Below are 56,633 nucleotides of genomic sequence, written 5' to 3' on the forward strand. Positions count from 1 at the left end.
CCCGGGCGCCGTCGGGCCCGCCCGCGCCGCTCGCCGCCGACGGTCCGGTGGCGGCTCCCGCCGCGCCCGGGGCACCGGGCGGGCCGCCCGGTCCGCTCCGGCCCGCGGGCACGCCGCCGGTACCGACCGCGCCGCCCGCCACGTCCCGCACGGGGGGACCCACCACGTTCCGCACGGGGGAAGGGGTCGCGGCACCACTTGCCGCACTCCGCCGCGCGTCCTCGGCACTCGCCGTCACACCAGCCTCCGCCGGGCCTCCCGCTTGGTGACCTCTGCCGCCCCGCCCGGACGTACCCCGCGATCCCGCGTCCGGCCCTTCACCAACTGCCGTACCCCGTGCGCCCGTTGCTCCCCCCTGTGCGGCGCCGACCGGGCCGAAAACGCCCGTTCCGCAGCCGGGACCCGCCCCCCAGGGGGTCGGGGCGCCGTCGTCGAGCACACCGCCCGCGGTGGTCCACGCCCGCTCGCGGGGACGGAACGGCGCGACCTGCGCGGCCCCGGCGGCCGTCTCGCCGCCGCCGGCGCCCGCGGCGGGCCCGGCGGCGCGGCGGCACCGCCACGCGCCGAGTCCGCGCCGCAGGCGCGACCGCAGCCATGAGTCCGGGGCGACGCTCTCGGTCGGTTCCATTCCCGTCCCTCTCACAGCCGGCGGTGCCCACGCCACGCGGACTTCAGGTCCTGACAGCCGCGTCTGAAAACCCTTCCCCGGCTCTCCACGACACGAGCAGGGGGGTACCCCATCGGCAGCGGGGCACGGCAGGCGCACACCTCAACAGTAGGCCGCAGAGGGCTGTCACGGGCAGCGGTCGTCTACGGTTGCCCGAATGCGACCCGGCCACCCGTATGCATCTGATATGCGCTGAACGGGTGGTCTTCAACCGCTATTCTTCGGTCGGAAGTGCGACGTCCCGGGCGGCGTCCGCCCCCTGTTCGAGCAGCACCGCGAAGCCGTCCTCGTCCAGGACCGGAACCTTCAGCTGCACGGCCTTGTCGTACTTCGAACCGGGGTTGTCGCCCACGACGACAAATCCCGTCTTCTTCGAAACGGAACCGGTGACTTTGGCTCCACGGCTCTGGAGCGCCTCTTTCGCGCCATCCCGCGTGTGGTTCTGGAGCGTTCCGGTGACGACCACGGTGAGGCCTTCGAGCGGGCGGGGCCCCTCGTCCGCGGAGCCGTCGCCCTCCTCCATGCGGACACCGGCGGCGCGCCACTTGCGGATGATCTCGCGGTGCCAGTCCTCGGCGAACCACTCCTTCACGGACTTCGCGACGATCGGCCCGACCCCGTCGGTGTTCTTCAGCTCCTCCTCGCTCGCCTGGTCGATGCGGTCGATGGACCGGAACTCCCGGGCCAGCGCCTCCGCCGCGACCGGGCCGACGTGGCGGATCGACAGGCCGGTGAGCACGCGGGCCAGGGGGCGCTCCTTGGCGGCCGCGATGTTCTCCAGCATCGCGAGCGCGTTCTTCCGCGCGCCGCCCTCCTGGTTGGCGAAGACCGTGGCGACCTTCTCCTCGCCCGTCTCCGGGTCGCGCTTGGGCAGGCCCGTGTCCTGGTCGAGTACGTACGCCTTGATCGGGAGGAGCTGCTCGACGGTGAGGTCGAAGAGGTCGCCCTCGTCCGTCAGCGGCGGCTCGGCGGGCTCCAGCGGCTTGGTCAGGGCCGCGGCGGCGACGTAGCCGAAGTGCTCGATGTCGAAGCTCTTGCGTCCCGCCAGGTAGAACAGCCGCTCCCGGAGCTGCGCGGGGCAGGTGCGGCCGTTCGGGCAGCGCAGGTCGATGTCGCCCTCCTTCATGGGGCGCAGCGCCGTCCCGCACTCGGGGCACTCGGCGGGCATCACGAACTCGCGCTCGCTGCCGTCGCGCAGGTCGACGACGGGGCCGAGGATCTCGGGGATGACGTCGCCCGCCTTGCGGATGACGACGGTGTCGCCGATGAGGACGCCCTTGGCCTTGACCACCTCCTGGTTGTGCAGCGTGGCGAACTCGACCTCCGAGCCCGCGACGGTGACCGGCTCCACCACCGCGTAGGGCGTGACGCGGCCGGTGCGGCCGACGCCGACCCTGATGTCGACCAGCTTGGTGTTGACCTCCTCCGGCGCGTACTTCCAGGCGATGGCCCAGCGCGGGGCGCGGGAGGTGGAGCCGAGGCGGCCCTGGAGCGGGATCTCGTCCAGCTTGACGACGACGCCGTCGATCTCGTGCTCCACGGAGTGGCGGTTGTCGCCGAAGTACGTGATGAACTCCCGGACGGCGTCGAGGCCTTCGACGACCTTGTTGTGCCGGGCCGTGGGCAGCCCCCACTCGCGCAGCAGGTCGTACGCCTGGGAGAGGCGGTCGATGTCGAAGCCCTCGCGGGCGCCGATGCCGTGCACCACCATGTGCAGCGGGCGCGTCGCGGTGACGCGCGGGTCCTTCTGGCGCAGCGAACCCGCCGCGGCGTTGCGCGGGTTGGCGAAGGGCTTGTCGCCCGCCTCGACCAGGCGTGCGTTGAGCTCCTGGAACTTCTCCATGGGGAAGAAGACCTCGCCGCGAATCTCCACGAGGGCGGGGATGCGGTCGCCCTTGAGGCGGTCGGGGACGTCGGCGATGGTGCGGACGTTCGGCGTGATGTCCTCGCCGGTGCGGCCGTCGCCGCGGGTGGCCGCGCGGGTGAGCCTGCCGTGCTCGTACGTCAGGTTCACCGCGAGGCCGTCGACCTTCAGCTCGCACAGGAAGTGGTACGCGCTGCTGCCCACCTCCTTGGCGACGCGCTCGGCCCAGGCGGCCAGCTCCTCGTCGTCGAAGGCGTTGTCCAGGGAGAGCATGCGCTCGCGGTGCTCGACGGAGGTGAACTCCGTCTCGTACGAACCGGCGACCTTCTGGGTCGGCGAGTCCGGCGTGCGCAGCTCGGAGTACTCCTCCTCCAGGGCCTCGAGCGCGCGCAGGAGCTTGTCGAACTCCGCGTCGCTGATGACCGGCTGGTCCTTCACGTAGTACCGGAAGCGGTGCTCCTCGATCTGCTCGGCGAGCTGGGCGTGGCGCTCGCGCGCCTCGGCCGGCACCGTGCCTTCCTGTTCGACAGCCACCGTTTCGTCCTCCCGTTACCTTCGGACCCAGTCACTCAGGGTTGTCCGCAAGCGATCTTGCCGCCCGGACGCAGTGCGCGAGCGCCGCGCGGGCATATGCGGGCGAAGCGCCCGCGAGACCGCACGACGGCGTGACCGCGACCGTGTCCGCGAGCAACCCCGGATTCAGCCCCAGCCTGCGCCACAGCGTCCTGACACCCATGACGCTACCGGCAGGGTCTGACAATGGGCCCTCGGTGCCCGGTACGACACCGGCGAACAGCTTGGCCCCGGCCTCGACGGCCTCGCCGAGCACCTCGTCGTCACGCTCGGTGAGGAGCGAGAAGTCGAACGACAGACCGTCCGCGCCGGCCCTGCGCAACAGGGCGAACGGCACGTCGGGCGCGCAGGAGTGCACGACCACCGGGCCGTCGTGGACGGCCATGACGTCGCGCAGCGCGCTCTCCACGACCTGGCGGTCCACGGCGCGGTGGGTGCGGTACTGGCTCGCGGTCCTGATCCGGCCGCGCAGCACGGCGGTCAGCGACGGCTCGTCGAGCTGGAGCACGAGCCGCGCGCCCGGCACCCGCCTGCGGACCTGCGCCAGGTGGGCGCGGAGGCCCTCGGCGAGGGACCCGGTCAGGTCCCGGCAGGCGCCGGGGTCGGAGAGCATCGCCTCGCCGTTCCTCAGCTCCAGGGCGGCGGCCAGCGTCCACGGGCCGACGACCTGCACCTTCAGCGGGCCCTCGTACCCCTGGGTGAACTCCTCCAGGGCGTCCAGGTCCTCGCCGAGCCACGCCACCGCGCGCCGGGTGTCCCGGCCGGGCCGGTCGCCGACGCGCCAGCCGCTGGGCTCCACGCGCGCGTAGAGCTCGACGAGCATCCCGGTGGTACGGCCGATCATGTCGGCGCCGGGCCCGCGCGCGGGCAGCTCCGCAAGGTGCGGCATCCCCGCGCCGGGCTCCGCGAAGGTGCCGGTGACGGTCTTGGCGGCCTCGCGGGCGTCGCCGCCGGGCATCGAGCCGACGCCGGTGGCGCGGCCCCAGTCCCAGGCGCCGCCGGTGCCTGCGGGCTTGTTGTCGGTCACCGCCGCGCTCACCGCCCGGGCCGCACCGTCAGGTCGTTGACCTCGGCGTCGCGCGGCAGGTCGAGGGCCATCAGGATGGTCGTCGCCACGGACTCGGGGTCGATGAACTTCCCGGCGTCGTACTCCTTGCCCTCCTGCTGGTGGACCTTGACCTGCATCGGGCTCGCGGTGCGGCCCGGGTACACGGAGGTGACGCGGACGCCGTTGGCGTGCTCCTCGTCGCGCAGGGAGTCGGCGAGGGCCTTCAGGCCGTGCTTGGAGGCGGCGTACGCGGACCAGTCGGCGTGGGCGCGCATCCCGGCGCCGGAGTTCACGAAGACGACGTGGCCCTGGGCGGCGCGGAGCTGCGGCAGGAAGTGCCGGGTCAGCTCGGCGGGCGCGATCAGGTTCACGTTGAGCTGGTGGCGCCAGGACTTGGGGGTCAGCTCGCCGACCGGTCCGAGGTCGACGACGCCCGCGACGTGCAGCAGGGAGTCCACGCGGTCCGGGAGCGTCTGGTGGGAGAAGGCCCAGGAGAGCTTGTCCGGGTCGTCCAGGTCGCCGACGAGGGTGCTCGCGCCGGGGAACTCGGCGGCGAGCTCCTTGGCGCGGCCCGCGTCGCGCGCGTGCAGCACGAGGGCGTCCCCGCGCGCGTGGAGCCGGCGGGCGACGGCGGCACCGATGCCGGAGCCCGCCCCGGTGATCACATGAGTTGCCATGCGCTTATGGTCGCATTCCGGCCGCGCGCGCCCGGAGCCGAGCCGGGGGTACGCGGCCGGGGGCGCGGCGGCGGCCGTACCCCGGCCGGGTGCGCGGCCGGGCTCCCGCGCCGCTCGCGGCGGCCCCGCGCGCCCCCGCGCGTCAGTTCACCCCCAGCGACTCCTCCAGGTACGCCAGCGCGCCGACCGGCTCCTCCGCGAAGAAGACCAGGTCGGTCAGGGGCACCGGCAGGAAGCCCTCGTCCTCCATCCGGCGGAACTGCTCCTTCAGGCCGTCGTAGAACCCCGCCGTGTTGAGCAGCACCACCGGCTTGGCCGTCCGGCCGTGCTTCTTCAGCTCCAGGATGTCCGTGGCCTCGTCGAGCGTCCCCGTGCCGCCGACCATGATCACGATCGCGTCGGCCTTCTCCAGGAGCAGCGCCTTACGCTCGGCGAGGTCCTTCGCGATCACCATGTCGTCCACGCCGGGCCGGGCCTTGGCGGCCAGGAAGTCCACCGAGACGCCGCACAGGCGCCCGCCCGCCTGCTGCACGCCGTCCGCGACGACCTTCATCAGGCCCACGTCGGAGCCGCCCCACACCAGCGTGTGGCCGCCCTTGCCGAGCAGCTCGGCGAACTCGCGGGCGGGGCGGGTGTAGGTCTCGGGCAGGTCGGCGGCGGAGAGGAAGACGCAGATGTTCATGGGCCCACCGTACGGGCCGCCACCGACATCCCCGGTGGCCGCCGGGACCCCGCCGCGACCCGGCGGGAAGAAGAGCCGGGCCGCGTCCGCTGTAGGGGGTACGGGGAAGGCACAGCACAGCACAGCACAGGGCCAGCAGGACCGACATCCCGACCGGAGGACGTGACCGTGACCGCAGGACACCGCATCACCGTCGAGCAGGGCACCCAGCACGTGCGCGTGGAGCACGACGGGCAGCTCGTGGCCGAGAGCAGGCGCCCCCTGGTGCTGCGCGAGACGGGCTGCCCGGTGCGCTACTACCTCCCGCCCCAGGACGTCCGTACCGACCTGCTCACCCGGTCGGACACGCACACGTACTGCCCCTTCAAGGGAACGGCCTCCTACTGGTCGCTGCCGGGCGGGCGGGACCAGGTGTGGGCGTACCCGGAGCCGAAGCCGGAGGTGGCCGCGATCAAGGACCACCTGTGCTTCTACGAGGTGGAGGAGGTGGCCGGCGCCTGACGGGCGGCGCCCGTGAACGTCCTGCGGTACGCCGCCGGTGACACGCCCAGCACGGACCGCATGTGCTGGCGCAGGGAGTTGGCGGTGCCGAAGCCGGCGCGGTGCGCCACCAGGTCGACGGGCAGGTCGCTGGTCTCCAGGAGGTGACGGGCGACCTCGATGCGCTGGGCGGTGAGCCAGCGGCCCGGCGTGGTGCCCACCTCGTCGCGGAACCGCCGCGTGAACGTGCGCAGGCTCATCCGCGCGTGCGCGGCCATCTCGCCGAGCGTCAGCGGCTCCTGGAGCCGTTCGAGCGCCCACGCGCGCGTGGGCGCGGTGGTGGCGACCGTCGGCTCGGGGACGGGCCGCTCGATGTACTGCGCCTGGCCGCCGTCGCGCCACGGCGGTACGACGCAGCGCCGGGCCACGTGGTTGGCGACGGCGCTGCCGTGGTCGCGGCGTACGAGGTGCAGGCACAGGTCGACGCCCGCGGCCACGCCCGCCGACGTGAGGACGTCCCCGTCGTCGACGAACAGCACGTCCTCGTCGAGCCGCACCCGCGGGAACGCCCGCCGGAAGTGGTCCGCGACCTGCCAGTGCGTGGTCGCGGGCCGCCCGTCCAGGAGACCGGCGGCGGCCAGCACGAACGAGGCGCTGCAGAACGACACCAGGCGCGTGCCCGGCCGCACCCGGCCGAGCGCGGCGGCCAGCGGCTCCGGCAGCCCGTCGTCCGGCGAGGCCTTGTCGCAGGGGCCCGCGGGCGGGATCACCACCGTGTCCGCCGTCTCCAGGGCCTCGGGCCCGTGCTCGACGGCCACGGAGAAGCCCGCGTCGGTCCGCACGGGCCGCCCGTCCGCGGTGCACACGACGACCTCGTACAGCGGCCGCCCCGCCGCGTCCTCGGCGTTGCCGAAGACGCGGGAGGGGATGCCCAGTTCGAAGGAGTAGGCGTCGTCGAGGGCGAGGACCGCTACGCGGTGGGGGCGGGAGGGGGCCGGTGCGACCGGCGGGGCGACCGGTGCGGCTGGGGCGTCCAGCGTGGCCGGTGTGACCCGCGAGTCCCTCGTGATCGGCGCTGCGGACGTGACGGTGGAGCTCATGGCCAGATCCTGTCACATGATGGCCAAACTGCCAGCACCACGGTCGGGCGGGCAGGCGCACCCTGGTGATCGCTCACAGGAAAGGACACGATCAATGAGCTCCACCAGCACCCCCTCCCCCCGCCCGACCATGCGCGCCGTCAGCCCGCGCGCGTGGGGCGCCCCCGACGTCCTGGTCCCGGTGGAGGTGGACCGGCCCGAGCCCGGCCTCACCGAGATCCTGGTCAGGGTGCACGCGGCGGGCGTGAACCCGGTCGACTGGAAGACGCGGGCCGTGGGTGAGTTCGGTACCTGGGGCGAGGTGCCGATCCTCGGGTACGACGTCTCCGGGACCGTCGAGGCGGTGGGCCCCGGGGTGACCCTCTTCCAGCCCGGCGACGAGGTCTTCGGCATGCCCCGCTTCCCGGAGCAGGCGGGCGGCTACGCCGAGTACGTCACCGCCCCGGCGCGGCGCTTCGCGGCGAAGCCCGCAGGCATCGGCCACGTGGAGGCGGCCGCGCTGCCGCTGGCCGCGCTGACGGCCTGGCAGGGCCTGATCGAGACGGCGGGGCTGCGCGCCGGGCAGCGGGTGCTGGTCCACGCGGCCGCGGGCGGCGTCGGCCACCTCGCCGTACAGATCGCGAAGGCGCACGGCGCGTACGTCATCGGCACGGCGCGGGCGGACAAGCACGACTTCCTGCGGGGCCTGGGCACCGACGAGCTGATCGACTACACGGCGACGGACTTCGCCGAGGCGGTGCGGGACGTGGACGTCGTCCTGGACGGGGTGGGCGGCGCGTACGGCACCCGCTCCCTGCCGGTACTGCGCCCCGGCGGCCACCTGGTCACCCTGCCGGACCCGGGCGGCCTCCCGGACCCGGCCCGCGCGAAGGCCCTCGGGGTGCACACGGGCTGGACGGTCGTGGAGCCCGACCGCCACGGGATGCTGGAGATCGCCCGCCTGGTCCAGGAGGGCAGGCTGCGGGCGGAGATCGACAAGGTGCTGCCCCTGGAGAACGCGTCCGAGGCCCACGCCTACGGGGAGCGCGGCCGCACCCAGGGCAAGATCGTGCTCCAGGTGGCCTGACTCACCGCCTCGGGCAGCGCGGAGTGACCCTTCTCAGGTCAGTGGGACAAGCTGGCGGCATGGGCTGTCGCCGATCAGAAAGTGATCGAAATCGCCCGTCCGCGCACCGAGCACGAAGGCATCCCACTTCTTTCGTGTCGTGGAGTTGACGGTGTCAGGATCGCTGGTTTCACGCAGGGACACCGCACTGTCAGGGCCGAAGGCGATTTCGATCCAAGGGCTGGACCCGGCATCGCCTTCTGGCACGGCACGGGTCCAGTCGAGGTTCTCAGGAGTTCCAGATGCGTCCAACGTAGTGCGAGCCGAGGGCATAGGGGAAGTCTCACAAAGGCCGGCGCCTCGGGAAAGAAAGATCCACCCGCCAAGCTCTCAACCCACAGCACCCCGCCACAGGGTCGGCTCCGCCTCCGCAAAGAGTCGCTCCAGGACCTCGACGTCCGGCAGAGCCACTCTCATCGCTCGTCGGAAGGCAGCGCCATGCCCGCCGGTCTTCAGGTGCACAAGCTCGTGGACGAGCACCACATCAAGGAGGGCCGGGGGCAACTGCATGAGAGCCCAGTGCAGCGCGATACGCCCGTCGGAGCGGCACAACCCCCAGCGCTCGCCCAGCTCGCGCGCTTCCACCGCTGCCGGACGGACCCCGGCCCGCATGGCAAGAGGGATCGCGCGAGCGGTCAGCCAGCGGCTGCCCCGGGTCTGGTACCAGTCCGTGAGCAGTTGCGCTCCCTCCGGTCGGGTTCCCGTTCTGGGTAGCTCCAGCCAGCCGTGTTGGAGCCGGACCTTCCGGGCACCGCCGTCAGGGAGCACGCGGAGTCGATAGCGGCGACCGAGGTAGGCGAAGCTGGCTCCGCTGACCAACTCCTTCACGGGCGGCCCCGCTCTCGTCTCGCGCCGCCGCACCTCGGCGGCCAGGCGGGGCAGGCGCGCACGCACGGCGTCGGCGACGGCGGCGGGCTCGGCGTCGGCGGGGACGGCGAAGAGCAGTGCGCCGTCCTCGGCGACCTCGATGCCGAGGGTCCGCCGCCGGGGGCGCACGACCACCTGCCACTGCCACTCGGCGGGCAGCGGCAGGGCGGCGATGGCCGACTCCACACTGGCGTTCACGCCGTATTCGTACCACTCGGCACTGACAGGGCCCGGCATGCGGGGGCGTGGCTACGTCCGGGGCCCTCCGTCACTGCGCCGGAGGAAGTCGCCACGCCGGGCCCCGGCCAGTTCCACCAGCTCAGCCGCGATGTCGGCGGTCCGCTCCCACTCCATGTCGAGGTAGTACTCCACCTTGAGGCGCAGGGTTCTGCGCGCGTTGTTGCGAGTAGCGGCGTCGGTGGCGAAGGATGGGTTGCTCACCAGGTCGGCCATCTCGGCGGTGATCACGCGAGCGACAGGGTGCAGGTCCTGGTCCGCCGGCAGCGGCAGCATCCCCGCTTCCTCCATCGCCCTGGCCAGTGCCCGGAACACCGGCCCCTCGGTCAGGGGGTCGAGCCCGGCAGCCGCATCCGCGCTCCCCGCCTCGGCCTCCGCGTCGTTGACGTCGCCGACCAGCCGGGCCAGGTCCGCCGCGGCCTGCTCGCTGTCCTGCCGCATGCGCCGCACGATCTCTTCCAGACGTTCGCTGAACTTGTCGTACGTGGTCCGGTCCGTGGCGAGGCGCGCGGTGATGCGCGTGCGCAGGGAGCTTTCCATGTAGGCGATCCGGGCCCGTGCGTCGGTATTGGCGTTGACGCGCTCCATGAAGTCCGGGTCGCTCAGGTCGACCCGCGGAACACGCAGCTCCGCCCCGTCCGCCTGGAGGTGGCGGGCGATGAGCTGCCGGACCTTGGCGCCGTAGCGGCGCGGGCTGAACTCGTCGCGGCCGTCGAGGTAGCGGCGACGTACGTCGTACTGGACCTGACCGAGGCACCCCGCAAGCCGCTCGTACGGCAGCGCGGAGGGCCGGGGCAGCACGGCCCCGAGCGCAGTGAGGAAGTCGCGGACGCGTTCGTCGAACTCGCCGCGCGCAATCGGGTCGCGCAGGGCGTCGAGCAGGTCCTCGCGGCGGGCTTCGTCGTCGAGCGTGAGGATGCCGCGCGCGTCGTATGCGGCGAGGCCGTGGCCCTCCAGGAACCGCGCCAGGTCGATGTGGAGGTCGGTGAGGAGCCGTTCGGCGGCGGCGTCGGCCTGGAGCAGGAGCCCGTCGCGGGTGGGCTGCTCCTGCGGGAACGCTCCGCCGTCCTCGCGGTCGAGGTGGTCGGCGTCGACCCGCTCGTATCCGTACACCTCGCGCAGGTGCCGCTGGTCGTAGTCGCGCAGGAGCCGGGCCAGGCCCGCGCCGATTCCGGCGTAGTCGACGACGAGGCCCCATCTCTTGTTCCGGTAGGGCCGGTTGGTGCGGGCGACGGCCTGGAGGAGGTTCACGCCGCTGATGGCGCGGTCGAGGTAGAGGACCTGCTCGACGGGTGCGTCGAAGCCGGTGAGCAGCATCGACTGGACGACGAGGAAGGCCAGCGGATCGCCCTCGTCAGCCCTCTCCTCCGTGCCGCGCTCCGCGTCCGCGGCGCCGTCGCCGCCGTCGGTGTGCCACTCCTCGGTGCCACCCGCGCCGCTCCCAAACCCCTGGCCCGGCCCGCCGTGCGGGTCGGCCTGCCACGCGGGGTCGGCCGCCGCGGCCAGGGGGTCGCCAAGCCCGCGCAGGAAGCGCTCGACGTACGCGTCCTGGCGGGACTTGAGCTTCCAGCGTCGCCAGCTGTCCGGGTCGCTACCGGGGCTGGTCGCGGACCGCTCGGAGATGACCACGGCCGCGTCGACGGACCGCAGCAGCTCGCGGTGCGGGTAGATGGTGAGCAGTTCGAGCGTCTCGGCGTCCGCGTTCAGGGCGGCGTTCGGATCGTGTACGAGTACGGGGTCGAGGGCGTCCAGCTGGGCGACCAGGCGGTCGCGGGCGGCGAGCACGGCCGTGCGGTAGCGGACGGCGGCAAGCCGGGAGACGGCGACAACCTGGGCGGCGAAGCGGTCGGGCAGGGCGTTCACGGCCCAGTGGCGCAGCATGTGCTCGGCCTTGGCCGCGATGACGGTCTCGGCCTCCTGGATCTCCTTGCGCCGGGCGAACCTCCACAGCACGCGCCGCCGCCGCTCCGGGTCGCTCGGCACCTCCTCGTCGAAGCGGGCGTCGAGGGCGGCCTGCTCGATGACCTTCAACGGCACGTCCCACGCCTCGTAGCGCACGGGGACGACCGCGCGGTCCTCCTCGGCGTCGCGCAGCGTGTAGGTGTCGGCGAAGGTCCCGAAGATCTCCTCGGTCTGCTTGCGCGCGTCATCGATGATCGGCGTGCCGGTGAAGCCGATGAAGACGGCGTTCGGCAGCAGCGCGCGCAGCCGGGCGTGCTGCCAGCCCTCGTGTCCTCGGTGGGCCTCGTCGACGAGGACGACCACGCGGGAACTCTCGTTGGCGGGCACGTTGTGCAGGTTCACCGGTTCATCGACGCCCTCGCCGAGGGTCTCCTCGCTGCCGTCGTCGGCGCTGTCGTCCTTCTTCGCCTTCTGCAGCATGACGAGGACGACATCGGGAACGTCGACGGCCAGCTTCTCGCGGGCGTCCCTCACGGTGGTGGAACGGTAGATCGCCTCCTCGGCGGCGGCCAGCGAGCCCCGGATCTGCTTCTCCAGGTCGCGCCGGTCGGTCACCACGACGACCTTGTGCGTCCGCAGCTCGGGATCGCTCCTCAGGTGGCGTACGAGGAAGGCCATGGTGAGGCTCTTGCCGGAGCCCTGGGTGTGCCAGACGACACCGCCGCGCGGGTTCGGGGTGTGCCCGGAGGCGATGGCCCGGTGGCGCTCCCGCAGCCTGCGGGCGAGCGCGGTGACGGCCCGGAACTGCTGGTAGCGCCCGATGACCTTGACCGTGCGACCACCCTGGAGCCGATCAGTGGTGAAGTCGCGTACGAGAGACAGCAGATGGCTTGGCGTCAGCATCCCCGAGACGAGCACCGCCATGCGTGTGTCGCAGCCGTCGGCGGGCGCGGGGGCCGTGGTGCGCCACGGACCGAAGTACTCGGGCTCGGCGGTGACCGTGCCCACTTCGGCGTGGTCCCGGTCGGTGGCGACCAGGACCTGGGCGAAGCGGGTGAAGGCGGTGACGGGGGCGGGCGCGTACACGCCCGCGTACCCCCACACCTGGGCGACGGCGGCGTCCAGGGCGGCCCTGCTGTCGCTGTTCCCGCTGCCGTTCCGCCCGTCCAACGGGGCTTTGCACTCGATGACGACCCACGGCAGCCCGTTGACGAAGAGGACGAGGTCAGGGGTGACCGTCCCCGCCCCCGCTCGCTCGACCCGGAACTGCGAGACGGCCAGCCAGTCGTTCCCGTCCGCGTCACCGGGAGCGGCGGGGTGCTCACCGTCCCAGTCCACGAGCCGTACGAACTCGGGGTCGCCCTCCTCCCGGCCGGGCAGGGTGCGGGCCTTGACGCCGTCGCGCAGGAGCCGGGTCACCTGGAGGTTCCCGCCGACTCCGGGCTTGGCGTGGCCCGGCCCTCGTACGGTCCCGAGGACAAGGTCGAGCAACGCGTCGAGCTGGGCGCCGTCGAGCCAGGGGCGTCCGTCCGGGCCGGGGTTGATCCGGGCGACGGCCGCCTTGAACCGCTCCGGGTAGACGGCTTCGGCGAACGACTCCCGTTCGGAGGCGCGCGGGTCGGTGGCCGGTGCGCCGGGTGGTGCGCCTTCCAGGTGCTCCCAGCCGAGGTCGACGAGCTGCTTGATCAGCGGCCGCTCGGTCTTCTCGTACTCCGGTAGTACCCGACGCCCTTGCCGCCCCACTGCCGAACTCCCGCCCGTTGCCGCACCGTCACGACCGCCCCGCCTCTCCACGACGTGGCATGCGCACAACTGTACTCGCGGGGGTGCGATGCGGCCGGGGCACGGTCAGGGCGGGGCCAAACCGTTCACGAGGCGGCCCCTGGGAGCCGTGTGCGGCCCGCTCAGAGCGCCCCCGGGGAGGCCGCCGGGCCCTCACCGGGCGGCTGCGCGGGCAGCGTCAGCTCGAACCACAGGGTCTTGCCGCCCGGCCCCTGCGGTCTGTCGCCAACGGCGCAGCCGCCCCAGCGGTCGGCGACCAGGTCGAGGATCAACAGCCCGCGCCCGCCGTCGGCGTGGGGTCCCGCCGGCGTGGACCGCCCCGGCAGGGCGGGCACTTCGGGGTCCATGTCCCAGACGCTGACCCGCAGTACGGGGTGCAGCCACTGGAGGCGTACGGATGCGGGGCCCTGGGTGTGCCGTACGGAGTTGGTGGCCAGCTCGGAGGCGAGGAGTTCCGCGCGGTCGCCGAGGTCGGCGAGCCCGTGGGCATCGAGGACAGCGCGGAGGGTGAGCCGGGCGATGCCGGGGCCTCGCGGGTCGCGGGGGAAGTGGAGATCGTAGTGCCAGGGGGCGGTGAAGGGGAGGGCCGGGGGGTGGGGTTGACCGGAGAGGGGGTCGAGGGTGGGGAGGAGGTAGGGAGCGGGGGCGTCGGTGGGAGTTGGTTTCGGTGGGGTTCCCTTGCCTGTGGCGGCAGTTGAGGGTTGCCGGTCTGTGGTCACGGTGGCACCTCCCGGGGTGCGCGGTCGTGAGGGTTGGTGGGGGTGCGTTCGGGGGAGTTCTGGGCTCGCACTTCGTGATGCGGGCGGTTGTGCCACGCCGGGGGCTGTCCCGGTTGGGCGGGATGGCCGGTGCGCTTTTGGAACAGGCTGGCCGGTGGCGCAGCTAACAGAGTACGAGTGCCCTACATAACCGTGCTACCTAGTCACCCATAAGAGTTAGAAAGCCAACGCGGGTGGACTGCCCAAGGACAGGTCGGCACACTGTGCGCGAACGAGGAGAGGTTTCATGGCGCCACGACAGTCCCCGACCATCCTTCAACGCCGCTTCGGCACCGAACTGCGAAGGCTCCGTGAGGCAGCAGGCATGTCCGCATCTGAGGCAGCCGAGCACCTCGGAACCGACCGCACCGTCATCTCGAATGTGGAGGCTGGACGATTCGGCATCAGTGAGGAGCGGCTCCGCCGACTCGCGAGCATCTACGAGTGCAACGACCCTGCCTTGATCGAAACGCTGGCCGGGCTGACCGGGGGCCGTAAGACTGGCTGGTGGGATGAGTACCGGGGGAAGATCCCACCAGGATTCCTGGATGTCTCCGCGCTTGAGGACTACGCCGTGCGCCTGCGCACCGTTCAGATCGCCCACTTGCCCGGCTTGTTCCACACGGAGGACCACGCCCGCGCAATCTTCGAACTCCCAGAGCCGCCTTTGCCGCGCCTGGAGGTCGAGCTACGAGTGGCCCATCGCATGGCTCGACAGACCGTAGTCGCCGGGGAAAATGCCATCCCGTACGTGGGCGTGGTCCACGAAGCGGCTATCAGGATGCAACTCGGCGGCCGCAGCATCGCCCGAGCCCAGCTTCAGCATCTCCTGGAAGCCAGCGAGTGGCCCAACGTCACGCTGCGGGTGATTCCGTTCACGGCTGGAGGCTTTCCCTTGCTTGGCGATTCGTCCGTCCTCTACGTAGAGGCTCCCAACAGGCACCTGGACACAGTGCAGATGGACTCACCGACCGGCGCCATCTTCTTCGACTCCCCTACGCAGCTCGCACACTTCCGGGCCCGACTGGACTTGGTAGAGCAGGTGGCGTTGACTGCCCCCCAGTCCAAGGACTTCATCAGTACCGTCATCAAAGAGCTGTAAGAGGTGTTACACGTGTCCGGCCTCCGCTGGGTCAAGTCGTCCTTCTCCGACGAGGGAGGCAACAACTGCGTCGAGGTCGCCGCGACAGCGGACGGCATTGCGATCCGCGAAAGCGACACCCCGGCCGTCATGCTGACGACGGACCGGGGCGCGCTGCTCTCACTCATACGGACTGTGAAGTCGAACGCGACGCCTCTGAACGGATCAGGCGGCTGAGGCGGACGCCCGACCGCCCAGGAGGTCTTCGACCACGGCTTGCTGAACGGTGCGGAGCTTGGCGATCTGTGCCGCGAGCGCCTTGCTTCTCCGCGTGAACACAGCCTGCACCGCAACGATCCGCCCTTGTTGCTCAATGGACGGCAGAGGAATCCGCAGCGACTTGACCTGTTCGGCGCCAATCTTGACCATGCTCTCGCTCGTCCCTCTGGCACCCGAGGTGACAACCTTACGCATGGCGTCCGAGCGCAGAACCAGCTCCAGGTACTCAGTCAAGCACCTGTCCGTGTCGGAGCGAAGCCGCATCATCAAGTCCGGGTAGATACACGGCCGCCCAGTGGACTCGAAACGACCGACGAGGCCGACCAGTTCGCGGGTGTTGGCACGGCTCATCAACAGGTCCCCGTCCGATAGTAGGGCCGTACGCGCCAACGGTGTATCCGGAACGTTCTTCAACTGGACAGGGGAAAAACCATCCGCCGTGAGGCACCCGAGACCCAGCGCCTGCAGCCCGGACCAGCCGGGAACTGGCTTCGGCGAATAGCCGTTTCGCGGACTCTCCCGGAGCACGGTGCCAAGCTTCACGCCCTCTCCGTGCGCTGGGTCCTGAAGCGCCGCGGCGAGCGTGGCTCGCGCGGCCACCCGCACCTTCTCCCGCACCCGCTCCAACCCCGAGATCCGCCGCTCGAACGCGGCGTGCGCGGCGACGATGCGACGCTGTTCGTCCTCAGGGAGCACGAGAAATGGCGCCCGCCCCAGCAGCTTGGAGTTGATCGTGTACAGCCCCGAACTCGTAGCACAGTGCGTCAGCCAATAGTCCCGCACATACCTCGAGTTGAGCCAGATCAGAGCGAACTCCGGCAGGACCCCATCGAAGCGCAGCCGGAACAGGTGATTCTGATACAACAGCCCTGCAAGCTCCGGGCGGACCAGCGCGCAGCGTCCAATCTGCATGGGATCTGCGTGGCCCTCGACCAGAAGGATGTCATTCGGCATCAGTTCATACCGAGGCCGATCCCCTGGATGAGTCTCAAGCAACGCAACATCGGAGACATCGATACTGCCTTGACGAACATTGGCCACACGTAGGTAGCCAGACGTGCGCTTCTCAGGGACACGGTCCCGACCAAGAGTGATCCCGGCCGACACAGACCGTGCGACAGACGACAGAGGCTCGATGGTGCCTGCCAGCGGCAGAAGAAGCTCACTTTGCATAGCCCAGCTCCCCCAGCAGCCCCTTCAGCTCCCCCTGAGCCCGCCCGCTCTCCCCCTCCAGCTCCTCCAACGACACCCCGTACTTCTCCGCCCACCGCCGGAACGCCCCCACCAGCTCCCGGCGCCCCACGGCCACCGCCGACTCCAGGCGGGCCCGCAGGCTCTCATCCAGGATGGTCAGGACGACCTCCCTCGTTCGGGTCTCGTCCTCAAGTGCCGCCTCCGCCGCCTTCAGCAGTCGCGGGACGAAGGCGTCCTCCAGCGCCTTGCGCGCCTTCGTCGCGGCCGTGCGCTGCTTCTTGCGGAGCGTCACCTGCTTGTCTAGGCGGACCAGTTCCTCCAAGGAGACCGGTTCGGCGGCGGGCTCCTCCGCGTCTTCGGAGCTCGAGGCGTCCTCGGCGTCCACAGAATCATCCGCGTCCTCGACGGAGTCGCCCGGCTTCGCCGCCGCCAGTTCCTCCACCGCTTCCTTATACGCCGCATCCGCCTTCGCCGACGCCTCCTCCGCGCGCCGGTACTCGTCCAGGAAGTCCGGGATCAGGAGCCGTACCACCGGCCGGTCCATCGCCTGGCGGCGATCTGCGGCGGACACCGTGACGCGCTTACCGGTCGCCCCCGCGGCCGGGGACACGATCGCCTCCGCGGAGTCGACCCAGCCCTCAAGCACCCGCGCGAAGCCGCCGGCGGCCAGCGCCTTCATGTCGTAGCGGGACTCCGTCCACCAGTCGGCGACGATGCCCGCCGTCCGGTACTGGTCGAGGACGTCGACGCTCCCGATCGCCTGGGCGAAGCCGTTCAGGAGCCCGGCGCGCAGGTCCATCAGGCGGCCATCCTCCGCGAGGCGGACGAACAGCTTCCGGCCCTCGGCCCACCACTCCTCGTACGCCGTCCGCAGCGCCGTCTCCCGCTCGACGGCGAGGGCGGGGATACGGGCGGCGGTCGCCTCCGGGCCCTCGGGCAGGAAGTCGTAGTACGCGGGGTCGTCGTCCCGTACCGCGAACAGCGACGCGGCGTCGACGCCGTACGCGTCGAAGAGGGCCTTCTTCCCCTCCACCTCGGCGACCGGCACGCCCCCGTACAGATGCGCGCGCACGTCCTGCGGCTCGGCGGGCGGTGAATTGTCCACCCAACGGCGGATGTTGAGGTTGGCGTCGGCTGCAAGGAGGGCGTCGACCGTCACGAACGCCGAGTAGCCCGGTACCTCCCGGCCCTCCTGGAACACCGTGACGATCTTCTCGACGTGCTCCGGACCGAGTTCGTTCTGGTTTCGGCCCGGGGTGAAGTCACGGTCCGCGTTGATGAACAGGACCTTCTTGCGGCGGTCCGGGCGCTCGCGGCCCGGTTCCTTGCTGCCCGGGTCCTTGCGGTGCGGGCGGCGCAGGATCAGTACGCACGCCGGGACCCCGACCCCGTAGAACAGGTTGGGGCCGATGCCGATGACCGCCTCCACGCAGTCGTCGCGCAGCAGCTCCACCCGGATGTCTCGCTCCTTGCCGCCTCGGAACAGGACTCCGTGCGGCATGACGACGGCGACGACGCCCTTCTCCTCCAGCACGCCGAGCATGTGCTGGGCGAACATCAGGTCCGCCTTCTTGCCCTTCTCCGGGGCCCAGCCCCACTTCATGCGCTGCCCGTGCCGCGCCTCGGCGGCCTCGACCGACTCGCGGTCGTAGAGCTGCGAGAAGGGGGGGTTGGAAAGAACCTTGGTGAAGGTGCGCAGGCGGCCCGTGGCCGGGTCGATGTGGAGCGGCTCGGTGAGGGTGTCGCCGTGCCTCAGGTCGAAGTCGCGGATGCCGTGCAGGACCATGTTCATACTGGCCATGGACCAGGACTCGGGCTTGACGTCCTGGCCGCACACGCCCAGCTGCTCGGGCCTGCCGCCGTGCTCCTCCACGTATTCCTTGGCGGCGATCAGCATGCCGCCGGAGCCCATGCAGGGGTCGTAGACCGTCTCCTGCGGCTGGGGGTCGACGAGGCGCACCAGCATGCGCACCACGGAACGCGGGGTGTAGAACTCGCCGCCGCTCTGGCCCGCGCTGTCCGCGAAGCGGGCGAGCAGGTACTCGTAGGCGGCGCCGAGCATGTCGGGGAACTCGAAGTCCTCGTTGCGCAGCCGGTACACGCTGAAGTGCCGGATGAGGGAGCGCAGCTCAGTGGTGGTGAAGCGGGAACGGTTGCCGATCTGAGCGTTGAAGGTGATGTGCGAGGTGACGCCGGCCAGACGTTCGTTGCCCGCCTCCAGGGCCGCCAGGGCCTCGTCGAGGCGCTCCCCCACGCGCTCGGTGAGTTCCGAGATGCCGGGCGCGGAGCCCGAGGGCAGTTCCGGGTCGGGGTGCGGTCCCGGCCACCAGCGGGCGCGCGGCGGAACGTAGTATACGCGGTCGTACGAGTCGGGGTCGTCGGCGCGCTTACGGGCGCGCTCCTCGTCGTTCCCGGTGGCCTTCAGCGCCTCGGCGTAGACCCGCTCCCACTCCGGCTGGAACTCGTCCGACGAGCGCTTGAGGAACAGCATCCCGAAGATGTAGTCCCGGTAGTCGGAGGGCTCCATGCGGCCGCGCAGAATGTCCGCGGCGGAGAACAGGTGCCGTTCCAGTTCGGGCAGGGTGAGTCGGGCCACGCGCCGGTCCTTCGTCTGACGTGATCACGGGAATACAGGGTCATCCGCCAGCGTCTCCCGGGGATGCCATGGCAGCCTAGACGCCCGGTGGGCCCGGGCGGAAACCACCGGCGTACGAAACCTTCGGCGAAGCGTCTACGGCTCGTCGTCCTTGGTGATCCCCAGGCTGGCCAAGAGGCGCCAGACATCGGTCGAGGGATCACGGTCCAGTACCGGGCAGGTCGGTGCGTGCCCCGAACGGGCTGCCCACCGCTCGGGGGGCTTCGGACCCGACCGCACGACAGTGCCACCGGGTTCCCTGGTCTCGACGATCTTGGCTTGCGCCGCCTTGCACGCCCCGTGTTCGCACTGGCTCACCAGTCTCCTGGCATTGGTGATGGCGTGGACGGCCTTGCCAGCCAGGGCCGTCGCACGTGGTCCTTTGACGCTCTTGTCGTTCCGCTCGTCGAACTTCTTGAAAGCCAAGTGCGCTTTGCGGAGCTTCGTCTTCACGTTCTCGCTGCTACCGCTCTGCTTGCCGCCGAACTCCTGGAAGTGCAGCAAGAGCCACAGGTCGAACGACGGGTGCGAAAAGCACAGCTCAACCCCGGTCGCCGCGGCGTCCGCGACTGCCTGGGGGATCTTGGTGTGCCGGTCGCGGTCGAAGAGGGCCCACGCCTCGTCGCCGTCCGCCTTGACGTTCACTTTGTCGACGACCCTCTCAGGCGTCAGGCCGTCCTTCTCGAAGACAGGCACAATCCGGAACGGCGGGTTCCCTCTTTCCCCGTTCCCGAAGCGGCCGTTCAAGTACCGCAGATAGTCCGGCTCCGTGGACTCGCCCTCGCAGCCGACGTAGAGGATACGCTCGCGTACGGGCACCGACGGTGGCGCGGGGATCAGCCTGGCTTCATCACTGATGCTGCTCCGCCTGGCCTTCCGCCCTCTCGGCCCTTCGGCCCGCCGTCCCTGCCGCTGTCCGCCCCGACCGCTCACGCTGACGCCTTCGCCTCCCGCTCTTGAACCCACCACGACAGTTCTCTGGCGATCTCACCCGGGGTCACCCGGGGCGCACCGCCGTAACGTCCGCGCAGGTAGCCGCGCTCCAGATCCTCGTCGGGCTCCGGCCGCGCCGCCGTGAGCGGATACAGCTCGGTTTGCCCAGTCGAGCGCTTCACTGTGATCCACACCTGTTCGGCAGCCAGAGGGCGCTCCAGAACGGCGGCGCCCAGCAGTGTCGCGTCGTGGGTGGTGAAGACCAGCTGCGCCCCACGCGGGTTCGCTTCGGGGTCCTGGAAGATCCGTACGACCTCGGCGGCAAGAGTAGGGTGCAGACTGGAGTCGAGTTCGTCGACGAGGAGGGTCGTGCCCCGGTCCAGGGCCGTCAGCATCGGACCGAGGAAGGCGAACCACGCGTGCGTACCCAAGGACTCCTCGGTACGGAAGTCCAGTGTCTCCTCAGACCCGCCCGGAGTGCGGTGGCGCAGGGCGATCTCACCCGTGACGGGGTCGACGTCGATGCCCGTGAGTCCGAGGTCAGCGATGGCGAGCAGACCGGTCAGCCGGTCGAGGTCGGCCGGGCCCGGAAGCCGTTCGCGGCTCTGCGGAGCGGTGGAAGCACCGGGCTTGTACGTCTGCTTCGCCTTCGGCGTGCTCAGCATGCGCTGTGTCCAAGCCGTACGCGCGGCGACATCCTCACCGGGGGTAACCAGCCACAAATTGTCGAGGAACCAGCGGTGCAGCGCGCTCAGCTGCGGGTCGTTGAGCGTGGCCGCCGTGGAGAGAAAGAGGGCGTCCGGCCGAGTGAGTGCCACCAGGTCGCCGCGGCGGCCACGGAAGGCGGGGCCGTCCGGGCTGTCCGCTCCGGGGAAGAGGAACTCGCCGCCCTCCGCGTCGGGCCGGTCGGCTTCCCTGTCGAACCAGATCACCCGCTTGCCGTCGGGGTAGGCGTGCAGCCACTCCGCCTCGACCCGCTCGTCCGACAGCTCGAAGCCGTAGGTGTAGCGGACCCGCCGGGCACCGAGAGCGAGGTCGACCTCGAAGAGGGTCGTTTCATCGAGGCAGGCGGGATCGAGCTTGAACGGGCGGCGTGGCACCCCCAGGTCCGTCGCCCATTCGGCGAAGGATTTGCGAACCGCTTGCCGCATGTCGCGCAGTGCGCTCAGCAGGTTCGACTTGCCCGAGGCGTTCGCTCCGAAGATGCCGAGCACGGGCAGAACCGTCACCTCGTGGTCCTTGTCCCACAGGTCGGTACGGAACGCTCCACCCGCGTAGGGAATGGCAGGTACTAGGCCCAGCTGACACTCGTCCCGGATCGAGCGGTGATTCGCCACCCTGAAACGCAGCAGCACCGTCGACCTCCAAGGAAAACGGAGCAGCTCCCGGCCCCGTCGTGAACGTACCTGCTCATTGCCCGCGGACGATCCGCAGCAGCAGCCTAGGGCGCCCGCGCGGGCACGGCCAGCCCGAGCCTGTCAGACTGCCGGCGCCACGGCCCGCTCCGTCGAGGCGATCGTCGCCGAGCCCACCACGCGTGTGCCGTCGTACAGGACGATCGCCTGGCCGGGGGCGACCCCGCGGACCGGCTCCGTGAAGGAGACGCGCAGTTCGCCGGAGGCCGTCAGCTCCGCCGTCACCGGGGTCTCGTCGCCGTGGGCGCGGAGCTGGGCCGTGTAGGCGCCCGGACCGGAGGGGGCGGCTCCGCACCAGCGGGGCTTGACGGCGGTCAGGGCCGTCACGTCGAGGGAGGCCGCCGGGCCCACGGTCACCGTGTTGTTCACGGGCGAGATGTCGAGGACGTAGCGCGGCTTGCCGTCGGGGGCGGGGGTGCCGATGCGCAGGCCCTTGCGCTGGCCGATGGTGAAGCCGTACGCACCCTCGTGGGTGCCGACGACCTCGCCCGACTCGTCGACGATGGCCCCCTCCGCCTTGCCGAGGCGGGACGCCAGGAACCCCTGGGTGTCGCCGTCGGCGATGAAGCAGATGTCGTGGGAGTCCGGCTTCTTGGCGATGGCCAGGCCGCGGCGCTCCGCCTCCGCGCGGATCTCGTCCTTCGTGGTCACCGTGTCGCCGAGCGGGAACATCGCGTGCGCGAGCTGGCGGTCGTCCAGGACGCCGAGGACGTACGACTGGTCCTTGGCCATGTCGGAGGCGCGGTGCAGCTCGCGGGTGCCGTCCTCGTTCACGATCACCTGGGCGTAGTGGCCGGTGCAGACCGCGTCGAAGCCGAGGGCGAGGGCCTTGTCGAGCAGCGCGGCGAACTTGATCTTCTCGTTGCAGCGCAGGCACGGGTTGGGGGTGCGGCCCGCCTCGTACTCGGCGACGAAGTCCTCCACGACGTCCTCGCGGAAGCGCTCGGCGAGGTCCCAGACGTAGAAGGGGATGCCGATGACGTCCGCGGCGCGGCGCGCGTCGCGGGAGTCCTCGATGGTGCAGCACCCGCGCGCGCCGGTGCGGAACGACTGCGGGTTGGCCGAGAGCGCCAGGTGCACGCCGGTCATGTCGTGCCCGGCTTCGGCGGCACGGGCGGCGGCGACGGCGGAGTCCACGCCGCCGGACATGGCGGCGAGGACGCGGAGCGGGCGGCTGGTGCGCTGCGGGGTCTGCGAAGTCATAGCCCTAACAGGGTACGGGGCCGCGGGAACCTCGGCCGGGGCGTATCCGTTGACGATCACATGGGGGATGTGAGCGGGAGCGACGGGAGCGGTGGCGCGGGTCCGCCGCGGCGGGGCCCCGGCCGGCGCGCGCTGCTGATCGGCGGCGCCGCGGCGGGCCTCGGCGCGGCCGTGCTGGCCCGCGACGAGCTGGGCCGCCTGTGGTGGCGGCTGCCCGGCACGGTCAAGAAGCGCACGGAGGGCGAGGTGGACGCCCCCGGAGCGCAGTGGACGGCCGCGTCCAGCGCGAACTGGCGGCGCGCGGACCGCCCCTCGGACTACGAGATAGACCGCGTGGTGATCCACGTGGTGCAGGGCGGGTACGCCACCGCCCTGAAGGTCTTCAAGGACCCCGGCCACGGGGCAGCGGCGCACTACGTGGTCCGCAAGGACGGGCACGTCGCGCAGATGATCCGCGAGCTGGACGTGGCCTACCACGCGGGCAACCGCGACATGAACGAACGCAGTGTGGGCATCGAGCACGAGGGCTTCGTCGACCGGAAGGAGTCCTTCACCGCCGCGATGTACGCCGCGTCGGCGCGGCTCACCGCGGGCATCTGCGAGCGGTACGACATCCCGGTGGACCGGGAGCACATCATCGGGCACGTGGAGGTGGAGGGCACGGACCACACGGACCCGGGGCCGCACTGGGACTGGGACCGCTACCTGCGCCTGGTGCGGACCGCCCGCGCGTCCCCGCGCTCGACCCCGCGCGCGACCCCGACGCCGGGGCGGACCTAGAGCCGGGCCCGGGCGGGGCCTGGGCGGACCTGAGGCAGGACCCGGGGCGGGCCCGGACCGGGGCTGGGCAGACCCGGACCGGGGCTGGGCAGACCCGGAGCAGGGCTGGGCAGACCCGGAGCAGGGCTGGGCAGACCCGGAGCAGGGCTGGGCGGGTCTTGAGCAGAATCCGGGCGCCGGGGTCAGCTCAGCCCGGCCGACCGGGCCCGTTCCACCGCCGGCCCGATCGCCGCGGCCACCGCGTCCACGTCCGCCTTCGTCGACGTATGCCCGAGCGAGAACCGCAGCGTGCCCCGGGCCAGGTCGGGGTCGGTGCCGGTGGCCAGCAGGACGTGGCTGGGCTGGGCGACGCCCGCGGTGCAGGCCGACCCGGTCGAGCACTGGATGCCCTGGGCGTCCAGGAGCAGCAGCAGCGAGTCGCCCTCGCAGCCGGGGAAGGTGAAGTGGGCGTTGGCGGGCAGGCGGCCCCCGGGGTCCGGGTCCCCGCCGAGGACCGCCTCGGGGACGGCGGCGCGGACGGCGGCGACCAGGTCGTCGCGGAGCGCCCCGACCTCGCGGGCGAACCGCTCGCGGCGCTCGGCGGCGAGCCGCCCGGCCACGGCGAAGGCGGCGACGGCGGGCACGTCGAGGGTGCCGGAGCGGACATGGCGCTCCTGGCCGCCGCCGTGCAGCACGGGCACGGGGCTGTGGGCGCGGCCGAGCAGCAGCGCGCCGATGCCGTACGGGCCGCCGATCTTGTGGCCGGAGACGGTCATCGCGGCGAGCCCGGAGGCGCCGAAGTCGACGGGCACCTGACCGAAGGCCTGGACGGCGTCGGCGTGCAGCGGCACGTCGAACTCGGCGCAGACGTCGGCGAGTTCGCGTACCGGCTGGAGGGTGCCGATCTCGTTGTTGGCCCACATGACGGTGGCGAGGGCGACGCTGCCGGGGTCGCGGGCGATGGCCGCGCGCAGCGCGTCGGGGTGCACGCGCCCGTGCACGTCGACGGGGAGGTACTCGACGGTGGCGCCCTCGTGCTCGCCGAGCCAGTCGACGGCGTCGAGGACGGCGTGGTGCTCGACGGGGCTGGCGAGGACCCGCACGCGGGCGGGGTCGGCGTCGCGGCGGGCCCAGTACAGGCCCTTCACCGCGAGGTTGTCGGCCTCGGTGCCGCCGGAGGTGAACACCACCTCGCTGGGGCGGGCGCCGAGCGCGTCGGCGAGGGTCTCGCGGGCCTCCTCGACGGTGCGCCGGGCCCGCCGGCCCGCCGCGTGCAACGAGGAGGCGTTGCCGGTGACGGCGAGCTGGGCGGTCATCGCCGCGATCGCCTCGGGGAGCATCGGCGTGGTCGCGGCGTGGTCGAGGTAGGCCATGGTGGGCTCGATTCTACGAGCCGCCGCCGTACGGCCGGACCCCGCGGTGGCGCACCGGGCGCGACCCCCCGCGGCCCGGCGTACGCGGCCCGGCGACCGCAGCCCGGCGACCGTGAGCCACCGCCCTTAGCCGCAGGTGGTCAGCCACCGCCCCTCAGCCCTCACCTCTCGGGCCTCAGGCCTCGGGCCTCAGCTGGTCGGCCCGCGATCCCCTCAGCCCGCGATGCTCCAGGACGCCGTGCCGTCCAGGGAGATGAGGACGGCGAGGAGCACGAGGTCGGCGACGCCGAGGCCGAGGCCGAGCAGCGCGCGGCCGCGCCGGGCGGTCCCCCGCCGCAGCGCGACGCAGGCGAGCCCGATGGCGACGGGGCCGAGCACGAGGTTCAGGACGAGCAGGCCGACCAGCCCGAGGACGAAGGAGGCGACGGCCATCCCGTCGGTGTCCCGGCGCCCGACCGGCCACCGCGGGGCGGGTTCCCCGGACGGCTCGGCCCCGGCGGGCCCGGCGGCCCCAGGGACGTGCGCGGACGGCTCGGCGGCGGGCCGCGCGGTCGGCTTCGCTGTGGTCAGGTGCATGGTGCGACTCCTCACAGTGAGGCGGACGTCGTACGGACGGATCTCCGGTCGGAGCGCGGGGCGCGTGGCGCGGGCCGGAGCGCGGGGCGCGTCAGCCGCGCCCTGCCACGTCGGCCCCGGCGCGGCAGCGAGGGCCCTCAGCGGTGCCGCGCCCGGCGCTCCCGCACCGTGAACACCAGGAGCCACAGCCCGATGACCGTGGCCATGACGAGCGTGACGGGCAGCGGGGCGTGCGCCACGGTGCCCATGGCCACGCCGAGCAGCAGCAGTGCGGCGATGAGGAACAGCATGAGGGAACGCCTCTCTTCCGCCCTTCGGCTCTCTGCTTCTCTCTTCGGCGCTTCGGCGCTTCGGCGCTTCGGCGCTTGAGCGACTTTTCGGTGTACGCTTGTAGTTACAACTGTTCACTGACTTATGAGTCTACTCCCTGCGCGGCTTTCGAAACTCGGAGAACAGTTGTTGACTGCATGGCATGAGTCACGTCCTCGGCAGCCGCCCGGCCGGCGTCCGGCGGGCCCAGAAGCAGAAGACCCGGCAGGCACTCCTGGACGCCGCGCTGCGCCTCCTGGAGGAGCAGAGCCTGTCCAGCCTCGGCCTGCGCGAGGTCACCCGCGCCGTGGGCGTGGCCCCGACCGCCTTCTACCGGCACTTCCGCGACACCGCCGAGCTGGGCGTGGCGCTCGTCGAGGAGGCCCTCGGCAGCCTGCACACGACGCTCGCCGCGATGCTGGCGGCCACCGGCGACGGCGAGGAACGCATCGCGGGGGCTGTCCAGTTGATCGCTTCCTACGTGCGCGCCTACCCGGCTCACGTCCGTTTCATCGCCCGCGAGCGCCACGGCGGCGTGAAGGCCGTGCGCGAGGCCATCGGCGGACAACTCGCGCTGTTCGCGCGGGAGGTGGCGGACCGGTTCGCCACCGAGCCGGAGGCGGCGGGCTGGAGCGAGGAGGACCTTCTGATGCTCGCGCGGACGTACGTGGACCACATGGTGATGACGGCCTCCGCGCTCCTGGAGACCGACGACGAGCAGCAGGTCACGAGCACGGCCCGCCGCCAGCTCCGGCTGATCGGCCTCGGCCGCGACCACTGGCTCGACTGACCGGACCGGCCAGGGCGCAGGTCCGCCCCTCGACGCCCGCGTAAGGGGCGACTAGCCTCAGCACCTATGACGATCACGTACGCCGACTGGCACCTCGACCAGACCTTCACCTCCTCGGCCGGTGCCGTCCGCTGGTCCGCCCTCGGCCCCGAGGACGGGGACCCCGTCGTCCTCGTGCACGGCACGCCCTTCTCCTCGTACGTGTGGCGGGGCGTCGCCCGGGCGCTGGCGCGCGAGCGCCGCGTGTACGTGTGGGACCTGGCCGGGTACGGCGCCTCGGAGATGCGGGCGGGGCAGAACGTGTCGCTGGCCGCGCAGGGCCGCGTCTTCACCGAGCTGCTCGCCCAATGGGGCCTGGACCGGGACGTCCGCCCGGCCGTCGTCGCGCACGACTTCGGCGGCTGCGTCGCGCTCCGCGCCCATCTGCTGCACGGCGCCCGCTACGCGCGGCTCGCCCTCGTCGACGCGGTGGCGCTCGCGCCCTGGGGCACGGCCACGTTCCGGCACCTGGGCACGCACGCCGAGGTGTTCGCGGAGCTGCCGCCCGCGCTGCACGAGGCACTGGTGCGGGAGTACGTCTCCTCGGCGAGCCACCGCGGGCTCCACCCGGCCGTGCTCGACCGCCTGGTCGCGCCCTGGTGCACGGAGGCGGGCAGGCCCGCGTTCTACCGGCAGATGGCCCAGAACGACCAGCGGTTCACCGACGAGATCCAGGGGCGGTACGGCGAGGTGGAACCGCCCGTGCTCGTCTGCTGGGGCGCCGAGGACACCTGGCTCCCCCCGGGGCACGGGCACGAGCTGGCCGCGCTGCTGCCGGGCGCCGAGCTGCGCCTGATCGAGGGCGCGGGACATCTCGTACAGGAGGACGCCCCGGCGGAACTCACCGGTGAGCTCGTCCGTTTCCTCGGTGCGGGCCCTCTCGGAGCTCACCGGCGGTAGAGGCCGGTGACGGCCGCGGCGGCCCGCGCCAAGTCCTCGCGCACCTCCGGGGGCGAGACGACCTCCACGGAGTCGGCGAAGGGCAGCAGCGTCCGCGCCGCGCCCACCGCCTCCAGGCCGAGCAGCACGGTGACCCACTCCCCCGCGCCGTCGTCCTCGACCACCCGCAGCAGCGCGCCCGCGTGCAGGCGCAGGAAGAGGTCGTAGCGGTCGCGGCGCACCCGTGCCGTCACCTCGACGCCGCCCGCGCGCCGCTCGACCCGCCGCTTCAGGGCCTCCCAGACGTCGGCCAGCTCCACCCCCGGGCGGCGGCGCACCGGCTCGTCGGTGAGGTCCGCCGCGCGCATCCGGTCGGCGCGGAAGAGCGCGGGCGCCCCGCGCCGGTCGGCGACCAGGTACCAGACGCCCGCCTTGGACACGAGGCCGTACGGGTCCAGGGTGTACGTCCGCTCGCCGCCACCACTGTGCCGGTAGCGCACGCGCAGCCGCCGGTCGGCGAAGACGGCCTCCTGGAGCGTGCCGAGGTGGTCCACGGGCAGTCCCGCGCCCGGCCCGCGCGCCCAGCGTTCGGCGTCCACGAGGATGCGGCGGCTCGTCAGCTCGGCGGCGGGCCGGTGCGGCGCGGGCAGCGCCGCCATCACCTTCCGCAGGGCCGAGCCGAGCGCCGCGTCGAGGCCGAGCGCGGCGTGCGCGCCCTGTGCCGCGAGCAGGAACAGCGCCCGCGACTCGTCGGCCGTCAACCCCGTCACGTCCGTGCGGTAGCCGGGCAGCAGCGCGATCCCGCCGTGCCGGCCGCGCTCGGCGTACACCGGGACGCCGGACGCGGACAGCGCCTCCACGTCCCGGTAGATGGTGCGGACCGACACCTCCAGGCGCTCCGCGAGCTCGTGCGCGGGCACCCGCCCCCGGGTCTGGAGGAGCAGCAGGATGGAGAGCAGCCGGTCGGACTTCACAGGCACAAGGATCACGCAGCCCTCTGGGGCATCGTCCGCTCCCCCCGGCACGTGCGCCCATCCAGTAGCGACGGGAAACCCTCCTGCCCCCTTCCCAAATTCTGCTTATGATTCGGGCGTGTTCGACTCCCGGCACATCAGGTCCTTCCACGAAGTGGTCCGCACCGGCTCGTACTCGGCGGCGGCCCGGTCGCTGGGCTACACGCAGCCCGCGATCACCCAGCAGATGAAGGCGCTCGAACGGTCCGTGGGCACCGTCCTGTTCACCCGCGTCGGCCGCCGTATGCGGCTGACCGAGGCCGGCGAGGCGCTGTCCCGGCACGCCGGGGTGATCCTCGGCAACATCGACGCGGCACAGCAGCAGATGAACGCGATCACGCGGCTGCGCACCGGCCGGGTGCGGCTGTGCGCGTTCCCCAGTGCCACCGCCACGCTGATACCGGAGGCCCTCGCCCGCCTGGCCCGCAGCCACCGCGGCATCCGCGTCGAGCTCCAGGAGTACGAGCCGCCGGAGTCGCTGCAGCGCCTCGTCCACGGGGACGCCGACATCACGCTGGCCTTCACCTATCCCGGGCTGCGCGAGGACGTGCCCGAGGAGGTCGTCGAGGTGCCGCTGATGGAGGACCAGTTGACGGTCCTCATGCCCACCGGGCACCCGATGGCGCGGCGCCGCTCGGTGCGGCTCGCCGACCTGTCCGAGGAGCGCTGGATCGCCGGGTGCCTGCGCTGCCGGGCCAACTTCCTGCACGAGTGCGCCGAGCAGGGCTTCGCGCCCGACATCGCCTTCACCACCGACGACAACCTGGTGATCCAGAGCCTGGTCTCCGAAGGCCTCGGCATCGCCATGATGCCGGGCCTCGTGCTGAACTTCCTGTGCCACCGCTCCGTCACCGGCCGCCCCCTGGACCCGGCGTCACGGCGGCAGGTGTCCGCGTACGTGCTGCGGGAGCACCTGCGGATTCCGGCCACGGCGCTCGTCCTGGACGAGCTGAAGGCGGTCGCGGCGAACCGCGTCGGCTGCTGAGGGACCCGCCGACCCATAAGCGCCTCTTGGGTCCGGGCGAAGAAACTGTCGTTGGACGTGATGGGTGGTGCGGGCGACGCTGCCCTTATGACCACCCCCACCGCCCCCCACGCCCCGTCGGCCCGGACCACCGAGCGGGCCGCCGCCCTCGTCGCCGACATCCGGGAGGCCGTCGGCCGCGGGCTGCCGCCCGACCTGACCGCGTACCTCGTCGGCGAGCGGCTCGCCCCGCACCTCGGCGCGGCCGACCTGCTCACCGCCGAGCAGTGCGAGGGCGACCCGGACCGCTACCGCCAGCACCTGCTGCACGCGGAGTCCGACGGCAGCTTCTCCCTGGTCGCGCTCGTGTGGCTGCCCGGCCAGCGCACCTCCGTGCACGACCACGTCTCGTGGTGCGTGACCGGCGTGCACGAGGGCGAGGAGCACGAGCGGCGCTACCGGCTCGTGCCCGCCGCGGGGCCCGGCACGTCCGCGCGGCTCATCGCCACCGAGGACGTCGTCAACCCCACCGGCGCCGTGTGCGGCTTCGCGCCGCCCGGTGACATCCACCGGGTGTGGAACGCGGGCTCCGGCCGCGCGATATCCCTGCACGTCTACGGGGCCGACATCGCCCGCCTCGGCTCCAGCGTGCGGCGCGTGTACGACCTGCCGACGGACCGCTGATGGCGCTGCTCGGACACCGCCCGGCGAAGGCGGCCCCCGCCGCCGGGCGTGCCCCCGCCGCCGGGGGTGCCCCCGCGCCCGGTCCCTGGCCGGGGCTCGCGCTCGCCGCGGCCGCCGTGGCCCTCGCCTGGCTGACGCACCGGCTGCTGCCCGCCCTGCCGATGCTGACCGTCACCATCGTGCTCGGCCTCCTCGCCGCGCACGTACCCGGTACGCGGACGTGGGTGCGGGGCGCGGCGCGGCCCGGGCTCACCTTCGCGGCGAAGCGGCTCATGCGGGTCGGCATCGTGCTGCTCGGCCTGAAGCTCAGCCTCGACGACGTGCTCGGCGTGGGCTGGCAGACCGTCGCCATGGTGCTCGCGACGGTCGCGGCGACGTTCGCCGGCACCTGGTGGCTGGGGCGCAGGCTCGGCCTGCCCGGCGACCAGCCGCTGCTGATCGCCACCGGCTACTCGATCTGCGGCGCGTCCGCGATCGGCGCGGTCGGCGACGTGTCCGACAGCAAGGAGAAGGACACCGCCGTCTCCGTGGCCGTCGTGACGCTCTGCGGCACGCTCGCGATCGCGGTACTGCCCCTGCTCCAGGGGCCCTTGGGGCTCACGGACGCGGAGTTCGGGCGCTGGGTGGGGGCCAGCGTGCACGACGTGGGGCAGGTGGTGGCGACCGCGCAGACCGCCGGAGGCGACGCCCTCGGCGAGGGCGTGCTCGTGAAGCTGATGCGGGTGGCCATGCTGGCGCCGCTCGTGGCCGCGGTCGCGTGCGCCGTACGGGCGCGGGGGGCCGCCGCGGGGACGGGGCGGCGCCCGGCCGTGGTGCCGCTCTTCGTGGCCGGGTTCCTGCTGATGGTCGCCGTCCGCAGCACGGGGTGGCTGCCGTCCGCCGCCCTCGACGCGGCGGGCGTCGCCCAGGAACTCCTGCTCGGCGCGGCCCTCTTCGGCCTCGGCAGCGCGGTGGACCTCCGCTCCCTGGCCCGGACCGGGGGCCGCGTGGCCCTGGTGGGGCTGTGCGCCTGGGTGGTGGTGGGCGGGGTGTCCTACGCGGGGGTGTGCCTGACGGCCTGAGGGCGCGGCGCACGGGGGCCGGGCGGGCGGAGCCGGGAGAGACGGGCGGGCGGGTGGGCGAGAACCCCGAAAACGGCGGGAAAGCGCTACGCGCCGGGGCCGGGCGGGCGGAGCCGGGTGGTACGGGTGGGCGGGCGGGTGGCATCCGCCGCGCAGCGGCGGTGTCGAACCCCCGCACCCCGGCAGGGTCAGAGCCGGACCCGGGCCAACTGCCGCGACTGCGCCACCAGGCGCCCCCCGCTGTCCCAGACCTCCGCGTCCTCCTCCAGGAACCCCCCGGCCAGGTTCCGCGTCGTGATGGACACCCGCAGCGGCCCGGGCGCGGGCCTGGCCCGGATGTGGGCGGTGAGCTCGACCGTCGGCACCCAGCCGGACAGGCCGAGCTCGAACGCCGTGGGTGGCAGCGCGTCCACCGCGAGCAGCAGTGAGAGCGGATCGGGCTCCCGACCGTCGGCGAGGCCGAACCAGCCGCGCATCTCCCCCTTGCCTGACGGCGCGCCGAGCGCCCACCCGAGCGTGGCCGGGTCGAGCTTCAGCCAGAGCCGGTCGGCGATCGCGGAGCTGCCGGGCACCGCGCCGCGGTCCGGGGCGTCGTCGGGCCCGAAGCACTGCTCGACCGGCGGCAGGTCCGGCGGCTCCGCCGTGGTGCGTACGTCGTCGGGGAGCGCGTCCAGGTCGCCGTACGAGGCGAGGACACGCAGCCGCTCCACCTCGCGCCCGCCCTCCTCCTGGAAGAGGGAGGCCTGGCCGGTCGACAGGGTGCGCCCGGTGCGGACGGTCTGCGCACGGACCACGGCGGGGCCCGGCGTGGACGCCGTCAGGTAGTGCGCGGAGACCGTGAAGGGGTCCGGGTGCGGCAACTCGTGCGCCAGGGCGCGGCCGACGAGCGCGAGGAGGTAGCCGCCGTTGACGGCGCTGATGATGGTCCAGCCCGCCGAGAGGTCGGCGTCGTAGACGCCCGGTGCGCGGGGCACGACCGCCGTGTCGCGGTCGAATTCACTGGTGCCGGTCGTCGCGCCCGCCGCGGGCGCCGGAGCTGTTTCCGCCATGGCGGCACCGTACAACACGCAATTACTGAGCGGTAGCTTTTTCTGGTACGGGGCTCCGGGCAGGCCCGGGGGCGGTGCCCCGGCCCCGCTTCGGCCCGGCGGTCAGGCCGTGTCCTCGGCCGCCGCCGAGCGCCGGTTCCAGGCCCTCGGCGCGCGCCAGTGGTAGCGCATCGCCAGCAGCCGCAGCAGGAACGCCGTGACGATGGCGAGTCCGGTCGTGTACCCGTTCAGGGCGTCGTAGCGCAGGCACAGCGCGACGATCGAGGCGCCGACGATCGCCGGGACCGCGTACAGGTCGCGGTCCCAGCGCACCAGCGACGGCACCTCGTTGGCGACGATGTCGCGCAGGACGCCGCCGCCGACCGCGGTGGCGAGACCGAGGGTCGCCGACGCGGTGAGGCCGAGCCCGTAGTCGTACGCCTTGGTGGTGCCCGCCACGCAGAACAGACCGAGGCCCGCCGCGTCGAAGACGTTCACGGCGAACTGGGTGCGTTCGACCTGCGGGTGCAGGAAGAACACCAGGAGCGCGGCGACCAGCGGGGTGAGGAAGTACCCGAGGTCGGTGAAGGCGGCCGGGGGCACCGCGCCGATCACCAGGTCCCGGAAGAGCCCGCCGCCCAGCGCGGTGACCTCGGCGAGCACGGCGATGCCGAAGACGTCGAAGTTCTTGCGCACGGCGAGGAGGGCGCCGGAGATCGCGAAGACGAAGATCCCGGCGATGTCCAGGACGTGCTGGACGGAGGGGGTGAACACATCATGAAGCACGGCCCATTCTCACCCGGCGGCCGGGCTCCCCCCGCCGACGCCGCTCCCCGGCCCGGCCCCCGTGGCGGGCCGGCCGGGGAAGCGGCCGGAGAACCCCGGCCCCGCTCAGTCGGCGGACGAGGTCTTCCTGGGCGGCACGTCCCCACCGTCGTCCGCGGCGGGAGCGGCCTCGCCGCCGGCGTCAGCCGCCCCACCGGCCGCGGGCTCGTCCTCACCGGCCGCGGGCTCGTCCTCACCGGAGGCGGGCACGGCCTTGCCGGAGGCGGGTTCGGCCTTCTCGGCGGCAGGCTCAGACACCTCGGCCGCGGGCACGGCCTTCTTCGCGGCAGGTTCGGACGCCTCCGCCGCAGGTTCAGCCTTGTCGGCGGCGGGCTCGGACGCCTCCGCCGCGGGCGCGGCCGACTCAGCGGCAGCCCCGGCCGTGCCACCGGCCGCGGGCGTGGCCTTCCCGGCAGCAGGCGCAGACACCTCAGCCTCAGGCGCAGGCGCAGACACCTCAGCCGCAGGCGCAGCCTTCCCGGCGGCGGGCTCGGGCTCCGCCGCGGCGGGCGCGGCCTCGTCCGCCGCCGTCGTCACCGTCACCACCTCGATGGCCTCCCGCGCCTCGGACAGCAGCTTCGTGTCCTCGGGCGCCTGGTCGGGCGCGTTCTCCGGGTGGTGGCAGGCCACCTGGTGGCCGGTCTCCAGGACGGCGAGCGGCGGCTCCTTGGCGGCGCAGATCTCCGTGGCCTTCCAGCACCGCGTGTGGAAGCGGCAGCCGGAGGGCGGCGAGATCGGCGAGGGCACGTCGCCGCGCAGCAGGATGCGCTCGCTCTTGACGCCCCGCCGCCTGGGGTCGGGCACCGGCACCGCGGACAGGAGCGCCTTGGTGTACGGGTGCATGGGCCTGGCGTACAGGTCCTTGCGGTCCGCCAGCTCGACGATCTTGCCGAGGTACATCACCGCGATCCGGTCGGACACGTGCCGGATGACCGACAGGTCGTGCGCGATGATCACGTAGGTGAGGCCCAGCTCGTCCTGGAGGTCGTCCAGGAGGTTCACGACCTGCGCCTGGATCGACACGTCGAGCGCGGAGACCGGCTCGTCGGCCACCACGAGCTTCGGCTTCAGCGCGAGCGCCCGGGCGATGCCGATGCGCTGGCGCTGGCCGCCGGAGAACTCGTGCGGGTAGCGGTTGTAGTGCTCGGGGCTGAGGCCGACGCGCTCCAGCATCTCCTGGACGGTCTTCTTCAGCCCGCCGGGCGGGGTGACGCCCTGGAGCTTGAACGGCGCGCCGATGATCGTGCCGATGGTGTGGCGCGGGTTCAGCGAGGAGTACGGGTCCTGGAAGATCATCTGGACGTCGCGGCGCAGCGGCCGCATCTTCGCGGTGCCCAGGTGCGTGATGTCCGTGCCCTGGAACTCCACACGCCCGCTGGTGGGTTCGAGCAGGCGCGTGATGAGGCGGCCCATGGTCGACTTGCCGCAGCCGGACTCACCGACGACACCGAGCGTTTCCCCGGAGCGCACGTCGAAGGAGAGGCCGTCGACGGCCTGCACGGCCGCGACCTGGCGCTGGAGCAGCCCCTTCTTGATGGGGAAGTGCTTGACCAGGTTCTCGACCTTGAGCAGCGTCTCCGCGGGCCGCGCCGCCGAGGGCGCCTTCGCCTGCTCCGGGATCGTCATCTGTTCGGCTTTCTCTGGCACAGCGGCTGCGTCCGGCGCCGCGTCACGTTTCTCGGTCACAGCTTCGGCGCAATCTCTTCGGTCCAGATCCGGGTGCGCTCCTCGCGCGACATGTGGCAGGCCGAGAAGTGGCCGGCGCCGACCTCGCGCAGTTCGGGGCGCTCCGTGCGCGTGATCTGGTCCTTGGGCACGTCGGCGTAGGGGCAGCGCGGGTTGAAGGCGCAGCCGCTCGGCAGGTTGATGAGGCTGGGCGGGGAGCCCTTGACCGGGACGAGGCGCTCGGTCTCCTCGCGGTCGATGCGCGGCATCGAGCCGAGCAGGCCCCAGGTGTAGGGGTGCTGGGGCTCGTAGAAGACCTGCTGGGCCGAGCCGCGCTCGACGCAGCGGCCGCCGTACATCACGAGGAGCTCGTCGGCCATCTCCGCGACGACGCCCAGGTCGTGCGTGATCATGATGACCGCGGAGCCGAACTCCTTCTGCAGGTCCCTGATCAGGTCCAGGATCTGGGCCTGGACGGTCACGTCGAGCGCCGTCGTGGGCTCGTCGGCGATCAGCAGCTCCGGGTTGTTGACCAGCGCCATCGCGATCATCGCGCGCTGGCGCATGCCGCCGGAGAACTCGTGCGGGTAGGAGTCCACGCGCTTGTCCGGCTGCGGGATGCCGACCCGGTCGAGCATCTCGATGGCGCGCTTGCGGGCGGCCTTCTTGTCCACGTCGTGGTGGACCCGGTACGCCTCGGTGATCTGCTTGCCGATGGAGTAGTACGGGTGCAGCGCCGACAGCGGGTCCTGGAAGATCATGGCCATCTCGCGGCCGCGCAGCTTGCGCACCTCGTCCGGCGGCGCGCTCAGCAGCTCGGTGCCGTTCAGCCAGATCTCGCCGGAGAGCTGCGCCCGGCGGCGGCCGTACTGTCCGGCGGTGTGCAGGCCGAGGATGCCGAGCGAGGTGACGGACTTGCCGGAGCCGGACTCGCCGACGATGCCGAGGGTGCGGCCCTTCTCCAGCGAGAAGCTGAGCCCGTCGACGGACTTGACCAGGCCGTCGTCGGTCGGGAAGTGCACCTTCAGGTCGCGGACCTCGAGGAAGGCGGTGGGGGCGGCGGAGCCGGTGGTGGGCTCGCCCACCACGGCACCGCTCTTGCTCAGTTCGGTCATCCCAGCCTCACTCGCGGGTCGATGACGGCGTACAGGAGGTCGACGACGAGGTTGGCGACGGCGATGGCGAGGGCCGCGCACAGCGTGACGCCGAGGATGACGGGCAGGTCCTTGCTGCCGATGGCCCTGACCGCCTCCAGGCCGAGGCCCGGCAGGTTGAAGGTGGACTCGGTGAGGACGGCGCCGCCCATGAGCACACCGAGGTCGAGGCCGAAGACGGTGAGGATCGGCGTCATCGCGGAGCGCAGGGCGTGCCGGCGGATGACGACGGACTCGCCGAGGCCCTTGGCGCGCGCGGTGCGGATGTAGTCCTCGCCGAGGACCTCCAGCATGGTGGCGCGGGTGAGACGCGCGTACATCGCGGCGTTGAGGAAGGCGAGCACGATCCAGGGCAGGATCAGCGTCTGGAACCAGACGTCGATGCTGTCGTCCGTGCTGAGGCTGTCGGCGATCTTCACCCAGCCCAGGTTGTGGACGAAGATGCCCATCGCGACCATGCCGGTGAAGAAGACGGGCAGGGAGACGCCGCCGAGGGCGGTGGTCATCGCGGCGCGGTCCCAGACGGTGCCGCGCTTGAGGGCGGAGACGACACCGGTGGCGACACCCGCGGCGAGCCACAGGACGCAGGCGCCGGCGGCGAGCGCGCCGGTGACCGGCAGGGCTTCCTTGAGGGTGTCCCAGACGGGGGCCTCGGTGCGGAAGGAGTAGCCGAAGCAGGGCGCCGGGCAGTGCGTGACGTCGCTGCCGTTGGCGTAGTCCCGGCCCATCGGGATGCCCTTGATGAAGTCCCAGAACTGGACGATCAGCGGGTCGTCGAGGCCCAGCTTGGTCCGGATGCCCGCGAGCTGCTCGGCTCCGGCCTGCTTTCCGGCGAAGAGGACGGCGATGTCCTGGCCCGCCCACTTGGGCAGCATGAAGAAGACGGTGAAGGTCGCGAGCAGTACGACCAGCACCATGATGACTACGGCGATCAGGCGCCGGATGAGATAAGCAAGCACTGTGCGCGGCCCGGCGGTGGCCCCCAGGCCCCCTTGTGGGGGACCGGGAGGCCACCGCCCGGGGCCATCACCTGCCCTTCGGACTGGCGGGTATCGGCGGCGGTGTGACGGTCAATCAGCTACGGGAGCGTGCGACGACGGGTGCCACGGCGGGGGTGGCCCGCCCGCCGTGGCGGTGCTGCGACGGCCTGGTTACTTCTGGACGCCCAGCGAGACGTAGTCGTACCGGCCGTTGTAGGCGTCGGACATGTAGGCGTTGGTCAGCCGCGGCCCGCGCCAGGTGATGTTCTTCTCGTACAGGAACGGCATCCAGTCGGCCTGGTCGAGGATGCGCTTGTCGAGCTGCTTGTAGATCTCACCGGCCTTGACCGGGTCGGTCTCCGCGATCGCCTTGTCGAAGAGCGCGTCGACCTTCTTGTCCTTGATCTGCGACTCGTTGTAGTTGCCGTTCTCGACCAGGAAGCGGGAGTCGAACAGCGGCTGCGCGTAGCCCTGGCCGGACGGGAAGTCGGGGCCCCAGCCGGACATCTGCATGCTGTAGCCGCGCTTCTTCACCACGGACGGGGAGCCGGTGATGCTGGCGGAGTCGGCGCCGTCGAGGGACTCGACGTCGACGTTGATGCCGACCTTCTTGAGCTGGGCCTGCAGCGCCTCGGCGGCGTCGACCTCACCCGGGTTGTTGTTGCGGGCGGTGAGCTTGGCGCTGAAGCCGTTCGGCTTGCCGCACTTCTTCAGCTCGTCCTTGGCCTTGGCCGGGTCCGGCTTGCCGTTGCGGGCCAGGACGCCGTACGGGTCGTAGTCGCTGTGGCCCGGGATCGCCTTCGGGAAGGTGCTGTTGGCGATCTCACCGGCGGCGAGCTTGCCGCCGCGGGTCTGCTGCAGGCCCGCGAAGTCGGTGCCGTAGAAGACGGCCTTGCGGCAGTGGACGTTGTTGAACGGCTCCGCCGTGTGGATCAGGGCAACATAGCGCACGAAGGACGTGTGCATGTTGTCGACGCTGCCCTTGTGCTTCTGCACGGCGGTGACGCGGCCCGACTGGGTCATGCCGGTGCCGTTGAGGTCGACGTCGTAGTCGCCGGCCATCAGGCGCTTGTCGTTCTCCTCCAGGTTGGCGGAGATCGTCACGTCGATCTTGTCCGGCAGCGCCGGGCGGATCGGGTCCGAGGACTTCTTCCACTTGTCGTTGCGGACCAGGACGATCTTCTTGCCGGGCTTGTACGTCTGGAACTTGTACGGGCCCGAGGAGAACGGCCGCGAGGTGTACTTGGCCTTGGTGTCCTTCGCCGCCTTCACCGGGGAGCCGGACGGCATCGCGAGGAACTGCTCGAAGTCACCGTTGCGCTTGGGCAGCTTGAAGATGATGGTCTTGTCGTCGGGCGTCTCGATCGCCTTCAGACCGAGCTTGTCCTTCGACTTGTCCTTGTACGGGCCCGGGTACTCGCCCTTGGGGTCGAGCGCCTGGCGCAGGTAGCCGGGGCCGCCGGTGATGGTGTCCTTGGCCCAGATGCGCTCGATGCCGTACTTGATGTCCTTGGAGGTCAGCGGCGAGCCGTCCTCCCACGTGAGCCCGTCGCGCAGCTTGTAGGTGTAGGTCTTGCCGTCGGCCGAGATCTTCGCGGTGGACTCGGCCAGGTCCGGCACCAGCTTCGTGCTCGCCTTGCCCGGCTTGGTGTCGTACGACACCAGCTGGCGGGTGTAGAAGCGCATGAAGTCCCAGGACATGCCGTAGTAGGCGCGCTGCGGGTCGGCCGAGTCGAGGTCCTGCTTGCCGACCATGCGCAGGGTGCCGCCCGTCTTCTTGGACGGGTTGGCGACCTTGTTCAGGGCGGCGTTGTAGCCGGCGCCCTTGCCGTCACCGTCGCCGTCGCCGTCGCCGCCGCCGCAGGCCGTGGTGGTCACCAGCGCCGCGACGACGAGGGCCGCACCAGCGGTGAGCCGCCGTTTCGGGGAAACTGTGGGCATTTTCTCGCAACCTCCGAGATTCGCGGTCCTGGGCTTGTCGCTGCCGAAGAACCATGGAAAGAGCCACCTGACCAGCGGCCGGGGCAAGTCGGTTGGGGACTGCTAGCGGGTTCCCTTGGGGTCGAGCGCGTCGCGCAGACCGTCCCCGAAGAGGTTGAAGGCGAGCACCGTGATGAAGATCGTCACACCCGGGAAGACCATGAACATCGGGTCGTGCTCGTACGTTTCGAGGGCGTCCCGCAGCATGCCGCCCCAGGACGCGGTCGGCGGCTTGACCCCCGCGCCGAGGAAGCTGAGGGCCGCCTCGGTCAGGATGTTCGTGGGGATCATCAGTGTCGCGTAGACGGTGATCGGGGCGACCAGGTTCGGCAGCAGCTCCTTGAACAGGATGTGCCGCCGGCCGCCGCCGAGGCTCTTGGCCGCCTCGACGTACTCGCGCTCGCGCAGCGAGAGGGTCTGCCCGCGCACGATGCGGCCGATGTACGGCCAGCCGAAGAAGCCGATGACCAGGACGAGGATCGCGACGCGCACGCTCGTCCCCTGCAGGCCGAGGAAGTCGTCGGGCAGCACCGAGACCAGGGAGATGATGAACAGCAGCTGCGGGAAGGAGAGCAGCACGTCCATCACGCGGCTGATCAGGGCGTCGACCCAGCCGCCGAAGTAGCCGGCGATGATGCCGAAGAGGGTGCCGAGCACGACGGCGACGATCGCGGCGAGGAAGGCCACGAGCAGCGAGATGCGGGCGCCGTAGACGATCCGGCTGAACACGTCACGGCCCTTGTTGGGCTCGACGCCGAAGAGGAAGTCGCCGCTCACGCCGCCGAACGCGCCCTTGGGCAGGTTCGTCAGCTCGTCCAGCTCCTCCTGGTGGAAGTCGTTCGGCGGATGCCCGAGCAGGCTGACGATCAGAGGGGCGAACACGGCCACCAGGACCAGGAGCAGCACGGTGATCCCGCCCGCGAGGGCGACCTTGTCCCGCTTGAGCCGGTTCCAGGCGATCTGCTTGAGGGACCGCCCCTCGACCTTCTTCACCCCTGCACCGGCTGCGGGAGCGACGTCCTCCGTGGGTTCCGCGTCCGCAGGTGTGTCATGCAATGGCGCCGTCATCGTGGCAGGGACCCCTCTCAACCGGCGGTGACCGGCCCGCACTTGCCGCTGTAGCGACGTGATCAGTCCGTCGTACACAGGGGCGAAGGCCCCTTGGAGCGGGAGTCTTCAACGGGGTCGTGATCTGTTACCAGACTTGTCGGGGAATGGATGCGCAACCGTGATGCTGATCGAGGTGTTCCGTTATCCGGACGAGACTGAACGCCGTACGAACACGGGGCAGTTGGGGGCCAAGGCACCACGCGGGCCCATTAGGTCACTCCGGCCTCAGATGCGGACATCGTGCACGGAGGCGCTGATCAGGCCGGTGCGGCCAAGCGGAATCCGGCCACTGTCCTGTTCTCCGCGGCCGGCGCGCGGAGGGGATTCCGCGGATTGCCGCGGGTGCCGTGGGTGCTGCGGGTTCCTCCGGGAACGCCTCAGTACTGCGCGGGGTAGCCGTATCCGCCCGCGGCGGGGGCGGGGGCCGCCTGGGCGTCGCGGTCGTAGAACGGGCGGGTGTGGGCGCGCAGCCACATCGCGACCGGGTCGTGCGGGTCGGCCATCGCGACCGTCGACACGGGCAGGCCCTCGGGGACGGCGCCGATGGACTTCTGCATCATCGCGCGCACGGCGTCCACCGACGCGGGCGAGGTGTCGTACACGTCCAGGCCGATGGCCAGGTACGGGGCGCCGAGGGCGGGCTGCACCCAGGCCCGGCGCAGCGCACGGACCGCCGGGGTGCGGTGCGCGGTCTGGGTCAGCAGCGCGTAGAACTGCGGGAGTTCTATGGTCGGCTCGGTGAGGCGCAGCGGGCCCGCGGGGTGCAGGTCGAGGCCGCAGGCGAGGCGTCGCAGATCGAGCCAGGGGACGCCGACGCCGCCGCCGGGGGCGTGCGGGTTGAGCCACAGGCCGTAGTGGTCGGGGTATAGGGCGCGGGCCACGTCGAGGCCGCCGACGACCTCGTAGCCGCGGTTCCAGCCGCTGGCCGAGAGCTCCTGGGCCGAGGTCACGCAGGGGGCGTAGCCGTGTCCCTCGACCTCCATGTTGCCGTACTGGGCGTCGGGGGAACCGGCCTGGCCGTGCCAGAGCAGCATCCACACCTTGCCCTCGGCGAGCGCGCCCAGGAGCGCCTCGTACGCGTCATAGCGCCCCGGCGTCACCTGGCGCAGCATCTGCTCGACCTTTCCGGCCGCAGCCGTGCCCGACGCGCTCACCCGTAACCGCCCCTTCGCGACATGCCTGCGCGGCCGTCGGCCGACCGCGTGATGCCTCCCAGCTTAAGCGGGCGGGGCGCCTTGGGAGTGGGCCCGGGCGCACGCGCCCCCCTCGCGGGGGCCGCGTTCCGGGGACCGGGGCTCCGGCCCGGCGCGGCCCCGTCGACCGGCCTTCGGCCTCGTCCTCGAGCGCCGGACGGGCTGGATCTCCTCGCCGGGCGAGGACGAGCCGCGGAGCGGTGACAACCGGGGCGCAGGGCCCCTCAGGGTGCCGTGAAGAAGGGCCGGACCCGGCTCCGCATCCAGTCGCCCACCGGGTCCTGGGCCACGTCGAGGAGGACCAGGTTGACCGGCCAGGGGGTCGCGGCCTCGGTCAGGGCCCGGGAGAGGGCGCGCATGGGCAGGTCGCGGGCGTCGCCCTCCCAGGAGGAGAGCTCGACGCCGACGAAGAGCGTGGGCTCCTCGTCCTCGACGGTGGCGAGGCAGCGGCGCGCGGTGAGCACCACGCCGGCCGCCTCGAACTCCCGTGAGGCGGCGGAGAGGAAGTCCACCGGGTCGTCCTGCCAGTCGGGCTCGTAGAGCCTGACCCGGCCCCCGGTCGCCGGGCCGTCCAGCTCCGTGCGCCCCACCCGGCACAGCGCCGCCACCGCGGCGGGCGGCAGCGGCACCGCCACCGTCCCCTCGGGGTTGAGCGCGATGCCCAGCTCCGGCTGGAGCCCGCGCGCGAACTCCACCGCGGGCGCCACCGTGCAGCTCATCCGACCCCCGGTGACCTGCTGGAACTGCTGCTCGGAGGTGAAGACCGGCACATAGGCCTGACCGTGCAGCTCCAGCGTCGGCAGGTCGAGGGTGGCGCTGTCGGGGCCGCCGCCGCCGGGCAGCGGGATCCACACCCGGCTGCGGCCGAGGACCTCGACGATCCGCGCGCCGGTCGCCTCGGAGGGCGGCGCGCCGAGCGAGGCCGCGAGGACCTCCTCCAGTTCGTTGGCGGGCCACCCGCCGTAGGGATGGGCGTGCGCGCGCCCCGGAACGTCCCCCGGAAACTCCCCCGGAAAGTCCATGTGTCTCGTACCCCTGCTCGACGTGCGGTCCTGCGGCCCGACCTTAACGCCGCCCGGTCCGGACGCCGCCGCGGCCCTCGCACCCGCCGCCGGGGCCGTCCCTCACTCCCCGTCGCCGGGCTCCGCGAAGCCGATCTCCCGCAGCGCCCCGGCGGCCTCCCGGTCGAGCAGCACCGCCGAGCCGCAGCCGCGCGGCGGCCGGCCGCGCTCGGCGTCGCGCACCAGGCGCCCGACGGTCCTGCGGTGGCGCGCGAAGGCGTACCGCGAGACGCCGCGGCCGCGCGAGTGCTGGCCGGCCAGGGCCACCGGGGCGGGCACGTCGAGCAGCAGCAGGTGCAGGGTCGCGCCGCGCCGGGCCGCGGCGCGGGCCAGCCAGCGGCGCACCCAGGGCTGCGTGCCGCAGTCGTGGACGACGACGCCCGAGCCCGCGCGCAGCTCCCGGCGCAGCCGCGCGTAGTGCGCGACGCGCACCAGCGGGCGGTAGAGCGCGTACGGGATTTGGCGCGGCATCCGGTCCGCCCAGCGGTCGCGGGTGTCCTGCGAGTCCACGCGCGGGCCCGCCACCGCGCGCCGCATCAGCGTGGACTTGCCGCTGCCGGGCAGCCCGGAGACCACTACCACGTCGCCCGCGGCGAACACCAGGCGGCGCGGGGCGCGCCCGGCGCGGGCCCGCAGGTCGCGGACGACGGGCCGCGGGTAGTGCCCGAGGGCCTCGCGCGCCCGGACGCCCGGCTGCGGTGGCAGCGCGACGCCCCCGCCGGGCAGCACCGCACCCGCCTCGGGCAGCGCGACGCCCGTCGTCGTCGCGTAAGCACTGCTCCTGCGCACCGTGATCGGCCTCCCCATGCGGCTCACGTCACTCGTCACCAGTACCTCTCCATCGAGTGTAAAGAGAAGGTAATGTCCTGCGAAGACGGCACCACGGCACTCCTTGGTTGCGGCTGTTGCGAAGCGGGGGCGCGTGCAATGATGTGCGCGCCAACTCCATACCGGCCGTTTGAATCCGCGCGGGAGAGTCCCCGACGACGCGTCCGCGTCCCGGGGCGCCGAAGGAGCAAGTTCCTCCCTTGAATCTCTCAGGCCCCGTACCGCGCGGGCGAGGCACATCTGAAAAGCGGGCCACACCCCCGGCCGACGGGGCGGCTCCACCCAAGGTGCAAGTCATGCCCCGTTATACGCGTGCGGCGTGGTGAACCTCTCAGGTTTATGACAGATGGGGAGGAAAGACCTCGCCCGTCATGCCCTGGAGCCTGTACTGATGAGTCAGACCGCACGTGGCCCCCGCCACACCGCCCTCGACGCCCTGCACCGCTCGCTCGGCGCCACCATGACCGACTTCGCGGGCTGGGACATGCCGCTGCGGTATGGCAGCGAGCGCGACGAGCACAACGCCGTGCGCACCAAGGCCGGCCTGTTCGACCTCTCCCACATGGGCGAGCTCACCGTCACCGGCCCCCAGGCCGTGGACCTGCTGAACCACGCGCTCGTCGGCAACATCGGCTCCGTCTCCGTGGGCCGTGCCCGGTACACCATGATCTGCCGGGAGGACGGCGGCATCCTCGACGACCTGATCGTCTACCGCCTCGCCGAGACCGAGTACATGGTCGTCGCGAACGCCTCCAACGCCCAGACCGTCCTGGACGCCCTCACCGAGCGCGCCGCGGGCTTCGACGCCGAGGTCCGTGACGACCGCGACGCCTACGCCCTGATCGCCGTCCAGGGTCCCGAGTCCCCCGGAATCCTCAAGGCAGTCACCGACGCCGACCTGGACGGCCTGAAGTACTACGCGGGCCTGCCCGGCACCGTCGCGGGCGTCCCCGCCCTGATCGCCCGCACCGGCTACACCGGCGAGGACGGCTTCGAGCTGTTCGTCGCCCCCGAGCACGCCGAGAGGCTGTGGCAGGCGCTGACGGAGGCCGGCGCCCCCGCCGGGCTCGTGCCGTGCGGCCTGTCCTGCCGGGACACGCTGCGCCTGGAGGCGGGCATGCCGCTGTACGGCAACGAGCTGACGACGTCGCTCACGCCGTTCGACGCGGGCCTGGGCCGGGTGGTGAAGTTCGACAAGACCTCGCACGGCGACGACTTCGTGGGCCGCGACGCCCTGGCCGCCGCGGCCGAGCGCGCCGAGTCCGCGCCCCCGCGCAAGCTCGTCGGCCTGGTCGCCGAGGGCCGCCGGGTGCCGCGCTCGGGCATGTCCGTCGTCGTGGACGGCGAGGTCGTCGGCACGGTCACCTCCGGCGCCCCGTCGCCGACCCTGGGCAAGCCGATCGCCATGGCGTACGTCGACGCCGCCCACGCCGAGCCCGGCACGGCGGGCGTGGCCGTCGACATCCGCGGCACCCACGAGCCGTACGAGGTCGTGGCGCTGCCGTTCTACAAGCGGCAGAAGTGACACCCGTCCCCTCCCGGGGCTGACCCGCGTCCGCCCCGGTCCGGGCAGCACGGGCCCGGCGCGTCACGGCCCCGGCCCGGACGTCCCGGGGCCCGGCGCGTCCGCCGTGTCCCGTGTGTCCCGTCTCACTCCGCAAGACTGCACATCCCCGCGTTCCTCAGCACACGCCCGCGTACAGGAGAATTCACGCCATGAGCAACCCCCAGCAGCTTCGCTACAGCAAGGAGCACGAGTGGCTGTCGGCCACCGAGGACGGCGTGGCGACCGTCGGCATCACGGAGCACGCCGCCAACGCGCTCGGTGACGTCGTCTTCGTCCAGCTCCCGGCGGTCGGCGACACGGTCACCGCGGGTGAGACCTGCGGCGAGCTGGAGTCGACCAAGTCGGTCAGCGACCTGTACTCCCCGGTCTCCGGTGAGGTCACCGAGGCCAACCAGGACGTCGTGGACGACCCGTCCCTGGTGAACTCGGCGCCCTTCGAGGGCGGCTGGCTCTTCAAGGTGCGCGTCGCGGAGGAGCCGGGCGACCTGCTCTCCGCCGACGAGTACACCGAGTTCTCCGGTAGCTGACTTCACACGGCGTAAGGACTGATCTTCCGATGTCGCTTCTGAACACCCCTCTCCACGAGCTCGACCCGGACGTCGCCGCCGCCGTCGACGCCGAGCTGAGCCGCCAGCAGTCCACCCTCGAGATGATCGCCTCGGAGAACTTCGCTCCGGTCGCCGTCATGGAGGCCCAGGGCTCCGTCCTCACCAACAAGTACGCCGAGGGCTACCCGGGCCGCCGCTACTACGGCGGCTGCGAGCACGTCGACGTGGTCGAGCAGATCGCGATCGACCGCATCAAGGAGCTCTTCGGCGCCGAGGCCGCCAACGTCCAGCCGCACTCGGGCGCGCAGGCCAACGCGGCCGCGATGTTCGCGCTGCTCAAGCCGGGCGACACGATCATGGGCCTGAACCTCGCGCACGGCGGGCACCTGACCCACGGCATGAAGATCAACTTCTCCGGCAAGCTCTACAACGTGGTCGCCTACCACGTCGACGACGAGACCGGCCAGGTCGACATGGCCCAGGTCGAGGCGCTCGCCAAGGAGCACCGCCCGAAGCTGATCGTCGCGGGCTGGTCGGCCTACCCCCGCCAGCTCGACTTCGCCGCCTTCCGCCGGGTCGCGGACGAGGTCGGCGCGTACCTCATGGTCGACATGGCGCACTTCGCCGGCCTGGTGGCGGCGGGCCTGCACCCCTCCCCCGTCCCGCACGCGCACGTGGTCACCACCACGACGCACAAGACCCTCGGCGGCCCGCGCGGCGGTGTGATCCTGTCCACGCAGGAGCTCGCCAAGAAGATCAACTCCGCGGTCTTCCCCGGCCAGCAGGGCGGCCCCCTGGAGCACGTCATCGCGGCCAAGGCGGTCTCCTTCAAGGTGGCGGCCTCGCCCGAGTTCAAGGAGCGCCAGGAGCGCACCCTGGAGGGCGCGAAGATCCTCGCCGAGCGCCTGGTCCAGGACGACGTCAAGGAGCACGGCGTCTCCGTCCTGTCCGGCGGTACGGACGTGCACCTGGTCCTGGTCGACCTGCGCCACTCCGAGCTGGACGGCCAGCAGGCCGAGGACCGCCTCCACGAGGTCGGCATCACGGTCAACCGCAACGCCGTCCCGAACGACCCGCGCCCGCCGATGGTCACCTCCGGCCTGCGCATCGGCACCCCGGCCCTGGCCACCCGCGGCTTCACGGCCGAGGACTTCCGCGAGGTCGCCGACGTCATCGCGGAGACCCTCAAGCCGGGCTTCGACGCCGAGGCGCTCAAGGCCCGGGTGACCGCCCTGGCCGAGAAGCACCCGCTGTACCCCGGCCTGAAGTAATTTCGTACGCTTTAGTTCGTACGTACGAAACATCGGGGCACCCCGCACACTGGACAGTGAGCTGGGGTGCCCCGCACCGCGTCCCGCGCCCGCAGCACCCGCACGACCCGCACGACCTGTACGACCTGTACCTCTGCACCGCCCGGCAGACGACGGCGTCTACCAACCACCATTGGAGTTCTCTCGTGGCCATCTCGGTCTTCGACCTGTTCTCGATCGGCATCGGCCCGTCCAGCTCCCACACGGTCGGCCCGATGCGCGCCGCGCACATGTTCGCCCGGCGCCTGAAGAACGAGGGCCTGCTGGCCCACACCGCCTCCGTCCGGGCCGAGCTCTACGGCTCCCTCGGCGCCACCGGCCACGGCCACGGCACGCCCAAGGCCGTGCTGCTCGGCCTGGAGGGCGAGTCCCCGCGCACCGTGGACGTGGAGACGGCCGACGACCGCGTCGAGCGGATCAAGGCCTCCGGCCGGCTGAACGTCCTCGGCATGCACGAGATCGGCTTCGACTTCGACGAGGACCTGGTGCTGCACCGCCGCAAGGCGCTGCCGTACCACGCGAACGGCATGACGGTCGCCGCCCACGACGGTGACGGCGCGCTGCTCCTGGAGAAGACGTACTACTCGGTCGGCGGCGGCTTCGTGGTCGACGAGACCGTGCTCCAGCAGGAGGGCGCCGAGGGCGAGAACCCGATCGTGCCCGACGACACGGTCCTGAAGTACCCCTTCCGCACCGGTGACGAGCTGCTGCGCCTCTCCGCCGAGACCGGCCTGTCCATCTCCGCCCTGATGCTGGAGAACGAGAAGGCCTGGCGCACCGAGGACGAGATCCGCGCGGGCCTGTTGGACATCTGGCGCGTCATGCAGGCCTGCGTGTCCCGCGGCATGTCCCGCGAGGGCATCCTGCCCGGCGGCCTCAAGGTCCGCCGCCGCGCCGCCCACTCCGCCCGCCAGCTCCGCGCCGAGGGCGATCCGCAGGCCCACGCCATGGAGTGGATCACGCTGTACGCGATGGCGGTGAACGAGGAGAACGCGGCCGGCGGCCGGGTGGTCACCGCCCCCACCAACGGCGCGGCCGGGATCATCCCCGCGGTCCTGCACTACTACATGAACTTCGCGGCCGGCGGCGCCTCCGAGACCGAGAAGGAGGACGGCGTCGTCCGCTTCCTGCTCGCCGCCGGGGCCATCGGCATGCTCTTCAAGGAGAACGCCTCCATCTCCGGCGCCGAGGTCGGCTGCCAGGGCGAGGTCGGCTCCGCCTGCTCCATGGCGGCGGGCGCCCTCGCCGAGGTGCTCGGCGGCTCCCCCGAGCAGGTGGAGAACGCCGCCGAGATCGGCATGGAGCACAACCTCGGCCTGACCTGCGACCCGGTCGGCGGCCTCGTCCAGATCCCCTGCATCGAGCGCAACGGCATGGCCGCGGTGAAGGCCGTGACCGCCGCCCGCATGGCCCTGCGCGGCGACGGCTCGCACAAGGTCTCCCTGGACAAGGTCATCAAGACGATGAAGGAGACCGGGGCCGACATGAGCGTGAAGTACAAGGAGACCGCGCGGGGCGGCCTCGCGGTGAACATCATCGAGTGCTGAGCCCTCTCCGGGGCCCTGGCCGGGGCGGCTCGGCCAGGGCGCGGCCATGGTGGGCGGCCAGGGGCGCGGCCAAGGTGGGCGGCCAGGGGGCGCGGAAAACCGTGGACGGGCCCGCGGAAGATCACGTACTGTGTGGCTCCACGCCCTGAGACGGATGGAAGGAGGCGAGTGCCGTGCGGTTCACACCTTTTCAGCGCTCCCTCTTCCGCTGTCCCGGCGTGGTTCGTCAGTTCTGAGGTTCTGACCGGGAGCGCTCCAAGCAGCCTGTATCCCGGAGGAATCCATGACCGATCCGGTCATCCGCGCGCTCTCCGCGAGCGACGCCCATCTCTTCGACGCACTCCCCGACCCCCTGGGCGCCCGTGAGGGCCACCGGCGTACCCGGTTCCGCCCCGACTGGAAGCGCGTCGCCCTGCGCGACGGCGAGGTCGTCGCGCGCGGCGCGTGGTGGGGCGGCCCCGACGACTCGGAGCCCGTCAACATCAACTGGTTCGACGTGGCCGAGGGCGAGGAGGAGGCAGGGGCCGAGCTCCTGCGCTCCGCCCCCTGGCGGGTCGAGCTCGAGATCAACCTGCCCGGCGACTGGCGGGACGAGCCCGGCCTGCGCGCCTGCGCCGAGACCCGCTTCACCGCCGCGCGAGCGGCGGGGTACGAACTCCTGGTGGAGCGCTTCCTGTACCGCTGGACCCCGGAGCGGGGCCTGCCCGAGCGGCCGGGTCGCCTGCGCTTCAGCGCCGAACCCGACGACACCGTGTTCTTCGACGCCCTGCGCCGCATCCACTCCGCCACGCTGGACGCCCACGCGCTGAAGGCCATCGGGGAGGGCGGCCTCGACCAGGCCGCCCAGGAGGAGCTCGACTTCTTCCACTGGTGCCCCTCCCCGCGGGAGTGGTGGCAGACCGCGTACACGCCGGAGGGCGACCTGGCCGGCATCCACATCCCGGCCCACAACCCCTCCGGCCCGACCATCGGCTTCATCGGGGTCGTCCCGGAACAGCGCGGTCGCGGCTACGCCTACGACCTCCTCGCGGAGTGCACCCACTTCCTCGTCGAGCGGGGCGCGGAGTTCATCAGCGGAGCGACGGACCGGGGCAACCTCCCCATGGCCGCGAACTTCGCCAAGGCGGGCTTCCCCGTCGTCCGTGAACGCCACAACTTCCACCCGGCGGGCCGAGCGGCCTAGCGAGGAGCAGTACGCGGCGAGCAGCACGCGGTGAGCGGTCCGGCCCGAAGACAGGCCCGGACCGCTCGCCGGCGCCCGGCATCTGCCCACCGACCGGCAGGGCTCCCGGCCGGTGCGCGAGGTCAGTTGTGGGCGATCAGTGACTCCACCAGTCCGGCGCGGGTGTTCGGGAAGTCCATCGGGACGATGCCGAGCCCGCGCCAGCCGCGTCCCTCCGGGCTCTCCAGGAGGGAGTGCGTCCGCGGGTTGAGGGTGTCGGAGTTCCAGCGCGGCGGCAGCCCGGCCGCCGTGGACACGAAGTTGATGTACTGCTTCCCGGGCTGCCGCACGGCCTCGCGGAACTGCTCCTCGATCTTCGGGTACTTGGCGGCGGGGGCGGCGTTCCAGTCGTCCTGGATGTCGAAGACGGTGCCGTCGCCCCACCGGATGCCGCCGGGCAGCCCGCCGTTGTCGGCGATGAGCACGACCTTCCCGCGGGCGTCGCCGAGGCGCGGCCAGGTGTCGCCGATGTGGAGGAGCGACCGCCAGCCGCGGCGGTCGAGGTAGTCCTCGAAGATCGCGCCGAACGCGGTGTCGCTCGCCTCCGAGTACTCCTGCTTGACCCGCATCAGCACGGTCTCCGTGGGCTGCCCGCGCAGGAAGTCCCGGCAGGCGCCGAGGACGTCGTCGAAGTTGAGGTGCTGGTAGAAGGCCCCGTGGTGGACGGTGAAGGAGCCCTCGAAGGCCCGGCACCGGATGTCCAGGAAGCGTATGCCGGACGCCAGTTGCTGCCCCAGGGTCGTGTTCTGGCACTCCACCCACCACCCGCCGAAGCGGGCGCCGGAGTCGTGCGTGCCGGGGATCGTGAGCCGCTGCAAGGGAGTCGCGGAGTCCACCGCCGCCAGCCACGCGCGGACGTCGAGCGGCCGGGCGGCCGCTCGCGTGGCGGAGGTGCCGACGAGCGCGGCGGAGGCGGTGGCGCCGACCGTGGTGAGGAAGGCGCGACGGCTGAGGGCCATGGGGCTCCCCTGGGGGTGGGGGGTGTGGGAAGAGCCCTCAAGTATGGATGCCGGGGCTTGATTCGGGGAACGGTCAATCCACCGTCAACATTTCACGTTTCACCGACCGCCGGGACGAACCCCCCACCGCGCCCCCGGCGGCCCCTCCCCTCCCCTCACCCGCTTCCCCGTACCCTCCCTCCCCCCACTCCCGGAGGCCACCCCATGCTGCGCGGCATCGACGTGAGCTCCCATCAGTCGTCGTTCTCCACGGAGGGCATCTCCTTCGTCATCGTCAAGGCGACGGAGGGCCGCTCCTACATCAACCCCCGCCTCTCCGCCCAGACCAAGCGCGCCCGCGACGCCGGCTGCGTCGTCGGCTTCTACCACTTCCTGTGGCCGGGCAACATCACGGCCCAGGCGGAGTACTTCGTGGCCAAGGCCCCGGAGAAGGCGGGCGAGTTCCTGGCCGTGGACTGGGAGTGGACGGGCGACCACACGGCGGCCACGAACGCGGAGAAGGACCGTTTCATCAAGGAGGTGAAGCGGCTGCGCCCGGGCCACCGGACCCTGCTGTACACGAACCGCGACTTCTGGCTCAACCGCGACACGACGTCGTACGCCGGCGACGGCCTCTGGATCGCCGACTACGTCACCGCGGGCAAGCCCCGCATCCGCGCCAGGTGGCGCATCCACCAGTACACGTCGACACCGCTGGACAAGAACGTGGCGGACTTCCCCGACCAGACCGCGATGCGCGACTGGGCCACCCCCTGACCCGGCCCCGGCCGCCGTCAGGACCGGCGGGCGAACTTCCCCAGGGTCGCTTCCAGTTCCGCTCGTGCCGTGCGTTCCGCCGTGTCGGGGTCGCCCGCCTCGACCGCGCGGACCAGGGCCTCGTGGGCGGCGTCACCGTGGTCGGTCTCCTCCCGGCGGACGTCGATCAGCTCCAGGAGGCCGACGAGGCCCTGCCGCAGCGCGGGGAGGAACTCGGCGAACAGGTCCGTCAGGACGGGGTTGTGCGCGGCCGCCACCACGGTGGCGTGCAGGGCGATGTCGGCGTCGACGAAAGCCGCGTCGCCGCCGGGTGCCGCGGCCCGGCGGGCGGCGAGGGCGGCGTGCATCGCCGCGACGTCCTCGGGCGTGCGCCGCCGCGCAGCCAGCCGTGCGGCCTGGACCTCGACGAGGGCCCGTACCTCGTACACGTCCTCGATCGCCGCCCGGCGCAGCCGCGTCGGCCAGTCCTCGACCGGCTCGGTGGCGGTGACGAAGACGCCGGCGCCCTGCCGCGCCTGTACGAGCCCGGCCCCGGCGAGCGCGCGCAGGGCCTCGCGGACGGTGGAGCGGCCGACGCCGAGCTCCTTCGCGAGGGTCGTCTCGCCCGGGAGCTTCGTCCCCACGCCCCAGTGGCCCGCGGTGATGTGCTCGCGCAGCCGCTCCGTGGCCTGTTCGACGAGCGGGCTCGGGCGCAGGGCGCCGCCGAGCGAGGACGGCGCGGAGGACTTGGCTGGGGTCACGCGGCGAGTGTACGCACCGCCCGGCACCTCCGGCGTTACTCGTCTGAGGAGTACTTGTCTGAGGAGCTGAGGTCTGCCTAGGGTGGTCCGCGTGATCGCGTATCCCTGGAACCCGCAGCGCCCCGGCCCCATGCCCGCGCACCGCTACCTCCCGTTCGACCGGCGTGTCGACGTCCCGCTCCAGGACCGGAGCTGGCCCTCGGCCACGCTCACCCAGGCGCCGCTCTGGGTCCCCGTCGACCTGCGCGACGGCAACCAGGCCCTCGCCGAGCCGATGGACCCCGCGCGCAAGCGGCGCCTGTTCGACCTGCTCGTGTCGACGGGGTTCAAGGAGATCGAGGTCGGCTACCCGTCGGCGAGCCGCGCGGACTTCGACTTCGTGCGCCACCTCGTGGAGTCGACCCGCTCCGGGGCCGTGCCGCCGGACGTGACGCCCGTCGTCTTCACCGCGGCCCGCGACGACCTGATCGACCGGACCTTCGAGGCGATCGACGGCCTGCCGCGCGCGGTGGTGCACCTGTACATCGCCACCTCACCGGTGTGGCGCGACGTCGTGCTCGGCCGGGACCGCGCCGCCGTGGCCGCCACCGCGCGCCGGGCGGCGGCGCGCATGGCGCGCCTCGCGGACGCCCGCCCGGACGCGGACATCCGCTTCCAGTTCGCCCCGGAGACCTTCAACCTCACCGAGCCCGACTACGTCCTGGAGCTGTGCGACGGGCTCACGGAGCTGTGGGACGCGTGCCCCGAGCGGCCCGTCACGCACAACCTCCCGGCCACCGTCGAGATCGCCACGCCCAACGTGTACGCCGACCAGATCGAGTACATGCACCGGCACCTGGCCCGGCGCGACCACGTCATCCTGTCGGTCCACCCGCACAACGACCGCGGCACCGGCGTCGCCTGCGCCGAGCTGGCGCTGCTCGCGGGTGCCCAGCGCGTCGAGGGCTGCCTGTTCGGCAACGGCGAGCGCACCGGCAACGTCGACCTGGTGACGCTCGCGCTGAACCTGTACGCGCAGGGCGTCGACCCGATGCTCGACCTGTCGGACATCGACGCGGTGCGCGAGGTCGTCGAGCACTGCAACCGCCTGCCCGTGCACCCGCGCCACCCCTACGCGGGCGACCTCGTGCACACCGCGTTCTCCGGCACCCACCAGGACGCCATCAGCAAGGGCCTGACCCACCACGCCAAGCGGGCCGCCGAGCTGGGCGTGGACCCGGGCGAGGCGCCCTGGAGCGTGCCCTACCTGCCGATCGACCCCGCCGACGTCGGCCGGACGTACGAGGCCGTGATCCGGGTGAACTCGCAGTCGGGCAAGGGCGGCACCGCGTACCTGCTGCGGACGCGCCACGGGCTCGACCTGCCGGGGCCGCTGCGCGCGGACTTCGCGGGGGTGGTGCAGGAGGCCACCGACGCCAGCGGCCGGGAGGCGAGCGCCGACGAGCTGTACGCCCTGTTCCGGCGCACGTATCTGGCGCCCGGGGAGCCCGAGAAGACCGAAGGGTCCGGGGAATCCGGGGAGTCCGGGGAGCCGAGCGGGTCCGGGGGGCCGGGTCCGGAGGGCGCGGTGGCGCTGCTGTCGTGGTCGGCGGACCGCTCCGCCGACGGCGCGCACCGGTTCGTGTGCACGCTGCGGGTGGGTGACCGCGCCGGTGACGTGGAGGGGCACGGCAACGGCCCGCTGTCCGCGTTCGCGGACGCGCTCGGCGCCGCCGGGGTCGCCGTCGACATCCTCGACTACGCCGAACACGCACTCGCCGCGGGCGGCGCGAGCGAGGCCGTGGCGTACGTGCGCTGCCGCGTCGGGGAGGCGGAGGCCTGGGGCGCGGGCGTGGACACCTCGGTGCTCACGGCGTCCGTACGCGCGGTGGTGGCCGCCGTGAACCGGGCCCGCGCCTGAGCCATACGGACGGGGGCCGTGGCTGGACCGAGCGCCGGGGGCCACACGCCCGGGGGCGTGCGGCGGGGATGTGCGGCGGGGGCGTGCGGCGGGGGTGTGCGGCGGGGGCCGCGCCCGACTGCCGGGCGCGGCCCCCGCTCCGCGCCGGCGCGCGGTGTTCAGGCCTTGTTCAGCCCGGCCCAGAACTCGTCGAAGGAGAGCAGCTTGTCCCCGTTCGCGTCCTTGGACTTGATGATGGCCTCGGCCACCGACTCGGTGACGTTCCAGTCCCCCATCTGGGCCATGGCGGACTTGTACTCCGCCGCCGTGATGTAACCGTCGCCGTCCGCGTCGAACCGGTCGAACTGCTTGCGTGCTTCCTCGATGTCCGCCACCGGGTCCACCCCTATCGTCGTACTTGTTGACGGGGGTTAGGGTAACGGCCGGTCCGGGGAGCGACTGCAAGGAGTACGGCCATGGCCTGCGCATCGGGGGTGCTCGCGGGGATTCTCGCCGCGGCGGCGCGCGGGGAGTTCCCGCCCGCGGACGGCGGCACGACCGTCGTGCCGCAGCCCTCCCCCCGTGACGCCGGGGTGCTCGCGTTCACGGCGCACACGGTCGTGTTCACCGACGAGGACCCGGCGTGGGTGCGGTCCACGGTGGCCGCCGTGGACTGCGACCCGCTGGCCGCGACGATGAGCCCGCGGTTCCTGCTGGCGTTCCAGGAGCGCACGGGCCGGGCCACGGACACCATCGACCTGCTGACGGTCGCCGACGCCCTGCCCGGGCCGCCCGACCCGGCGCTCGGCCTGCGCGAGCTGGACGAGGCCGGCCACCCGCGGGTGGTCCGCGCCCGCGGCCTGCGGGACGAGGTGCGGGTGTGGGTCTCGGCCGGGGGCGGGGTCCTCGTGCTCGGCCGGGGTGTGGCCGGGCGGTGGGAGGCCGCCGTGGAGGTCGACGAGGGCGCGCGGCACCGGGGGCTCGGGCGGGCGCTCGCCCTGGCCGCGCGGCACCTCGTACCCGCCGGTGACGTGGTGTGGGCCCAGCAGGCCGCGGGGAACGCCCGTGGCGTACGGGCGTTCCAGGCGGCGGGGTATCGGCCGGTGGGCGCGGAGGCCCTGTTCCTGGCCGGTTGACCGCGCCGTCGCGGAGCGCCCCGGACCCGCCCCGGCCCGCTCCGGGGGGCCACCCCGGCGCCCCGCCCTCGGCGGCCTTCAGACCGGGGCGCCCGGGAGGGCCGCCGTCAGCGGAAGATGCCGGTGTGGCCCAGGGAGTAGCGGCCCGGCTGGGGGTAGACCGCGAGGCCGTGGGGGCCGCCGCCGACGGGGATGCGGGCGACCTGGACACCGGTGCGGGTGTCGATGGCGTAGACCTCGGAGTCGTAGCGGCCGGAGAGCCACAGCGTGTTGCCGTCGGCCGAGACGCCGCCCATGTCCGGGCTGCCGCCGTCCGGCAGCCGCCACTTCTTCGTGAGCTTGTTCTTCGGGAAGTCGAAGACGGAGACCGTGCCCTCGCCGCGGTTGGAGACGTACATCTCGCGCGAGTCCCGGCCGACGTAGAGGCCGTGGCAGCCCTTGCCGGTGGGCAGCAGCTTCGGCTTGCCGAAGGTGTCGCCGTCCAGGACCCACATGCCGTCGGCCATCATGTCGGCGACGTAGAACTTCTTGCCGTCCGGGGAGATCTTGACGTCCTGCGGCATGGCCCCCTTGAAGGGGAGCTTCTGCTGCCCGACGACCTTCATGTCCTCCGTGTCGACCTTGAGCAGCTCGCCGCTGAACTCGCAGGAGACGATGAAGTAGCGGCCGTCGAGGGAGAAGTCGGCGTGGTTGACGCCGTAGCAGCTCACGGGGACGGTCTTCTTCCGCTTCATGGTGTGCGGGTCGCGGAAGACGAGTTCGCGGTCCATGGACGCCATGACGACCGCGTACTTGCCGTTGGGCGTGAAGTAGAGGTTGTACGGGTCGTGCACCTTGACGGGCTTGCCCGCCTCGCCGGTCTTCGGGTCGATGGGCGTGAGGGTGTGGCCGCGGTTGTTGTTGACCCAGAGCGTCTTCATGTCCCAGGAGGGCACGACGTGCTGCGGCTGGACGCCGACGGGGATGGTGTCGACCACCTCGTACGTCTTGGGGTCGATGACAGAGACGGTGTTGGAGTTGGTGTTGGGGACGTAGACGCGTGAGGGGAAGTCCTTGACCACCGGGGAGAGCTTGTTGGGGCGGTCGGCGGCGTAGACGTCCTTGGGGTCGAGGACGGGCGGCATGCCCGGCAGGCCGTGGATCTTCTTCGGCTCGGCGGGCCGGGGGGCGTGCCGGGTGGCGAGCGCCTCGTCGCGGCGGTCGCCGCGCTCGGTGCCGCAGCCCGCGAGCGCGGCGAGGACGGCGGTGGCGGCGGTGGCGGCGAGCAGGGCCCGGGCGCGGGCGGTGCGGGTCCGGCAGGGGCGCGGGGGCAGGGTGCGGGAGAGGTTCGGCATCAGGTGAGCAGCTCCGTGGTCGTGACCGCGCGCAGTCCGCGGCGGTGGAGTTCTTCCAGGACGGCGGGGAGCGCGGCGACCGTGTCCGCGTCGTACCCGAAGTGCAGGCTCACCACCGAGCCCGCACGGACCTCCGCGGCGACCTTGCGGGTGATGGCCGGGGCGCCGGGCGAGGTGAAGTCGAGGGAGTCGACGTCGTACGACAGGACGTGCGGGTAGCCCGCGCGGCGGGCGAGGCGGGCGACGAGCGGGGTGGCGCGCGCCGCCCGCGAGGGGCGGAACCAGCTGCCGATGCCACCGGTGAGGCGGCGCAGGCGGTCGGCGCAGCCGGTGATCTCGGCGTAGGCCTCGGCTTCGGGCAGGGCGTTGACGGTGCGGTGGCTGAGCGTGTGGTTGCCCAGGTCGTGGCCGCCGTCGAGGACGCGGCGGGCCAGGTCGGGGTGGGCATCCAGCCAGGTGCCGACGGCCAGGACGGTCACGCGGGCCCCCGCGCGCTCGGCCTCGGCGAGCAGCGCCCGGGCGGTGGCCGGGTCGCCTTGGCCGTGGAAGGTGAGCGCCACCTCGTGCCGCCCGCGCGGGCTGCGCGTGATCTGCTCGGGCAGGCCGGGGAAGGCCCGGGGGCCGGGCGCGGGCCGGCGGCGGGGCTGCCGGGAGGCCACCCGGGTCACCGGCTCCTCGGCGGACCCGCCGCCGCACCCGACGGTGAGGCCCCCGGCGAGGGTGAGGCCGAGGGCGGCCCGCAGGGCGGCGCGGCGGCCGGGGGCGGGGGTGCGGTCGTCGGCTGCGGGGAGCCCGGGGCGGCCGTCGGCCCCGTCCGGCCCGGGGCGGCCGTCGGCCCCGTCCGGCCCGGGGCGGCCGTCGGCCCCGTCCGGCCCGGGGCGG

51 protein-coding genes and 1 riboswitch are annotated in these 56,633 nt (G+C 72.4%); of the genes, 18 read left to right on the forward strand and 33 right to left on the reverse strand.

The features are described from left to right. Positions 1-881: 881 nt before the first annotated feature. The 4 genes from ligA to QK440_RS19230 form a co-directional block, all read right to left on the reverse strand. Positions 882-3,065 (reverse strand): NAD-dependent DNA ligase LigA, encoded by a 2,184-nt coding sequence (gene ligA, locus QK440_RS19215; protein ID WP_282794366.1) that lies wholly within the window; start codon positions 3,063-3,065, stop codon positions 882-884. Positions 3,066-3,096: 31 nt separating this feature from the next. Continuing rightward, positions 3,097-4,131, reverse strand: coding sequence for a methionine synthase (locus QK440_RS19220; protein ID WP_282794367.1), 1,035 nt, complete (start codon positions 4,129-4,131; stop codon positions 3,097-3,099). A gap of 8 nt (positions 4,132-4,139) precedes the next feature. Further along, positions 4,140-4,829, reverse strand: coding sequence for an SDR family oxidoreductase (locus tag QK440_RS19225; RefSeq protein ID WP_282794368.1), 690 nt, complete (start codon positions 4,827-4,829; stop codon positions 4,140-4,142). 142 nt (positions 4,830-4,971) lie between these two features. Further along, positions 4,972-5,511 carry a TIGR00730 family Rossman fold protein gene (locus QK440_RS19230; protein WP_282794369.1) on the reverse strand — a complete coding sequence of 180 codons (540 nt, stop codon included), beginning with the start codon at positions 5,509-5,511 and terminating at the stop codon, positions 4,972-4,974. Between the two features lie 162 nt (positions 5,512-5,673). Between QK440_RS19230 and QK440_RS19235 the strand changes: the two genes are divergently transcribed. Then, on the forward strand, positions 5,674-6,012 hold the full coding sequence (locus QK440_RS19235) for a DUF427 domain-containing protein (protein ID WP_282794370.1): 339 nt from the start codon (positions 5,674-5,676) through the stop codon (positions 6,010-6,012). Here the strand turns inward: QK440_RS19235 and QK440_RS19240 are convergent. Further along, on the reverse strand, positions 5,982-7,091 hold the full coding sequence (locus QK440_RS19240; RefSeq protein ID WP_282794371.1) for a helix-turn-helix domain-containing protein: 1,110 nt from the start codon (positions 7,089-7,091) through the stop codon (positions 5,982-5,984). The genes QK440_RS19235 and QK440_RS19240 overlap by 31 nt on opposite strands. A 94-nt stretch (positions 7,092-7,185) precedes the next feature. Between QK440_RS19240 and QK440_RS19245 the strand changes: the two genes are divergently transcribed. Beyond that, positions 7,186-8,157, forward strand: coding sequence for an NADP-dependent oxidoreductase (locus QK440_RS19245; RefSeq protein WP_282794372.1), 972 nt, complete (start codon positions 7,186-7,188; stop codon positions 8,155-8,157). Positions 8,158-8,190: 33 nt separating this feature from the next. Here the strand turns inward: QK440_RS19245 and QK440_RS19250 are convergent, their stop codons facing one another. The 4 genes from QK440_RS19250 to QK440_RS19265 form a co-directional block, all read right to left on the reverse strand. Then, on the reverse strand, positions 8,191-8,469 hold the full coding sequence (locus QK440_RS19250; RefSeq protein ID WP_282794373.1) for a DUF397 domain-containing protein: 279 nt from the start codon (positions 8,467-8,469) through the stop codon (positions 8,191-8,193). A gap of 57 nt (positions 8,470-8,526) precedes the next feature. Then, a complete protein-coding gene (locus tag QK440_RS19255) occupies positions 8,527-9,261 on the reverse strand; it encodes a YgjP-like metallopeptidase domain-containing protein (RefSeq protein WP_282794374.1) in 735 nt (244 codons plus the stop codon). Between the two features lie 51 nt (positions 9,262-9,312). Continuing rightward, positions 9,313-12,945, reverse strand: coding sequence for a type I restriction endonuclease (locus QK440_RS19260; protein ID WP_282794375.1), 3,633 nt, complete (start codon positions 12,943-12,945; stop codon positions 9,313-9,315). 161 nt (positions 12,946-13,106) lie between these two features. Next, a complete protein-coding gene (locus tag QK440_RS19265; RefSeq protein WP_349239299.1) occupies positions 13,107-13,703 on the reverse strand; it encodes an ATP-binding protein in 597 nt (198 codons plus the stop codon). Between the two features lie 286 nt (positions 13,704-13,989). Here QK440_RS19265 and QK440_RS19270 point away from each other — a divergent pair, with 286 nt between their 5' ends. Beyond that, positions 13,990-14,844, forward strand: coding sequence for a helix-turn-helix transcriptional regulator (locus QK440_RS19270; protein WP_282794376.1), 855 nt, complete (start codon positions 13,990-13,992; stop codon positions 14,842-14,844). Positions 14,845-14,856: 12 nt separating this feature from the next. Continuing rightward, complete coding sequence (locus QK440_RS19275; RefSeq protein WP_282794377.1) at positions 14,857-15,060, forward strand: DUF397 domain-containing protein; 204 nt, start codon at positions 14,857-14,859, stop codon at positions 15,058-15,060. Here the strand turns inward: QK440_RS19275 and QK440_RS19280 are convergent. The 5 genes from QK440_RS19280 to mnmA all read right to left on the reverse strand — a co-directional run bounded on the left by QK440_RS19280 (position 15,049) and on the right by mnmA (position 22,482). Further along, positions 15,049-16,056 (reverse strand): hypothetical protein, encoded by a 1,008-nt coding sequence (locus QK440_RS19280; RefSeq protein ID WP_282794378.1) that lies wholly within the window; start codon positions 16,054-16,056, stop codon positions 15,049-15,051. The genes QK440_RS19275 and QK440_RS19280 overlap by 12 nt on opposite strands. A gap of 208 nt (positions 16,057-16,264) precedes the next feature. Further along, entirely contained in the window at positions 16,265-18,892 is a 2,628-nt protein-coding gene (locus QK440_RS19285) for an N-6 DNA methylase (RefSeq protein ID WP_282794379.1), read from the reverse strand. 135 nt (positions 18,893-19,027) lie between these two features. Beyond that, positions 19,028-19,750 (reverse strand): RloB family protein, encoded by a 723-nt coding sequence (locus QK440_RS19290; protein WP_282794380.1) that lies wholly within the window; start codon positions 19,748-19,750, stop codon positions 19,028-19,030. Positions 19,751-19,860: 110 nt separating this feature from the next. Further along, positions 19,861-21,219: an ATP-binding protein gene (locus QK440_RS19295; RefSeq protein WP_282794381.1), complete on the reverse strand. Its 1,359-nt coding sequence runs from the start codon at positions 21,217-21,219 to the stop codon at positions 19,861-19,863. Positions 21,220-21,342: 123 nt separating this feature from the next. Next, positions 21,343-22,482 (reverse strand): tRNA 2-thiouridine(34) synthase MnmA, encoded by a 1,140-nt coding sequence (gene mnmA, locus QK440_RS19300; protein ID WP_282794382.1) that lies wholly within the window; start codon positions 22,480-22,482, stop codon positions 21,343-21,345. A gap of 60 nt (positions 22,483-22,542) precedes the next feature. Between mnmA and QK440_RS19305 the strand changes: the two genes are divergently transcribed. Continuing rightward, entirely contained in the window at positions 22,543-23,262 is a 720-nt protein-coding gene (locus QK440_RS19305; RefSeq protein WP_282794383.1) for an N-acetylmuramoyl-L-alanine amidase, read from the forward strand. Between the two features lie 182 nt (positions 23,263-23,444). Here the strand turns inward: QK440_RS19305 and QK440_RS19310 are convergent, their stop codons facing one another. The 3 genes from QK440_RS19310 to QK440_RS19320 form a co-directional block, all read right to left on the reverse strand. Next, positions 23,445-24,614 (reverse strand): cysteine desulfurase family protein, encoded by a 1,170-nt coding sequence (locus tag QK440_RS19310; RefSeq protein WP_282794384.1) that lies wholly within the window; start codon positions 24,612-24,614, stop codon positions 23,445-23,447. A 213-nt stretch (positions 24,615-24,827) separates the two neighbouring features. Beyond that, a complete protein-coding gene (locus tag QK440_RS41415; protein ID WP_349239300.1) occupies positions 24,828-25,046 on the reverse strand; it encodes a DUF4190 domain-containing protein in 219 nt (72 codons plus the stop codon). Between the two features lie 281 nt (positions 25,047-25,327). Then, entirely contained in the window at positions 25,328-25,480 is a 153-nt protein-coding gene (locus QK440_RS19320; RefSeq protein ID WP_282794386.1) for a hypothetical protein, read from the reverse strand. 182 nt (positions 25,481-25,662) lie between these two features. Between QK440_RS19320 and QK440_RS19325 the strand changes: the two genes are divergently transcribed. Together QK440_RS19325 and QK440_RS19330 are read left to right on the forward strand one after the other, a co-directional pair. Beyond that, positions 25,663-26,289 (forward strand): TetR family transcriptional regulator, encoded by a 627-nt coding sequence (locus QK440_RS19325; protein WP_282794387.1) that lies wholly within the window; start codon positions 25,663-25,665, stop codon positions 26,287-26,289. A gap of 66 nt (positions 26,290-26,355) precedes the next feature. After that, complete coding sequence (locus tag QK440_RS19330) at positions 26,356-27,228, forward strand: alpha/beta fold hydrolase (protein WP_282794388.1); 873 nt, start codon at positions 26,356-26,358, stop codon at positions 27,226-27,228. On the opposite strand, the gene QK440_RS19335 is transcribed toward QK440_RS19330, so the two are convergent. Then, positions 27,216-28,181: a YafY family protein gene (locus QK440_RS19335; protein WP_282794389.1), complete on the reverse strand. Its 966-nt coding sequence runs from the start codon at positions 28,179-28,181 to the stop codon at positions 27,216-27,218. The two genes, QK440_RS19330 and QK440_RS19335, sit on opposite strands and share 13 nt — an antisense overlap. Before the next feature lie 118 nt (positions 28,182-28,299). Here QK440_RS19335 and QK440_RS19340 point away from each other — a divergent pair, with 118 nt between their 5' ends. The 3 genes from QK440_RS19340 (at position 28,300) to QK440_RS19350 (ending at position 30,929) form a co-directional block, all read left to right on the forward strand. Beyond that, on the forward strand, positions 28,300-29,205 hold the full coding sequence (locus tag QK440_RS19340) for a LysR family transcriptional regulator (RefSeq protein ID WP_282794390.1): 906 nt from the start codon (positions 28,300-28,302) through the stop codon (positions 29,203-29,205). A gap of 87 nt (positions 29,206-29,292) precedes the next feature. Then, on the forward strand, positions 29,293-29,868 hold the full coding sequence (locus tag QK440_RS19345) for a cysteine dioxygenase family protein (protein ID WP_282794391.1): 576 nt from the start codon (positions 29,293-29,295) through the stop codon (positions 29,866-29,868). Further along, positions 29,868-30,929 carry a putative sulfate exporter family transporter gene (locus QK440_RS19350; protein WP_282794392.1) on the forward strand — a complete coding sequence of 354 codons (1,062 nt, stop codon included), beginning with the start codon at positions 29,868-29,870 and terminating at the stop codon, positions 30,927-30,929. Before QK440_RS19345 ends, QK440_RS19350 begins: the two co-directional genes overlap by 1 nt. Positions 30,930-31,117: 188 nt before the next feature. Here the strand turns inward: QK440_RS19350 and QK440_RS19355 are convergent, their stop codons facing one another. The 10 genes from QK440_RS19355 to QK440_RS19400 all read right to left on the reverse strand — a co-directional run bounded on the left by QK440_RS19355 (position 31,118) and on the right by QK440_RS19400 (position 42,732). Then, the gene (locus QK440_RS19355; RefSeq protein ID WP_282794393.1) at positions 31,118-31,978 is read right to left on the reverse strand and encodes a thioesterase family protein; all 861 of its coding nucleotides are present in this window, start codon (positions 31,976-31,978) and stop codon (positions 31,118-31,120) included. 102 nt (positions 31,979-32,080) lie between these two features. Continuing rightward, positions 32,081-32,743 (reverse strand): trimeric intracellular cation channel family protein, encoded by a 663-nt coding sequence (locus tag QK440_RS19360; protein WP_282794394.1) that lies wholly within the window; start codon positions 32,741-32,743, stop codon positions 32,081-32,083. 105 nt (positions 32,744-32,848) lie between these two features. Further along, on the reverse strand, positions 32,849-34,408 hold the full coding sequence (locus QK440_RS19365) for a dipeptide ABC transporter ATP-binding protein (protein WP_282794395.1): 1,560 nt from the start codon (positions 34,406-34,408) through the stop codon (positions 32,849-32,851). Between the two features lie 56 nt (positions 34,409-34,464). After that, a complete protein-coding gene (locus tag QK440_RS19370; protein WP_282794396.1) occupies positions 34,465-35,562 on the reverse strand; it encodes an ABC transporter ATP-binding protein in 1,098 nt (365 codons plus the stop codon). Continuing rightward, complete coding sequence (locus QK440_RS19375) at positions 35,559-36,560, reverse strand: ABC transporter permease (RefSeq protein WP_190137723.1); 1,002 nt, start codon at positions 36,558-36,560, stop codon at positions 35,559-35,561. Before QK440_RS19375 ends, QK440_RS19370 begins: the two co-directional genes overlap by 4 nt. Before the next feature lie 192 nt (positions 36,561-36,752). Further along, a complete protein-coding gene (locus QK440_RS19380) occupies positions 36,753-38,522 on the reverse strand; it encodes an ABC transporter substrate-binding protein (RefSeq protein ID WP_282794397.1) in 1,770 nt (589 codons plus the stop codon). Positions 38,523-38,624: 102 nt separating this feature from the next. Beyond that, on the reverse strand, positions 38,625-39,629 hold the full coding sequence (locus tag QK440_RS19385) for an ABC transporter permease (RefSeq protein WP_190137725.1): 1,005 nt from the start codon (positions 39,627-39,629) through the stop codon (positions 38,625-38,627). A 419-nt stretch (positions 39,630-40,048) separates the two neighbouring features. After that, positions 40,049-40,825, reverse strand: coding sequence for an enhanced serine sensitivity protein SseB C-terminal domain-containing protein (locus QK440_RS19390; RefSeq protein ID WP_282794398.1), 777 nt, complete (start codon positions 40,823-40,825; stop codon positions 40,049-40,051). 263 nt (positions 40,826-41,088) lie between these two features. After that, on the reverse strand, positions 41,089-41,886 hold the full coding sequence (locus QK440_RS19395) for an enhanced serine sensitivity protein SseB (protein ID WP_282794399.1): 798 nt from the start codon (positions 41,884-41,886) through the stop codon (positions 41,089-41,091). 102 nt (positions 41,887-41,988) lie between these two features. After that, positions 41,989-42,732, reverse strand: coding sequence for an AAA family ATPase (locus QK440_RS19400; protein WP_282794418.1), 744 nt, complete (start codon positions 42,730-42,732; stop codon positions 41,989-41,991). 152 nt (positions 42,733-42,884) lie between these two features. After that, positions 42,885-42,987, forward strand: a riboswitch (glycine riboswitch). 157 nt (positions 42,988-43,144) lie between these two features. Here QK440_RS19400 and gcvT point away from each other — a divergent pair. The 5 genes from gcvT (at position 43,145) to QK440_RS19425 (ending at position 48,908) form a co-directional block, all read left to right on the forward strand. Beyond that, positions 43,145-44,278: a glycine cleavage system aminomethyltransferase GcvT gene (gene gcvT, locus QK440_RS19405; protein ID WP_282794400.1), complete on the forward strand. Its 1,134-nt coding sequence runs from the start codon at positions 43,145-43,147 to the stop codon at positions 44,276-44,278. Between the two features lie 191 nt (positions 44,279-44,469). Then, the gene (gcvH, locus tag QK440_RS19410) at positions 44,470-44,847 is read left to right on the forward strand and encodes a glycine cleavage system protein GcvH (protein WP_282794401.1); all 378 of its coding nucleotides are present in this window, start codon (positions 44,470-44,472) and stop codon (positions 44,845-44,847) included. 29 nt (positions 44,848-44,876) lie between these two features. After that, entirely contained in the window at positions 44,877-46,139 is a 1,263-nt protein-coding gene (gene glyA / locus QK440_RS19415) for a serine hydroxymethyltransferase (RefSeq protein ID WP_282794402.1), read from the forward strand. 185 nt (positions 46,140-46,324) lie between these two features. Next, positions 46,325-47,725 carry an L-serine ammonia-lyase gene (locus QK440_RS19420; RefSeq protein WP_282794419.1) on the forward strand — a complete coding sequence of 467 codons (1,401 nt, stop codon included), beginning with the start codon at positions 46,325-46,327 and terminating at the stop codon, positions 47,723-47,725. A gap of 283 nt (positions 47,726-48,008) precedes the next feature. After that, positions 48,009-48,908, forward strand: a complete 900-nt coding sequence (locus tag QK440_RS19425) for a GNAT family N-acetyltransferase (protein WP_282794403.1) — start codon at positions 48,009-48,011, stop codon at positions 48,906-48,908. Between the two features lie 122 nt (positions 48,909-49,030). On the opposite strand, the gene QK440_RS19430 is transcribed toward QK440_RS19425, so the two are convergent. Continuing rightward, complete coding sequence (locus QK440_RS19430) at positions 49,031-49,906, reverse strand: phosphatidylinositol-specific phospholipase C (RefSeq protein ID WP_282794404.1); 876 nt, start codon at positions 49,904-49,906, stop codon at positions 49,031-49,033. A 204-nt stretch (positions 49,907-50,110) separates the two neighbouring features. On the opposite strand from QK440_RS19430, the gene QK440_RS19435 reads away from it, so the two are divergent. Continuing rightward, on the forward strand, positions 50,111-50,662 hold the full coding sequence (locus QK440_RS19435; protein ID WP_282794405.1) for a glycoside hydrolase family 25 protein: 552 nt from the start codon (positions 50,111-50,113) through the stop codon (positions 50,660-50,662). Between the two features lie 17 nt (positions 50,663-50,679). Here QK440_RS19435 and QK440_RS19440 read toward each other — a convergent pair whose 3' ends face one another. Then, the gene (locus QK440_RS19440; RefSeq protein ID WP_282794406.1) at positions 50,680-51,402 is read right to left on the reverse strand and encodes an FCD domain-containing protein; all 723 of its coding nucleotides are present in this window, start codon (positions 51,400-51,402) and stop codon (positions 50,680-50,682) included. Between the two features lie 130 nt (positions 51,403-51,532). Between QK440_RS19440 and QK440_RS19445 the strand changes: the two genes are divergently transcribed. Next, entirely contained in the window at positions 51,533-53,302 is a 1,770-nt protein-coding gene (locus QK440_RS19445; protein WP_282794420.1) for a 2-isopropylmalate synthase, read from the forward strand. Positions 53,303-53,460: 158 nt separating this feature from the next. Here the strand turns inward: QK440_RS19445 and QK440_RS19450 are convergent, their stop codons facing one another. Continuing rightward, positions 53,461-53,676: an EF-hand domain-containing protein gene (locus QK440_RS19450; RefSeq protein ID WP_282794421.1), complete on the reverse strand. Its 216-nt coding sequence runs from the start codon at positions 53,674-53,676 to the stop codon at positions 53,461-53,463. 81 nt (positions 53,677-53,757) lie between these two features. On the opposite strand from QK440_RS19450, the gene QK440_RS19455 reads away from it, so the two are divergent. Continuing rightward, complete coding sequence (locus tag QK440_RS19455; RefSeq protein ID WP_282794407.1) at positions 53,758-54,417, forward strand: GNAT family N-acetyltransferase; 660 nt, start codon at positions 53,758-53,760, stop codon at positions 54,415-54,417. Positions 54,418-54,524: 107 nt separating this feature from the next. Here the strand turns inward: QK440_RS19455 and QK440_RS19460 are convergent, their stop codons facing one another. Both QK440_RS19460 and QK440_RS19465 read right to left on the reverse strand, forming a co-directional pair. Next, the gene (locus QK440_RS19460; RefSeq protein WP_282794408.1) at positions 54,525-55,751 is read right to left on the reverse strand and encodes a YncE family protein; all 1,227 of its coding nucleotides are present in this window, start codon (positions 55,749-55,751) and stop codon (positions 54,525-54,527) included. Continuing rightward, complete coding sequence (locus QK440_RS19465) at positions 55,751-56,419, reverse strand: polysaccharide deacetylase family protein (protein ID WP_282794409.1); 669 nt, start codon at positions 56,417-56,419, stop codon at positions 55,751-55,753. The genes QK440_RS19460 and QK440_RS19465 overlap by 1 nt, the downstream gene beginning before the upstream one ends. Positions 56,420-56,633 lie beyond the last annotated feature (214 nt).

The organism is Streptomyces sp. CC224B (assembly GCF_030010595.1).
Lineage (GTDB): Bacteria > Actinomycetota > Actinomycetes > Streptomycetales > Streptomycetaceae > Streptomyces > Streptomyces longispororuber.

Bases quoted from the DNA above. Each gene is read 5' to 3' on its own strand.
- QK440_RS19380 (WP_282794397.1), bottom strand. From the start codon at position 38,522: ATGCCCACAGTTTCCCCGAAACGGCGGCTCACCGCTGGTGCGGCCCTC.
- QK440_RS19355 (WP_282794393.1), bottom strand. From the start codon at position 31,978: ATGGCGGAAACAGCTCCGGCGCCCGCGGCGGGCGCGACGACCGGCACC.
- QK440_RS19345 (WP_282794391.1), top strand. From the start codon at position 29,293: ATGACCACCCCCACCGCCCCCCACGCCCCGTCGGCCCGGACCACCGAG.
- QK440_RS19320 (WP_282794386.1), bottom strand. From the start codon at position 25,480: ATGCTGTTCCTCATCGCCGCACTGCTGCTGCTCGGCGTGGCCATGGGC.
- QK440_RS19385 (WP_190137725.1), bottom strand. From the start codon at position 39,629: ATGACGGCGCCATTGCATGACACACCTGCGGACGCGGAACCCACGGAG.
- QK440_RS19400 (WP_282794418.1), bottom strand. From the start codon at position 42,732: ATGGGGAGGCCGATCACGGTGCGCAGGAGCAGTGCTTACGCGACGACG.
- QK440_RS19270 (WP_282794376.1), top strand. From the start codon at position 13,990: ATGGCGCCACGACAGTCCCCGACCATCCTTCAACGCCGCTTCGGCACC.
- mnmA (WP_282794382.1), bottom strand. From the start codon at position 22,482: ATGACTTCGCAGACCCCGCAGCGCACCAGCCGCCCGCTCCGCGTCCTC.
- QK440_RS19310 (WP_282794384.1), bottom strand. From the start codon at position 24,614: ATGGCCTACCTCGACCACGCCGCGACCACGCCGATGCTCCCCGAGGCG.
- QK440_RS19245 (WP_282794372.1), top strand. From the start codon at position 7,186: ATGAGCTCCACCAGCACCCCCTCCCCCCGCCCGACCATGCGCGCCGTC.
- QK440_RS19225 (WP_282794368.1), bottom strand. From the start codon at position 4,829: ATGGCAACTCATGTGATCACCGGGGCGGGCTCCGGCATCGGTGCCGCC.
- QK440_RS19330 (WP_282794388.1), top strand. From the start codon at position 26,356: ATGACGATCACGTACGCCGACTGGCACCTCGACCAGACCTTCACCTCC.
- QK440_RS19455 (WP_282794407.1), top strand. From the start codon at position 53,758: ATGGCCTGCGCATCGGGGGTGCTCGCGGGGATTCTCGCCGCGGCGGCG.
- gcvT (WP_282794400.1), top strand. From the start codon at position 43,145: ATGAGTCAGACCGCACGTGGCCCCCGCCACACCGCCCTCGACGCCCTG.
- QK440_RS19230 (WP_282794369.1), bottom strand. From the start codon at position 5,511: ATGAACATCTGCGTCTTCCTCTCCGCCGCCGACCTGCCCGAGACCTAC.
- QK440_RS19280 (WP_282794378.1), bottom strand. From the start codon at position 16,056: ATGCCGAATGACATCCTTCTGGTCGAGGGCCACGCAGATCCCATGCAG.
- QK440_RS19460 (WP_282794408.1), bottom strand. From the start codon at position 55,751: ATGCCGAACCTCTCCCGCACCCTGCCCCCGCGCCCCTGCCGGACCCGC.
- QK440_RS19370 (WP_282794396.1), bottom strand. From the start codon at position 35,562: ATGACCGAACTGAGCAAGAGCGGTGCCGTGGTGGGCGAGCCCACCACC.
- QK440_RS19250 (WP_282794373.1), bottom strand. From the start codon at position 8,469: ATGCCCTCGGCTCGCACTACGTTGGACGCATCTGGAACTCCTGAGAAC.
- gcvH (WP_282794401.1), top strand. From the start codon at position 44,470: ATGAGCAACCCCCAGCAGCTTCGCTACAGCAAGGAGCACGAGTGGCTG.
- QK440_RS19325 (WP_282794387.1), top strand. From the start codon at position 25,663: ATGAGTCACGTCCTCGGCAGCCGCCCGGCCGGCGTCCGGCGGGCCCAG.
- QK440_RS19305 (WP_282794383.1), top strand. From the start codon at position 22,543: ATGGGGGATGTGAGCGGGAGCGACGGGAGCGGTGGCGCGGGTCCGCCG.
- QK440_RS19240 (WP_282794371.1), bottom strand. From the start codon at position 7,091: ATGAGCTCCACCGTCACGTCCGCAGCGCCGATCACGAGGGACTCGCGG.
- QK440_RS19425 (WP_282794403.1), top strand. From the start codon at position 48,009: ATGACCGATCCGGTCATCCGCGCGCTCTCCGCGAGCGACGCCCATCTC.
- QK440_RS19365 (WP_282794395.1), bottom strand. From the start codon at position 34,408: ATGACGATCCCGGAGCAGGCGAAGGCGCCCTCGGCGGCGCGGCCCGCG.
- QK440_RS19435 (WP_282794405.1), top strand. From the start codon at position 50,111: ATGCTGCGCGGCATCGACGTGAGCTCCCATCAGTCGTCGTTCTCCACG.
- QK440_RS41415 (WP_349239300.1), bottom strand. From the start codon at position 25,046: ATGGCCGTCGCCTCCTTCGTCCTCGGGCTGGTCGGCCTGCTCGTCCTG.
- glyA (WP_282794402.1), top strand. From the start codon at position 44,877: ATGTCGCTTCTGAACACCCCTCTCCACGAGCTCGACCCGGACGTCGCC.
- QK440_RS19445 (WP_282794420.1), top strand. From the start codon at position 51,533: ATGCCCGCGCACCGCTACCTCCCGTTCGACCGGCGTGTCGACGTCCCG.
- QK440_RS19350 (WP_282794392.1), top strand. From the start codon at position 29,868: ATGGCGCTGCTCGGACACCGCCCGGCGAAGGCGGCCCCCGCCGCCGGG.
- QK440_RS19395 (WP_282794399.1), bottom strand. From the start codon at position 41,886: ATGGACTTTCCGGGGGAGTTTCCGGGGGACGTTCCGGGGCGCGCGCAC.
- QK440_RS19430 (WP_282794404.1), bottom strand. From the start codon at position 49,906: ATGGCCCTCAGCCGTCGCGCCTTCCTCACCACGGTCGGCGCCACCGCC.